This window comes from Pseudomonas sp. NPDC008258 (assembly GCF_042956345.1).
In the GTDB taxonomy this organism is placed as follows: domain Bacteria; phylum Pseudomonadota; class Gammaproteobacteria; order Pseudomonadales; family Pseudomonadaceae; genus Aquipseudomonas.
In genome coordinates, this window is record NZ_JBIBGE010000041.1 from 1 (window position 1) to 40,594 (window position 40,594).

The 40,594-nt window shown below is 62.8% G+C and carries 44 protein-coding genes and 2 tRNA genes; 31 read left to right on the top strand and 15 right to left on the bottom strand.

Translation table 11 applies throughout. The features are described 5' to 3' along the window. Positions 1-103: 103 nt before the first annotated feature. Positions 104-418 carry a chemotaxis protein gene (locus ACFY9W_RS25350; RefSeq protein ID WP_391136383.1) on the bottom strand — a complete coding sequence of 105 codons (315 nt, stop codon included), beginning with the start codon at positions 416-418 and terminating at the stop codon, positions 104-106. 164 nt (positions 419-582) lie between these two features. On the opposite strand from ACFY9W_RS25350, the gene ACFY9W_RS25355 reads away from it, so the two are divergent. Then, positions 583-1,407, top strand: a complete 825-nt coding sequence (locus ACFY9W_RS25355) for a S24 family peptidase (protein WP_391136537.1) — start codon at positions 583-585, stop codon at positions 1,405-1,407. A 37-nt stretch (positions 1,408-1,444) separates the two neighbouring features. On the opposite strand, the gene ACFY9W_RS25360 is transcribed toward ACFY9W_RS25355, so the two are convergent. Beyond that, entirely contained in the window at positions 1,445-1,768 is a 324-nt protein-coding gene (locus ACFY9W_RS25360; protein WP_391136386.1) for a DUF1654 domain-containing protein, read from the bottom strand. 236 nt (positions 1,769-2,004) lie between these two features. Here ACFY9W_RS25360 and ACFY9W_RS25365 point away from each other — a divergent pair, with 236 nt between their 5' ends. The 3 genes from ACFY9W_RS25365 (at position 2,005) to pbpG (ending at position 4,233) form a co-directional block, all read left to right on the top strand. Next, positions 2,005-2,679, top strand: a complete 675-nt coding sequence (locus tag ACFY9W_RS25365) for a polysaccharide lyase family 7 protein (protein WP_391136389.1) — start codon at positions 2,005-2,007, stop codon at positions 2,677-2,679. A 158-nt stretch (positions 2,680-2,837) separates the two neighbouring features. Then, positions 2,838-3,074 (top strand): Arm DNA-binding domain-containing protein, encoded by a 237-nt coding sequence (locus tag ACFY9W_RS25370; protein ID WP_391136392.1) that lies wholly within the window; start codon positions 2,838-2,840, stop codon positions 3,072-3,074. Positions 3,075-3,306: 232 nt separating this feature from the next. After that, entirely contained in the window at positions 3,307-4,233 is a 927-nt protein-coding gene (gene pbpG / locus ACFY9W_RS25375) for a D-alanyl-D-alanine endopeptidase (RefSeq protein ID WP_391136395.1), read from the top strand. 132 nt (positions 4,234-4,365) lie between these two features. Here the strand turns inward: pbpG and ACFY9W_RS25380 are convergent, their stop codons facing one another. After that, positions 4,366-4,815 carry a hypothetical protein gene (locus tag ACFY9W_RS25380; protein ID WP_391136398.1) on the bottom strand — a complete coding sequence of 150 codons (450 nt, stop codon included), beginning with the start codon at positions 4,813-4,815 and terminating at the stop codon, positions 4,366-4,368. Positions 4,816-4,987: 172 nt separating this feature from the next. Here ACFY9W_RS25380 and ACFY9W_RS25385 point away from each other — a divergent pair, with 172 nt between their 5' ends. The 9 genes from ACFY9W_RS25385 (at position 4,988) to ACFY9W_RS25425 (ending at position 12,533) form a co-directional block, all read left to right on the top strand. Continuing rightward, the gene (locus tag ACFY9W_RS25385) at positions 4,988-6,322 is read left to right on the top strand and encodes a SidA/IucD/PvdA family monooxygenase (RefSeq protein WP_391136400.1); all 1,335 of its coding nucleotides are present in this window, start codon (positions 4,988-4,990) and stop codon (positions 6,320-6,322) included. A 177-nt stretch (positions 6,323-6,499) separates the two neighbouring features. Beyond that, on the top strand, positions 6,500-7,693 hold the full coding sequence (locus ACFY9W_RS25390) for a PepSY domain-containing protein (RefSeq protein ID WP_391136403.1): 1,194 nt from the start codon (positions 6,500-6,502) through the stop codon (positions 7,691-7,693). Beyond that, a complete protein-coding gene (locus ACFY9W_RS25395; protein ID WP_391136406.1) occupies positions 7,690-8,229 on the top strand; it encodes a thiamine pyrophosphate-binding protein in 540 nt (179 codons plus the stop codon). Before ACFY9W_RS25390 ends, ACFY9W_RS25395 begins: the two co-directional genes overlap by 4 nt. Further along, on the top strand, positions 8,226-8,546 hold the full coding sequence (locus ACFY9W_RS25400) for a hypothetical protein (RefSeq protein WP_391136409.1): 321 nt from the start codon (positions 8,226-8,228) through the stop codon (positions 8,544-8,546). Before ACFY9W_RS25395 ends, ACFY9W_RS25400 begins: the two co-directional genes overlap by 4 nt. After that, a complete protein-coding gene (locus tag ACFY9W_RS25405; RefSeq protein ID WP_391136412.1) occupies positions 8,543-9,112 on the top strand; it encodes a DUF6162 family protein in 570 nt (189 codons plus the stop codon). The genes ACFY9W_RS25400 and ACFY9W_RS25405 overlap by 4 nt, the downstream gene beginning before the upstream one ends. A 16-nt stretch (positions 9,113-9,128) precedes the next feature. Continuing rightward, entirely contained in the window at positions 9,129-10,031 is a 903-nt protein-coding gene (locus ACFY9W_RS25410) for a metal ABC transporter solute-binding protein, Zn/Mn family (RefSeq protein ID WP_391136415.1), read from the top strand. Next, complete coding sequence (locus ACFY9W_RS25415) at positions 10,028-10,777, top strand: ATP-binding cassette domain-containing protein (RefSeq protein WP_391136419.1); 750 nt, start codon at positions 10,028-10,030, stop codon at positions 10,775-10,777. The genes ACFY9W_RS25410 and ACFY9W_RS25415 overlap by 4 nt, the downstream gene beginning before the upstream one ends. Further along, positions 10,774-11,673, top strand: coding sequence for an iron chelate uptake ABC transporter family permease subunit (locus ACFY9W_RS25420; protein ID WP_391136422.1), 900 nt, complete (start codon positions 10,774-10,776; stop codon positions 11,671-11,673). The genes ACFY9W_RS25415 and ACFY9W_RS25420 overlap by 4 nt, the downstream gene beginning before the upstream one ends. Then, on the top strand, positions 11,670-12,533 hold the full coding sequence (locus tag ACFY9W_RS25425) for a metal ABC transporter solute-binding protein, Zn/Mn family (protein ID WP_391136425.1): 864 nt from the start codon (positions 11,670-11,672) through the stop codon (positions 12,531-12,533). Before ACFY9W_RS25420 ends, ACFY9W_RS25425 begins: the two co-directional genes overlap by 4 nt. Positions 12,534-12,822: 289 nt before the next feature. On the opposite strand, the gene ACFY9W_RS25430 is transcribed toward ACFY9W_RS25425, so the two are convergent. From ACFY9W_RS25430 to ACFY9W_RS25445, 4 genes are all read right to left on the bottom strand, one after another. Continuing rightward, positions 12,823-13,875, bottom strand: coding sequence for a DUF1615 family protein (locus tag ACFY9W_RS25430; protein ID WP_391136428.1), 1,053 nt, complete (start codon positions 13,873-13,875; stop codon positions 12,823-12,825). A gap of 134 nt (positions 13,876-14,009) precedes the next feature. Beyond that, the gene (locus tag ACFY9W_RS25435; RefSeq protein ID WP_391136431.1) at positions 14,010-14,729 is read right to left on the bottom strand and encodes an alpha/beta fold hydrolase; all 720 of its coding nucleotides are present in this window, start codon (positions 14,727-14,729) and stop codon (positions 14,010-14,012) included. Then, positions 14,726-14,947, bottom strand: a complete 222-nt coding sequence (locus tag ACFY9W_RS25440) for an MbtH family protein (RefSeq protein WP_003256222.1) — start codon at positions 14,945-14,947, stop codon at positions 14,726-14,728. Before ACFY9W_RS25440 ends, ACFY9W_RS25435 begins: the two co-directional genes overlap by 4 nt. A 90-nt stretch (positions 14,948-15,037) precedes the next feature. Next, entirely contained in the window at positions 15,038-15,439 is a 402-nt protein-coding gene (locus ACFY9W_RS25445) for a hypothetical protein (RefSeq protein WP_391136434.1), read from the bottom strand. A 295-nt stretch (positions 15,440-15,734) separates the two neighbouring features. Between ACFY9W_RS25445 and purU the strand changes: the two genes are divergently transcribed. From purU to ACFY9W_RS25505, 12 genes are all read left to right on the top strand, one after another. Then, positions 15,735-16,601 (top strand): formyltetrahydrofolate deformylase, encoded by an 867-nt coding sequence (gene purU, locus ACFY9W_RS25450; protein WP_391136437.1) that lies wholly within the window; start codon positions 15,735-15,737, stop codon positions 16,599-16,601. Further along, on the top strand, positions 16,598-17,509 hold the full coding sequence (folD, locus tag ACFY9W_RS25455; RefSeq protein WP_391136440.1) for a bifunctional methylenetetrahydrofolate dehydrogenase/methenyltetrahydrofolate cyclohydrolase FolD: 912 nt from the start codon (positions 16,598-16,600) through the stop codon (positions 17,507-17,509). The genes purU and folD overlap by 4 nt, the downstream gene beginning before the upstream one ends. Beyond that, positions 17,491-18,732, top strand: coding sequence for an FAD-dependent oxidoreductase (locus ACFY9W_RS25460; protein WP_391136443.1), 1,242 nt, complete (start codon positions 17,491-17,493; stop codon positions 18,730-18,732). Before folD ends, ACFY9W_RS25460 begins: the two co-directional genes overlap by 19 nt. Positions 18,733-18,743: 11 nt before the next feature. Continuing rightward, entirely contained in the window at positions 18,744-19,049 is a 306-nt protein-coding gene (locus ACFY9W_RS25465; protein WP_391136446.1) for a sarcosine oxidase subunit delta, read from the top strand. Continuing rightward, positions 19,046-21,949: an FAD-dependent oxidoreductase gene (locus ACFY9W_RS25470; protein WP_391136449.1), complete on the top strand. Its 2,904-nt coding sequence runs from the start codon at positions 19,046-19,048 to the stop codon at positions 21,947-21,949. Before ACFY9W_RS25465 ends, ACFY9W_RS25470 begins: the two co-directional genes overlap by 4 nt. Positions 21,950-21,952: 3 nt before the next feature. After that, complete coding sequence (locus ACFY9W_RS25475) at positions 21,953-22,561, top strand: sarcosine oxidase subunit gamma (RefSeq protein ID WP_391136452.1); 609 nt, start codon at positions 21,953-21,955, stop codon at positions 22,559-22,561. Between the two features lie 201 nt (positions 22,562-22,762). Beyond that, a complete protein-coding gene (locus ACFY9W_RS25480) occupies positions 22,763-23,185 on the top strand; it encodes a nuclear transport factor 2 family protein (RefSeq protein WP_391136455.1) in 423 nt (140 codons plus the stop codon). After that, a complete protein-coding gene (locus tag ACFY9W_RS25485; RefSeq protein WP_391136458.1) occupies positions 23,182-23,934 on the top strand; it encodes an SDR family NAD(P)-dependent oxidoreductase in 753 nt (250 codons plus the stop codon). The genes ACFY9W_RS25480 and ACFY9W_RS25485 overlap by 4 nt, the downstream gene beginning before the upstream one ends. 3 nt (positions 23,935-23,937) lie before the next feature. Then, positions 23,938-25,185, top strand: coding sequence for an FAD-dependent oxidoreductase (locus ACFY9W_RS25490; protein WP_391136461.1), 1,248 nt, complete (start codon positions 23,938-23,940; stop codon positions 25,183-25,185). Further along, the gene (locus ACFY9W_RS25495) at positions 25,182-25,994 is read left to right on the top strand and encodes a DUF1365 family protein (protein ID WP_391136464.1); all 813 of its coding nucleotides are present in this window, start codon (positions 25,182-25,184) and stop codon (positions 25,992-25,994) included. The genes ACFY9W_RS25490 and ACFY9W_RS25495 overlap by 4 nt, the downstream gene beginning before the upstream one ends. Further along, on the top strand, positions 25,969-27,228 hold the full coding sequence (locus tag ACFY9W_RS25500; RefSeq protein ID WP_391136467.1) for a class I SAM-dependent methyltransferase: 1,260 nt from the start codon (positions 25,969-25,971) through the stop codon (positions 27,226-27,228). The genes ACFY9W_RS25495 and ACFY9W_RS25500 overlap by 26 nt, the downstream gene beginning before the upstream one ends. Positions 27,229-27,230: 2 nt before the next feature. After that, positions 27,231-27,719: a DUF2878 family protein gene (locus ACFY9W_RS25505; RefSeq protein ID WP_391136470.1), complete on the top strand. Its 489-nt coding sequence runs from the start codon at positions 27,231-27,233 to the stop codon at positions 27,717-27,719. A gap of 7 nt (positions 27,720-27,726) precedes the next feature. On the opposite strand, the gene ACFY9W_RS25510 is transcribed toward ACFY9W_RS25505, so the two are convergent. Next, complete coding sequence (locus tag ACFY9W_RS25510) at positions 27,727-28,611, bottom strand: LysR substrate-binding domain-containing protein (RefSeq protein ID WP_391136473.1); 885 nt, start codon at positions 28,609-28,611, stop codon at positions 27,727-27,729. A gap of 146 nt (positions 28,612-28,757) precedes the next feature. Between ACFY9W_RS25510 and ACFY9W_RS25515 the strand changes: the two genes are divergently transcribed. From ACFY9W_RS25515 to ACFY9W_RS25525, 3 genes are all read left to right on the top strand, one after another. Continuing rightward, positions 28,758-29,777, top strand: a complete 1,020-nt coding sequence (locus ACFY9W_RS25515; RefSeq protein ID WP_391136476.1) for an alpha/beta hydrolase fold domain-containing protein — start codon at positions 28,758-28,760, stop codon at positions 29,775-29,777. Between the two features lie 54 nt (positions 29,778-29,831). Next, the gene (locus ACFY9W_RS25520) at positions 29,832-30,554 is read left to right on the top strand and encodes a pirin family protein (RefSeq protein ID WP_391136479.1); all 723 of its coding nucleotides are present in this window, start codon (positions 29,832-29,834) and stop codon (positions 30,552-30,554) included. Positions 30,555-31,063: 509 nt separating this feature from the next. Then, positions 31,064-31,819 carry a glucose 1-dehydrogenase gene (locus ACFY9W_RS25525; protein ID WP_391136482.1) on the top strand — a complete coding sequence of 252 codons (756 nt, stop codon included), beginning with the start codon at positions 31,064-31,066 and terminating at the stop codon, positions 31,817-31,819. A 44-nt stretch (positions 31,820-31,863) separates the two neighbouring features. On the opposite strand, the gene ACFY9W_RS25530 is transcribed toward ACFY9W_RS25525, so the two are convergent. From ACFY9W_RS25530 to ACFY9W_RS25540, 3 genes are all read right to left on the bottom strand, one after another. Then, positions 31,864-33,972: a TonB-dependent receptor domain-containing protein gene (locus ACFY9W_RS25530; RefSeq protein WP_391136485.1), complete on the bottom strand. Its 2,109-nt coding sequence runs from the start codon at positions 33,970-33,972 to the stop codon at positions 31,864-31,866. A gap of 161 nt (positions 33,973-34,133) precedes the next feature. Next, entirely contained in the window at positions 34,134-35,597 is a 1,464-nt protein-coding gene (locus ACFY9W_RS25535; RefSeq protein ID WP_391136488.1) for an amino acid racemase, read from the bottom strand. 11 nt (positions 35,598-35,608) lie between these two features. Continuing rightward, complete coding sequence (locus ACFY9W_RS25540; RefSeq protein ID WP_391136491.1) at positions 35,609-36,895, bottom strand: cation:dicarboxylate symporter family transporter; 1,287 nt, start codon at positions 36,893-36,895, stop codon at positions 35,609-35,611. Positions 36,896-37,123: 228 nt separating this feature from the next. On the opposite strand from ACFY9W_RS25540, the gene ACFY9W_RS25545 reads away from it, so the two are divergent. From ACFY9W_RS25545 to ACFY9W_RS25555, 3 genes are all read left to right on the top strand, one after another. Continuing rightward, on the top strand, positions 37,124-38,041 hold the full coding sequence (locus ACFY9W_RS25545) for a LysR substrate-binding domain-containing protein (RefSeq protein WP_391136494.1): 918 nt from the start codon (positions 37,124-37,126) through the stop codon (positions 38,039-38,041). Between the two features lie 82 nt (positions 38,042-38,123). Continuing rightward, positions 38,124-38,366 (top strand): DUF1654 domain-containing protein, encoded by a 243-nt coding sequence (locus ACFY9W_RS25550; protein ID WP_016498977.1) that lies wholly within the window; start codon positions 38,124-38,126, stop codon positions 38,364-38,366. A gap of 6 nt (positions 38,367-38,372) precedes the next feature. Then, positions 38,373-39,065 carry an endonuclease gene (locus ACFY9W_RS25555; RefSeq protein WP_391136497.1) on the top strand — a complete coding sequence of 231 codons (693 nt, stop codon included), beginning with the start codon at positions 38,373-38,375 and terminating at the stop codon, positions 39,063-39,065. A 3-nt stretch (positions 39,066-39,068) separates the two neighbouring features. On the opposite strand, the gene ACFY9W_RS25560 is transcribed toward ACFY9W_RS25555, so the two are convergent. The 4 genes from ACFY9W_RS25560 to ACFY9W_RS25575 all read right to left on the bottom strand — a co-directional run bounded on the left by ACFY9W_RS25560 (position 39,069) and on the right by ACFY9W_RS25575 (position 40,579). Then, positions 39,069-39,494 carry a GTP pyrophosphokinase gene (locus ACFY9W_RS25560; RefSeq protein ID WP_391136500.1) on the bottom strand — a complete coding sequence of 142 codons (426 nt, stop codon included), beginning with the start codon at positions 39,492-39,494 and terminating at the stop codon, positions 39,069-39,071. Between the two features lie 60 nt (positions 39,495-39,554). Beyond that, entirely contained in the window at positions 39,555-40,124 is a 570-nt protein-coding gene (locus tag ACFY9W_RS25565; RefSeq protein WP_391136503.1) for an SPOR domain-containing protein, read from the bottom strand. Positions 40,125-40,255: 131 nt separating this feature from the next. Next, positions 40,256-40,332 (bottom strand) — tRNA-Val (locus tag ACFY9W_RS25570). Positions 40,333-40,502: 170 nt separating this feature from the next. Beyond that, positions 40,503-40,579 (bottom strand) — tRNA-Val (locus ACFY9W_RS25575). Between the last annotated feature and the right edge of the window lie 15 nt (positions 40,580-40,594).

Genomic DNA, 40,594 nt, shown 5'->3' on the forward strand with positions numbered 1-40,594 from the left:
GATGGCTTACGGCTACCGGGACAGCGAGTTCTTTTTCATGAAGATCAAGAATGACTTTCCCGGCAATCCGTGAAGAACCTTTTTTTTGCCTGTGGCTGCAGCTTCAGCGTTGGCCGCCCGGGCCCTGTCGGCTACTCAGCGCCATGACCTTGCCTTGCAGTCGCCCTACCATCAGCACCAGCCTGTTACGTTCTTGCGCCAACTCGTCGGCTTTGGCCTCTGCTTCTCGGCGAGCATCCCGTTCCAGGTCCAGCAGCTCGGTCAGGCGGCGAATGACAGCAACATCTGCGTTGTCCATCGCACGCTCAGTCGCATCCCTGGACAACCACTTGCGCAGCCACAGAAATGCACCTAGCAACACAGTGCCCGTGCCGCTCAGCCAAGTGACTGTGCCCGGGCCGAGGTCGGTCGGATCCATGTGAACCTCATTACGAATGATGATGTGATGAGCCGTGAAGAAAGATGTCTCGCCGGCTTTTCTTGTTTGTAGATTTAATTTAGCCTAGAGCTAATTCAACCACAAGAGCCAATTTAGCCATGCGCACATTTAGCAGCGAGCTAAACACTGGCATGCTTCGCCCCATGGACATCTACGACATTCGCAAGCACAACCTGGTCAAGTTGATCGGCAACCAGAGAAAGGGAACCTGCGCAGAGCGCTGGGGGATGGCGCCTGCACACCTTAGCCAGATCCTTTCTGACAAGACCGCAAAAAACCTGGGCGATGACGTGGCCCGCCGAATCGAGGGTATCGAAGGCCTGCCACGCGGGTGGTTCGACGCACTGTCGGCAATTGACCCGGTGCAGATGGCGGTCGAAGCCAGCGACGGCAAACTCTCTGCGGCCGACCTGGTCAAGCAGATGCTTGCCAGAAGCGGCAAAGGCATCGCGCAAGAAACCCGGCAACGGTTGCTGGCCGCTGCTGAAGAACCGCAGGACGCCACACTGATCAAAGCCGAGCGTGGCCGCCCTGGCCTGGTGGGTGACGAAGTGTGGATTGCCCACTACGACGTGCGGGCCGCCATGGGCGGTGGCCAGATCCCCCACGATTACCCGGAAATGTTCAAGGACGTTCGCGTCAGCCCCAGCCATCTTCGCGAACTGGGCCTGGAATTCACCGAACACCACCACCTCAAGATGGTGACCGGCTGGGGCCAGTCGATGGAGCCGACCATCAGGCACCGCGACCCACTGATCGTGGACGTGAGCATCCGGGATTTCGTGGGCGACGGGATCTACTTCTTTTCCTGGGGCGATCACATCTACATCAAGCGGCTGCAAATCGCGGATGAGGACCACTTCGAAATGATCTCCGACAACTCACGGCACAAGGACCGCATGATACGCCGCGAAGAAACCTACATTCAGGCCAGGGTGCTTCTGGTCTGGAATGCACACCTGGTTTAACGCCGCAGCCCGCCATCCAGGCGGGCTTTTATGATGCTCAGAAAGGCGCCGCCTCTTCGACCTCCTCCTTGCTGTCCTGCTCAATGATGAAGTCGTCGCGCTCCTCCACACTGCTGCGCGCCCAGCGCACGGTCACGCTCTCGTCATCATTGAACGTAAGGTCCAACTCGGACGTTTCGGACAAAAGGCCCATCACCTCTTCCCACTCCGCATCACCGTCGGTATCCAGGCGATGCACCACAACCCAGCGCTGGGTCTGCGCCAGCGGATGGTTGATCATCGACGACACCCGCAGGCTAAGTCGCTCTATTCCGGTCATTGCCAGGCGCTGCTGGGGGGCTGACTGCATGTGCATAGACATATTCTCATCCTGATAGCTGTATATTCGTACAGTACTCGAAGAAAGCTTATCTCACCGCCAAATCCAGCGTAAAGCCCCGCCGCTGAAAAATTTCGCCAATGGGTAATTTTGCGCAATGCGAAATTTATTTAGCCAGAAGCTATTGACTGATATTTAGCCTATCGCTAATTTTTATCCGGCAGGCGCCAACACGGCCGCCAGAGCACCCCAACCCCAGCATTCCGAAAGGAGTTCTCATGACCGTAGACATCAGCAACCTCATCATCGCCACACCGGTAGCCGTATCCTCGACCAACCCGGTAGCACTCGAACTGAACGGTGCCCAGGCCATTGCCCGGTACCCGAGCATCGTGAAGGTGCTCAGCGACGGTTCTGTCCAGTTTTCAGCGCCCACCAAAGGCGCTTCAAGCAAAAGCACCCGCAGGACCCGCTGCGAATGGACGGAAACCGAAGGCTGGAACCTGGACAGCGCTCAAGATCACTGGAATTACCAAACCATGACGCTGACCAAGGTCAATTCGGCGCAGAAGGTGGTTATCGCCCAGATGCACGTACGGGGGGACGATAGCCCGCCGATAAAAGTGTTCTGGAACAAGGGCGACATCACCTTGGGGTTTCGGCGCACGTACAACCAGGCCGACCCGGTGAACACGACAGTGCTCAAAGGGGTGCCGCTGGGGGGCAGGTTCATCGTCAGCATCCACACCACGTCTGCTGGTGTGGTCAATGTTACGGCCAAATACAATGGTGTATCCGGTTCTTCAGGTGACTTGCAGCTCGACAGCACCTGGGCATCTCGCCTGTTTGAATTCCACGGCGGCATCTACAACCAGGTTGACTACACCGCTGCAACACCTGCCGATGACGGCTCGATCTGCATCATCAGCGAACTGTCGCTGATCCACCGCTGAACGACGCAAGCCCGAAAGGCATCCTGGTGTCCGGCCCATCATGGGTCGCACCGGGATCGTCGTGACACGCCACGCCAGTGATTCGTCTCGATGAGTCATATTGTTGCCTTCCCGCTCTCAGACTAATAATTAACTGTCTGCCTGGGGAGGCGCGAAACATGCAACCAAGATTCGTTATCGTTCCTGCCGTGCCAGTGGAAGGCGAGTCCTTCCGCATCGGCAACCGGTTCTATGCCGCTACCACTTCGGGCGGCTTCGATATCTACGACAACCAGGAGAAACAACGGCTCAAACGCGGCTTTATCAACAAGTCCGAGGCAGCGGCGGCGTGCACATCGATGAACGATGAATCACGCAACCCACAAGCGGTGTTTCCCATTTTGCGTACAGATTGATTCTGGGCAGATCAATTCACCACCCATAGGGAACATGGCCACGCCAGGTGGCCATGGCGAACCTGTATCTGAAATAAAGCACTGAACACGTACAGGATTAAATTTCGTTCACCTTGCGCCCTTTAGTCATAAGGCATTCGACAGCGTTTGGGCCATACTCCACAATGCAGCGGTTTTTAGGGGGAAAACCCTTGCACAGCCAACGACATACCAACTTTTAGTGAGCCTCAACGTGAAAACATCCCTGTCCATCCTCAGCTTGCTGCTGTTGCTCACAGGAACTGCGACCCTACCGTCGACCGCTGCTGCACAACCCCCGGCCCAGGTTCAACGCGACCCGTCCAAGCTGCATCTGGCTTCAGGCAGCGCCCTGCTGATCGACCTGAATACCAATCAGGAGTTGTACTCCAGCCATGCCGACCGAGTGGTGCCCATTGCCTCGGTGACCAAGCTGATGACCGCGATGGTGGTGCTGGATGCCAAGTTGCCCATGGATGAGATGCTCACCATGACCATTGCCAACAACCCGGAAATGAAAGGCGTGTATTCGCGCGTACGTCTGGGCAGCCAGCTCGACCGCCGTGAAACCCTGCTGATTACCCTGATGTCGTCGGAAAACCGCGCTGCCAACTCCTTGGCCAACGCCTACCCCGGCGGCTACCCGGCGTTCATCAAGGCGATGAATGCCAAGGCCCGTAGCCTGGGCATGGCACACACCCGCTACGTCGAGCCGACCGGCCTTTCGACACAGAACGTATCCACCGCCCGCGACCTGGCCAAGCTGCTGATGGCCTCGCGCAAGTACCCGATGCTGAGCGAGCTGTCGACCACCCGCGAAAAGACCGTGGCCTTCCGCAAGCCGAACTACACGCTGGGCTTCCGTAACACCGACCACCTGGTGAACAAGAGCAACTGGGACATCAAACTGACCAAGACCGGCTTCACCAACGAAGCCGGTCATTGCCTGGTGCTGCTGACCCGCATGGACAACCGCCCGGTGGCCATGGTCATCCTTGATGCCTTCGGCAAGTACACCCACTTTGCCGATGCCAGCCGCATGCGCCAGTGGCTGGAAACCGGCGCCGCCAAGCCGGCGCCAGCAGTGGCCATGCAGTACAAGGCTGACCGCCAGGGCAAAGGGCGGGTGGTGGCGGAGTAACCATCACCACCGGAAGTGGAGCAGCTGTCGCGATTTCTGTGGGAGCGGCTTTAGCCGCGAACACCGGCGAAGCCGGTGCCATCTACCGCGTCAGCTTCTTCGTGGGTAAACCCGATTACAGGAATCGTGCCCTCAGGCCGTTGCGCTGACCATCCCGCCCGCACTGCTTCCGCCCTCTTGTTGCAGCAACTCCAGCAATTGCGCCGTGGCTGTCATGATCTGCCCGGTGATAGTGGCGATACTGGCCTGCTTGGCACTGATGGCAGTGGCCTTGGCAGTCTCTTCCATCTTGCTATCCATCAATTGCGCCAGCTGTTTCTGCTCCTCGGCCAACTGCTTCTGCAGCTCTTTGATCAACTCACGCAGTGCTTCTACAGCCGCCGATTCGCTGCTGCCGCTGTCTTCCGTAGGTTGCGCCTGGCCTGCGCCCCCCAGTTTCAAAGTGTCACCGCTGATGCTCAGTGGCCCGCCTTTCTCGGCCTGTTCGGCCTGTTTCGCCTGCTCACGCTCGGCTGCAGCATTGGCGGTGAGCGTCTGCGCCGAAACGCCGTTGATGTGTAGATTTGCGGATATGGATGTCATGCCGACTCCCTGGTTCAAAGATGGGTCCCTGCCCTATCTCCCTATCGGCAGCGTCACGCAGTCCTTTAGCCGCTTAAATTCCCCCCCGGCTGGCTCGTTCCACCTCATGTACTTGCGCAGGAGCCGGAGCCCCGGCGGGCGTCCATATTCGACCATTCAGGGAATCGCAGCCATGAGCCAGTCCTCACAGCAGGAAACCATCAAAGATCTGATCGGCGTGGGCTTCGGCCCTTCCAACCTGGCCTTGGCCATCGCCCTGGAAGAGCTCGCCGAGTCCCAGGGCCATGCCCTCGACGCACTGTTCATCGACAAGCAGCAGGACTACCGCTGGCACGGCGAAACCCTGGCCACCCAGAGCGAGTTGCAGATCTCGTTCCTCAAGGACCTGGTGTCGTTGCGCAACCCCACCAGCCCCTACAGCTTCGTCAATTACCTGCACCAGAAGCAGCGCCTGGCCGACTTCATCAACCTCGGCACCTTCTACCCCTGCCGCCTGGAGTACAACGACTACCTGCGCTGGGCGGCCGAACACTTCGCTACCCAGGCGGTGTATGGCCAGCAAGTGCTGCGCATCGAGCCTGAAGTGCATGCCGGCAGGGTCGAGCACCTGCGCGTGATCGCGCGCGACGCCCAGGGCCGTGAATACAGCCGCCGCACCCGTTCAGTGGTGGTCGGCAGCGGCGGCACGCCGAAAATCCCGGAAAAGTTCGGCGCCTTCAAGGACGACCCTCGTGTTTTCCACCACTCTCAATACCTGAGCAGCCTGAACAAGCTGCCGTGCACAGACGGCAAGCCAATGCGCATCGCCGTGATCGGTTCGGGCCAGAGCGCCGCCGAGGCATTCATCGACCTCAACGACAGCTACCCGTCCGTGAAAGTCGACATGATCCTGCGCGGTTCGGCCCTCAAGCCGGCCGACGACAGCCCGTTCGTCAACGAAATCTTCTCGCCGGACTACACCGACCTGGTCTACAACGAGCCGGCTGACCAGCGCAGCAAGCTGCTGGGCGAATACCACAACACCAACTACTCGGTGGTCGACCTCAACCTGATCGAGCGCATCTACGGCATCCTCTACCGGCAGAAGGTTGCCCACCAACACCGCCACAACGTGCTGTGCCGCCGCCAGGTGGAAGCCGTGGTAGCCACCCCCGAGGGCCTGGAACTGACCCTGCGCGACCTCGCCACCGGCCAGCAGCAAACCCACCGCTACGACGCCGTGATCCTCGCCACCGGCTATGAGCGCCGGTCGCACCGCGACCTGCTGGCGCCGCTGGCCGGCTACCTGGACGATTTCAGCGTCGACCGCAACTACCGTGTGCTGGCCAGCCCCGACCTGCAAGCCTCGGTGTACTTGCAAGGTTTCTGCGAAAACAGCCACGGCCTGAGCGACACCCTGCTCTCGGTACTGCCGGCCCGCGCCGCAGAAATTGGCCGAGCGCTTTACCAGGACCTGGCGCAACTGCATGGCAAGGCGCAACCAGCCGTAGCCCTGACCCGCGTCTGACGCCCCTGCTTCAGCCCTTCAAGGCCGGCCTGACGCCTCGCGCGCAGGCCGGCCTTGTGCTTCCTGAAACATTTGCTTGCATTTAAAACGGCAGGTTTTCAATTCTCATTCGTCCTTATCAGTACAGCCCCCTTTGGTTGGGCATACGCTCGACCACCCATTGCAGAAGACTGTCTGATGGCCAAATCACCAAAAAAATCCAAATCCAGGCTGTGGTTCCTGGTCCATAGCTGGCTCGCCCTGCCGATCTGGTTCTTTGTGCTGATCGTCTGCTTCACCGGCATGCTCGCCGTGGTCAGCCAGGAAATCGTCTGGCTCGCCGACCCGGCGGTGCGCGCCAACAAACCCGACAGCGACGTCGAACGCATGAGCTTCCAGCAGGTGCTGGAGGCCTTGCACAAGGCCGCGCCGGACATGGTAGTGGAGCGCCTGAGCCAACCGGACGGTTCGCACTTTGCGGTGAAAGCCAATGTCACCCTGCCTGACGGCACCAGCCCGACGCTGTATGTAAACCCCTATACCGGCGCCATCCAGGGCAAGACGCCCGACTTCAACTTCGAGGCCTTCACCCGCGCCCTGCACGGTTGGTGGCTGGTGCCGTTCACCAATGGCTTCAGCTGGGGCTGGTACCTGGTGTCGCTGCTTGGCCTGCCGATGCTGGCTTCGCTGGTGACCGGGCTGGTGGTGTACAAGAAGTTCTGGAAGGGCTTCTTCAAGCCCGTGCGCACCGGCCACGGCTCGCGGATTTTCTGGGGCGACCTGCACCGCCTGGCCGGGGTGTGGTCGATCTGGTTCATTGCGGTCATTTCCATCACCGGCACCTGGTTCCTGATCCAGGCGATCTTGTTCGACAACCACATCACCATTTCCAGCCGCCCCATCGTGCCGGTGATTGCCCGAGAGGACGTGCCGCAAACGCAGGATGGCAGCCCGGCCCCGCGCATTGACCTGGATGAAGCCGCACGCATTGCCGGCCTGGCCATCCCGGGGCTGGAAATCAATTTCATCTCGCTACCCGCCACCGCCTACAGCCATGTCACCTTGTCCGGCCCGGGCTGGTACCCGTTGATGTTCCAGAGCGCCTCGGTGAACCCTTATACCCGCAACGTCGACAGCCAGTTCCTGATCAGCGACCGCTCGACCCTGGAGTTCGTCACCGAGTCGATGCGCCCACTGCACACCGGCGACTTCGGCGGCTTGCCGATAAAGCTGGTGTGGTTCTTCTTCGGCCTGATCCTCACCCTGATGGTGTTCAGCGGCCTGTTGATCTGGACCAAGCGCACCGCCCAGGCCACCGCCGCCGCCCTCAAGCGCAGCGAGCGCGCGCCGCGTGCCGCACACAGTGAAACCACCGTGGAGATCCGCCCATGAGCCAGGCCCAAGCCCTGCCCGCCAGCCCGTTGAAGCAACTGTGGCTGAAGTGGCGTTTTCACCTGAACATCCTGCTGATCCTCATACCACTGGGCTTCATGCCCAAGTATTTCGCCGATGCCAAGTTGTTCCGTGGCGACGCAGGCCTGGGTGCCAATGTGATCAGCGACATCCAGGTCGGCCCCTACAGCCTCAACCTGGCCGAACTGCGCGACGAGGCGCCACGCGCCGACGGCCCGGCCGGCTACTTCAAGTCGTTCAACGCGGCGCTGTGCAAGGCCTGCATCAAGGACGTCAAGGCGGCCTACCTGCGCATCGGCAAACCGCGCAGCCTGCGCGCTGCCGGCACCATCTTCTTCGGTGCGCCGTACAACATGGGCACCAACCTGCCCATCCCGCCCCGCACCAAACCCGACGCGCAAATCTGGATCACCCTGGAGGGCTGGGACGGCAGCATGCACCAGGCGTCGGTCCCCCTGGCCAAGGCATCGCCAGCCACCGTGGCCTGGCTTGACAAACAAGGAGGCAAGAAATGAAAAACCTGATGCGAACCCTCGCCCTGCCCTTGCTGGTGCTGGCTGCCGGCCCCGCCCTGGCGCACAACCCGATGTGCGAGTGCGAAGAGCTGGCCAGCGGTCAGGTCAAGTGCACAGGCGGTTTCTCGGACGGCAGCGGTGCCCCGGGCGTAACCCTGGACGTGATCGGTTATGACGAGCAGGTACTGGTAGGCGGCAAGCTGGGTGACGACTCGACGCTCACTTTCAAGCGCCCGGACGGTGAATTCTACGTGCTGTTCGATGCCGGCCCTGGGCATGTGGTGGAAGTCGACTACGCCGATATCGCCCAACCATGAGCCGCGCACAAGTGATTCGCCCGGCCGGCGCCGGGCACGAAACCCTGTACGTGCTGCTGGCCAGCCTGCTGATCGTGGTGCTGGCCGCCAGCGTGGTGCTGCTGCGTGGCGAGCGCGAGGACGAGCAGGCCATCGCCAGCCACCAGATCGACGCCCGCCGCGACCTCACCGCCGCCGAGCAAGGCCTGTACACCGACCTGCGGGTCGCCTTCGACGAGATTCAACTGCTGCGTGAAGAAAACGCTGCCGTGCCCAGCGTGCAAGCCCTGGCCGAAGAAGGCCTGCCGCCGTTCGTGGTGGATGCCGGCAGCCAGAGCCGTGGCGGGCACCAGTGGTCGTGGCTGGAGCCCGGCGCCTACCTGGGCCGCAGCCAGGCCCCTGAAGTCGCCGGTAGCCTGCTGTTGATCCTGCCGGCCGACAGCACGGGCGAGGCCGATGTCTGGCTGCGCCGCGACAGCGCTGCCGTCACCCCGGACGACCTCGGCCAGGCGGCCTTGATCGCTGCGGGCTGGCTGCAGGTGGTCAGCCACTACGACGCCGGGGTTACCCGCGAACACCGTCACTGAACCCAAGGACTCCCCCATGCTTCGCTCCGCCCTCGCCCTGCTCCTGGCCTTCGCCCTGCCGGCACTGGCCCTGGCCGATAATGGCAAGCCGCTGCGTATTGGCATCACCCTGCACCCCTACTACAGCTACGTGACCAACATCGTCGGCGACAAGGCCGAAGTGGTCCCGCTGATTCCGGCGGGCTTCAACCCGCACGCCTACGAGCCACGCGCCGAAGACATCAAGCGCATTGGCACGCTGGACGTGGTGGTGCTCAACGGCGTCGGCCATGACGACTTCGCCGACCGCATGATTGCCGCCAGCGAAAAACCCGGCATCGCGACCATCGAAGCCAACCAGAACGTACCGTTGCTGGCGGCCACCGGCATTGCCGCGCGCGGCGCCGGCAAGGTGGTCAACCCGCACACCTTCCTGTCGATCAGCACCACCATCGCCCAGGTCAACAACATCGCCCGCGAGCTGGGCAAGCTCGACCCGGAAAACGCCAAGCTGTACACGCAAAACGCCCGTGCCTATGCCAAACGCCTGCGTGCCCTGCGGGCCGAGGCACTGGCCAAGGTCACCGAAGCGCCTGGCGCTACGTTCCGGGTTGCCACCATCCATGCTGCCTACGACTACCTGGTGCGCGACTTCGGCCTGGAGGTTACGGCAGTGGTCGAGCCGGCCCATGGCATCGAGCCCAGCCCTGCCCAGCTGAAAAAGACCATCGACCAGCTCAAGGCCCTGGACGTTCGGGTGATCTTCTCGGAAATGGACTTCCCGTCGGCCTATGTCGAAACCATCCAGCGTGAATCCGGCGTGCGCCTGTATCCGCTGACGCACATTTCCTATGGCGAATACACCAAGGAAAAGTACGAAGTGGAGATGAAGCGCAACCTCGACACCGTGGTGCGCGCCATTCAGGAGAACCGCGCATGACTGCCGCCGCCAACCTGGTAACCGCCAGTGGGCCGCGCATCGAGTTCAACGGCATCGACCTGACGTTGGGCCGCACACGCATCCTCGAGCAGGTGAGCTTCGGCGTGGCGGCAGGCAGCGTGCACGCCATCGTCGGCCCGAACGGCGGTGGCAAGAGTTCGCTGATCAAGACCCTGCTCGGGCAAATGCCGCACCAGGGCCAGCTGACCCTGCACTGGCCAGGCGAGCGTGAAGTGATTGGCTATGTGCCACAAGCGCTGGAGTTCGACCGCGGCCTGCCGATGACCGTCGATGATTTCATGGCTGCCATGTGCCAGCGCCGCCCGGCCTTCCTTGGCCTGTCGCGGCGCGTACAACCGGCCATCGATGCCGCTCTGGCCCGGGTCGGCATGCTCGACAAGCGCAAGCGGCGCATGGGTGCGCTGTCTGGCGGCGAGCGCCAGCGCGTGCTGCTGGCCCAGGGCCTGATCCCCGAGCCGCAGTTGCTGGTGCTGGATGAGCCGATGTCGGCGCTCGACGAAGCCGGTATCCAGGTGTTCGAACAGCTACTGCAAGGCTGGCGCCAGGCCGGCACCACCGTGCTGTGGATCGAACACGACCTGGAAGCGGTGCTGCGCCTGGCCGACCGGGTAACCGGCCTGAGCCGCCAGGTCCTGTTCGACGCCCCGCCCGCCCAGGCCCTGACCCCGGAGCGCCTGCTCGGCCTGTTCTCCGTTCATCCGCGTAGCGAGAGCCTTGCCTCATGAGTTTCGAAGCATTTCGCCAACTGGTCCAGGACTGGGCCACCGCCGGCTACCTGCCCGAGGCACTGGCCTACGGTTTCGTGGTCAATGCCCTGCTGGCCGGCCTGATGATCGGGCCGGTGCTGGGCGGCCTGGGCACCCTGGTGGTGGTCAAGCGCTTTGCCTTCTTCTCCGAGGCCGTGGGCCATGCCGCGCTGACCGGCGTGGCTATCGGCATCCTGCTCGGTGAACCCTACACGGGCCCCTACGGCAGCCTGTTTGGCTACTGCCTGCTGTTCGGCATCCTGCTCAACTTCCTGCGTAACCGTACCGGGCTGTCGCCGGACACACTGATCGGCGTGTTCCTGTCGGTATCGCTGGCGCTGGGCGCCAGCCTGCTGCTGATGCTGGCGGGCAAGATCAACGTGCACATCCTCGAAAACGTGCTGTTCGGCTCGGTGCTGACCGTCAGCGGCCAGGACCTGGTGGTGCTGGGTATCGTTGCGGTGCTGGTGCTGGCGCTGGCCATACCGCTGTACAACCGCATCATGTTGGCCAGTTTCAACCCGCAGTTGGCGGCGGTGCGCGGGGTGGCGGTGAAAACCCTGGACTACCTGTTCGTGGTGCTGGTAACCCTGGTGACCGTGGCCGCCGTGAAGGTGATCGGGGCCATTCTGGTCGGTGCGCTGTTGGTCATCCCCGCTGCTGCCGCACGCCTGGTCAGTCAATCGCTCAAGGGCTTTTTCTTCCTGTCGGTGCTGATTGCCACCGTCAGCACCCTGCTTGGCATCTTGCTACCGATCGTGTTCGACCTGCCAGTGCCGTCAGGCGCCGCGATCATCCTGGTCGCCGGCATCTGCTTTGCCCTGGCCGCCCTGGCCCGCGCCCTTGTCCCCCGCCTGCAAGGAAACCCGGCATGAACCTGAAACGCCTGACCCTGGCGCTGGCCCTGGCCGGCCTGCCGTCGCTGTCTTATGCCACGCAAGTGCTGACCACACTGCCTGTTACCCACAGCCTGGCCAGTGCCTTGCTCGACGGGACGGCGGTGCAACTCAAGCGTGCGGCGCCGGCAAACCTGCCAGCCAGCCGCCAGCCCTCGTATTTCAGCTCGCGCGGTGGCCCCAGCCTGGAGAAAGCCGCACAGCAGGCCGACGCGGTGATCGGCGTGCGCTCGATATGGCGTGACGACCCGCTGTACCCGATGGCCCGGCGCAGCAACATCCGCATCGTCGAGATCGATGCTGCGCGGCCGGTGGATGGCGCACTGCCAGGCATTGCAGTCACAGGTGACGATGCCTATGGCGCCTACCCCTGGCTCAACCCGACCAACCTCGGGCGCATGGCCGATGTAGTGGCCAATGACCTGGAGCGGCTGGCACCGGATGACAAAGCGAAGATCCAGGGCAACCTGGCCGGGGTCAAACGTCAGTTGCTGGAGCTTACGGCCAGCAGCCAGACACGCTTGGCCAAGGTCGACAACCTCACGGTGGTCAGCCTGTCCGAACGGTTGGGCTACCTGGTCAGCGGGTTGAATCTGGACGTGGTAGAGCAGCCGCTGCCGGCCGAGTGGGATGCCGACGCGCTCAAGGCGCTGGGTGAGAACCTGAAGGCGCAGGATGTGGCACTGGTGCTGGACCACCGGCAGCCGGACGCGGCGGTGGCCGAGGTGATCAAGGCGGCCGGGGCGAAGCTGGTGGTGGTGGAGAGTGACCCTGAAGATGCGTTTGCAGGGCTTAAGGCCAGCATCGACCAAGTGGTTGGGGCATTGGGCGAAAGCTGATCTCGCCTGTACCGGCCTCTTCGCGGCTAAAGCCGCTCCCACAGGGATGTCACCGGGCCATAAGCCTGCGCGATCCTGTGGGAGCAACTGTCTTGCTCAATTTCTGAAAGCTGGCGCGAATCCCTGTGGGAGCGGGCTTGCCCGCGAACACCGGCAAAGCCGGTGCCATCCACCGCGTTGCCTGCTTCGCGGGCTCGCCCGCTCCCACAGGTATTGCGCAATCTTCAGGCTGGAGTCGTACCTGTGGGAGCGGCTTTAGCCGCGAAGAGGCCGGTACAGGAACACACTGCTACCGCTTCATGCACCGCTGGTAGCGCTCATCCACCCGCCCGGCAAACCACGCCGTGGTCAGCTTGCGGGTGATCTTCGGGCTCTTCAGCTCGATCCCGGGCAGCACTGCCCGAGGCACCGGCTTACCGGCCTTGGCATCTGCCAAAGCAAACACCCCGCTGTACAGCTTGCTGTCCTCGAACGCCAAGCTGTCGCCCTCCTCCAGTTGGCTGCGGATCTGCGGGTTACGCAGCCCCAGCTTCCCACCCAGCTTGCGCGCTGCCAGTTCGGTGGTGCCTGGCATGATTGCACCCGGTGCAACCAGGTCGCCGTCCAAGGCAAGCGTCATGCCGGTCACCTTGCTCAGTGCGGCCTGGAATGCCGCGTTGCGGCTGGCGTACCAACCCGCATTGAAATCGGCAAACCGGTACAGCTGGCGCTCGTAGTTCACCGGGTAGCCCAACAGGTGGGCAATACCGAAGTACATCCCGCCACGCCGGCTGAACACCTCCTGGCGGATGCTGCCATCGTGGCTGTAGGGGTAACCCTGCGCATGCTTTTCGGCGAAGTCGATGCTGACCTGCATCGGCCCGCCGGTATGCACCGGGTTGAGCCCACCCAGTAACGTCTTGCCCAGTGGCACGCGGGCAATGACCTCGTCATACAGTTCACTCAATTGCTTTTCGCTGCGCACCGCCTGCAAGCGCTGCTGGTAGCTCTGGCCGTTGCCCGACGGCGTTTTCAGCGCACCGTCGACCAGTAGCCTGGGAATGTGTACACGCGCCGCACGCCGGTCAATTTCCTCGCGGGCGATACGCCCCAGGTTGGGCACCTGCGGGTCGGCAGTGAAGGTGGACTCCTGCTCGGTCACCGCCAGTACGGCGCACAGGTTGCTTTTGCTGGGGGCGATGCGCTGCGCTTCAAAGGCTACCTGAATGTCCCGGGCCCAACCTTCGCGGTCCTTGGCCTGGGCTGGCAGCAACCGCAACAACTGTGCACGGACCTTGGCCGGGTCCGCTTCGGGCGCTTCCTCACGTCGCCCGGCGCAGCCTTGCAGCAGCGCCAGCGCCATCAACCCGGCGGCCAGTAACCGGCCGTTCAGGGCTGTTCACCGACCAGCAGTGCGGCCGTGTGTGGATCGATCAGCATTGTCTGCCCCTTGCCTGGAGAAAGGCCTAGCGTCCCCCAGGCAAGGAGTGCCGTCAATCAGGCAGACAGCCGAAGTGGCTGCAACGATGCCGTCAGCGCATCGAGCACGCGGTCTTCATGCTCGTGGATGAAGAAGTGGCCACCCGGGAACATCTGCAGCGAGAAATCGCCGTGGGATTCTTTGCGCCAGGCTTGCAGTTGCTCGTCGTTGGCCCGGTCGTCCACGCCACCCAGCACGTGCAGTGGGCACTGCAACGCCGGTCGCTGGCGGTAGGCGTAGGTGCCGCACAGCAGAAAGTCCGCGCGCAAGGTCGGCAAGGTCAGGCTCATCAGCTCGGCGTTGGCCAGCACTTCCTCGGGCGTGCCCTGAAGTTCGCGCAACTCGCTGATCAGCTCGGCATCGCTCTTGGGCTCGCGCCAGTTCTTGCCGTCGTAATCCTCGCGCCGGGTCGGCGCTGCCGTACCGCAGGCAAACAAGGCCAGTGGTGGCGGGCAGCCCAGCGCTTGCAGCTCATGGGCCAGCTCGAACGCCAGCAGCGCGCCCAGGCTGTGCCCAAGCAGCGCATAGGGCGCACTGGCCGCCAGGCGCTGCTCGCGGGCCAATTGCCGGGCCAGGGCCTGCATGTCGGTGTGCAGCGGCTCGGCCATGCGCGCGCCACGCCCGGGCAATTCCACCGGGCGCACCTGCAGCCAGGCCGGCAGCTTGCGCCGCCAGCGGCTGTAAACCATGGCGCTGGCCCCGGAATACGGCAGGCACAGCAGGTTCAGTGCAGTCACTGGGCAGCGGCTTCGGCCATTTTCTGGCGCAGGCTCAGTGGGCGCATGTCGGTCCAGACTTCATCGATGTAGGCCAGGCAGTCCTTCTTCAGGCCGCTCTTGCCCACCGCACGCCAGCCGTTGGGGATGGCCTTGTAGTCGGGCCAGATCGAGTACTGCTCTTCGTGGTTGACCACTACCTGGAACTGGATATCGTCGCGGTCGAAAACGGAAGTCATTGCCTGTCTCCTTGAATGATGAATGCCGCATTGCGCGTGGCGCAGGGGGGCTTTCAAGTAGACGTAACCGGCCATCGAAAAATTAACGTTTCAGGCGTCATGCAAAAGGTCGTGTGCATCAAGCAGGCGGAAGGCCACGTGCGGATTACGCTCCAGCCCGCGCCGGATCGCCGCCGGGATCGATTGCCGGGTCCTGCGGCACAAGCCTGGCTGGTCATCCAGCTCGATGACGATGCCGCGCATGGTGCGCACTTCGTTGAACCCGGGTGCGATGTGCACGCGGATGCCGAGATTGTCGTACAGCCGTTGCTGCAGGCGTTGCAGGTCCTCCAGGTCCTTGAGGTTTTCCAGCCGTTCGAGCAGGCGTTTTTCTTCCTGGCGGGTCAGCAGGAGAATGCGCTGGGCGGCCTGTGAGTGGTCTGCCAGTTGTTCGCGACCACAAATGCAGGCGCCAGGGGGGCAAGGTTGGCGCAAAGGAGGTGGTGTGCTCATGCTGCAAGCATAGCCTGTACTGGCCTCTTCGCGGGCATGCCCGCTCCCACAGGTGAGGAGACATGCCAACAGTTCCACTCCCCCTGTGGGAGCGGGCGTGCCCGCGAATGGCTGCAAGAACTTTCCTGTCAGGATAAAAAATTTCATAAACCTCTAGACCGTCACCCCTTTCTTCGCCTATAAATCGCCTAAAGGAAATTTATATTCCTACTAAGAAACATTCCTTCGCCTCGTCGCGAAGCTTCTTTTGCCCTTGTGCCCGACCTGCCCCACTCCATCACGAGGCCTATCCGACATGCACCCCGCTCCCGATCATTTCATCCTGCGCGTCAGTTGCCCGGCCGTGTCCGGCATCGTCGCCGCGGTGACCACCTACCTGGCCGAGCACGGTTGCTACATCAGCGAGATGGCGCAGTTCGACGACGAGGACAACGGGCGCTTCTTCATGCGCGCAGTGTTCCGCTACAACACCGGTACCACAGGGGACACGCCGCAGCTGGAGGCCGGCTTTACCGACGTGGCCCAGCGCTTCGACATGCAGTGGAGCCTGCACAGCAGCGCCCGGCCGATGCGCGTGCTGCTGATGGTGAGCAAGTTCGACCACTGCCTGTCCGACCTGCTGTACCGGCATGCCAAGGGCGAGCTGGACATGCAGATCACCGCCGTGGTGTCCAACCACCTGGACCTGCGCCCGATGGCCGAACGCCAGGGCATCCGCTTCGTCTACCTGCCCGTCACCAAGGAAACCAAGGCCGAACAGGAAGCCGCACTGCTGCGCATCGTCGAGGACACCGGCACCGAACTGGTGGTGCTGGCGCGTTACATGCAGATCCTGTCCGACGACTTGTGCCGACAGCTGTCTGGCCGGGCCATCAACATCCATCACTCGTTCCTGCCCGGTTTCAAGGGTGCCAAGCCTTACCACCAGGCCTACCAGCGCGGGGTCAAACTGATCGGCGCCACCGCCCATTACGTGACCAGCGACCTGGACGAAGGCCCGATCATCGAGCAGGAAGTGCAACGCGTGGACCACGCCTACGCACCGGACGACCTGGTGGCCATCGGCCGCGACACCGAAACCATCGCCCTGTCCCGCGCCGTCAAGTACCACCTTGAACACCGGGTATTCCTTAACCACGACCGCACGGTGATCTTCAAATGAACGCCATCCCCAGCGTCAAGCTGATCGACGGCAAGGCCACCGCAGCGCGGGTGCTGGCCGAGGTGCGCGAACAGGTGCAGGAGTTGCGCCAGGGCGGCGTGCAACCGGGCCTGGCGGTGGTGCTGGTAGGTGCCGACGCTGCCAGCCAGGTGTATGTGCGCAACAAGGTGCTGCGCGCCGACGAAGTGGGCATTCGCTCGCTGGAACATCGCCTGCCCGCCGACACTACCCAGGCCCAGCTGCTGACACTGATCGACCGCCTTAACCGCGACACCGAGGTTAACGGCATCCTCGTGCAACTGCCGCTGCCCGCGCACATCGATGCGCACCGGGTACTGCAGGCCATCAACCCACTCAAGGACGTGGACGGTTTCCACAGCGAAAACGTCGGGGGCCTGGCCCAGGGCCGCGATGTGCTTACCCCGTGCACACCCAGTGGCTGCATGCGCCTGTTGCGCGACGCCTGTGGCGAGTTGCGCGGCAAGCATGCGGTGGTGGTGGGCCGCTCGAACATTGTCGGCAAGCCCATGGCCGCCCTGCTGTTGCAAGCCGACTGCACGGTAACCGTGGTGCATTCGCGCAGCCACGACCTGCCTGCGCTGTGCCGCCAGGCCGACATCCTGGTGGCTGCGGTTGGCAAGCCGCGCCTGATCGGTGCCGACTGGCTGAAGCCCGGCGCAGTGGTGATCGACGTCGGCATCAACCGTATCGAAGAAGGCGGCCACAGCCGCCTGGTCGGCGATGTCGACTTTGCCGCCGCCCTGCCCCAGGTCGCCGGCATCACCCCGGTACCCGGCGGCGTGGGCCCGATGACCATCGCCTACCTGATGAAAAACACCCTGCTCGCCCTCGACCTGCAGCAACAGGCCAGCCACCAGGAGCGCACCGCATGCCTTTCGCCCTGCTGAAATACGGCCTGAGCGCCGACTACCCGGTGGAGGTCGACCTGCCACCACCGTGCGAACTCAAGCCACACTATGACGTGGTGATCATCGGCGGCGGCGGCCACGGCCTTGCCATCGCCTACTACCTGGCCAGGTACCACGGCATCACCAATGTCGCCGTGCTGGAAAAGGCCTACCTGGGCGGCGGCAACACCGCACGCAACACGGCGGTGATCCGCTCCAACTACCTCACCAGCGAGGGTGTGCGCTTTTACGCCGAATCGGTGCGAATGTTCCAGAACCTGTCGAACGAGTTCGACTTCAACATCATGTATTCCGAGCGCGGCCAGCTCACCCTGGCGCATACCGATGCCACCGTGCGCGCCTTCCGCCAGCGCGCCGAGGTCAACAAGCACTTCGGTGGCCGTACCGAAATGATCGACCGCCAGCAGATCCGCGAACTGGTGCCCAGCCTTAACCTCGACCCGGGCCACCTGCCGGTTCTGGCTGGCCTGTGGCACATCGACGGCGCCACCGCACGCCACGACGCGGTGGCCTGGGGCTACGCCAAACAGGCGGCCAAACGTGGAGTGGAAATCCACCAGCTGACCGAAGTGCAGGACCTGCTGATTCGCAATGGCCGCATCGAAGCGGTCAAGACCAACCGTGGCACGGTGCAGTGCGGCTGCGCGGTACAAGCAGTGGCCGGCGCCAGTTCGCTGTTGATGGCCAAGGCCGGCATCCGCGCGCCGATCCACACCTACCCGCTGCAAGCCATGGTCACCCAGCCGTTCAAGCCGTTCCTCGACCCCTTGGTCAGTTCGTCGGCGCTGCACTGCTACGTACAGCAGACCAGCCGTGGCGAAATCGTCTTTGGCGGCGGCTCCGACCCCTACCCGCTCTACAACACCCGCTCCACCCTCGACCTCAAGGAAAGTTTGCTGGCGCATGCCATCGAGATGTTCCCGTTCATGGCCAACGCCAAGCTGATGCGTCAGTGGGCCGGCAGCACCGACATGACCCCTGACTACAGCCCGATCATGGGCCTGTCGCCGGTCGACAACTATTACCTGGATGCCGGCTGGGGCACCTGGGGCTTCAAGGCCACGCCCATCTGCGGCAAGACCATGGCCGAGCTGGTCGCCAGCGGCGGCAAGGTACCCGAAATGATCGCCCCCTTCGCCCTGGAGCGCTTCAGCCGCTTCCAGCAAGTCAACGAAATGGGCGCGACAGCGGCCAGCCACTAGGAGCAACGACAATGAAGATCCTGACCTGCCCCTTGAATGGCCCGCGCAACATCAGCGAGTTCACCTACGGCGGCGAGTTCAAGCACATGCCCGACCCGGCTGCCTGCAGCGATGCCGAATGGGCCGACTATGTGTTCAACAGCGACAACCTGGCCGGGGTGGTGACCGAGTGGTGGCTGCACAACGCCTCCAGCTACTGGTTCCTGGCCGAACGCCACACGGTAAGCGACCAGGTGCTGCGCACCTTCGACCCGAAAGAACGGTTCGACCGCCGCGTCGACTTCACCCCCGCCGCCACCCCGGAGATCGCCGGATGAACAGCCACACTCGCCTCCCCGCGCCCATGGGCCTGCTGATCGACCGCGAGCGGCCCGTGCCTTTCCAGTTTGACGGCCAGGCCTGCCAAGGCTTTGCCGGCGACACCATTGCCAGCGCCCTGCTCGGCAACGGCCGCTGGCTGCTGTCGCGCTCGTTCAAATACCACCGCCCCCGCGGCCCGCTGAGCATGGCCGGGCAGGATGCCAACACCTTGGTGCAGTTGCCAGAAGAACCCAATGTACTGGCCGACCTGGAACCCGCCCGCGAAGGCCTGGTGGTCGAGGGGCAGAACTTCAACGGCAGCCTTGAGCATGACCGCGACGCCTACCTGGGCAAGTTCTCGCGCTTCATGCCGGTGGGTTTCTACTACCGCTCGTTCTACAAGCCCAAGGGCATGTGGAAAGTGTGGGAGCCACTGATCCGCAAGAAGGCCGGCCTGGGCGTGCTCGACCTGGGTTTCAAACCGCAGTATTACGACAAGGCCTACCTGTTCGTTGACGTGGCCGTGATCGGCGCCGGCCCCGCCGGCCTGCGCGCCGCGCTGGATGCGGCGAATGCCGGGGCAAAGGTGCTGTTGATCGAGCAACAGCCGGTGCTGGGCGGCTCGCTCACCTATGCCCGCTTCGACATCGCCGGCACCCGCGCCGCCAGCCTGCGCCAGGAGCTGCTGGCCGCCATCGAAGGCCACCCGAACATCCAGGTGCTGCTGCAGGCCACCTGCAATGGCTGGTTCACCGACAACTACTTGCCGGTGATCCAGCACAAGCGCCTGTACAAGGTACGCGCCAGCCGTTGCCTGGTGGCGGCCGGGTCGTTCGACCAGCCGGTGGTGTTCCGCAACAACGACCTGCCGGGCGTGATGCTGACCAGCGCTGCCCAGCGGTTGATGAAGCTGTACGCGGTCAAACCGGGCCAGCGTGCGGTAATCCTCACGGGCCACGATGACGGCTACCTGGCCGCCCTCGACCTGCAAGAACAAGGTGTGGCTGTGGCCGCAGTGGTGGACATGCGCGCCGCGCCAGCCGAAGCTGCACTGGCGGCTGAACTGAAGCGCCGCGATATCCCCGTGCACCTGGGCAGCACCGTGTACGAAGCGCTGCATGAAGCGGGCATGCGCCACGTCAGCGGCGTGGACATTCGCCCGATCACCGGCCAGGGCAAGGTCGGCCCCCACGGGCTGCGCCTGGCTTGCGACCTGCTTTGCATGTCGGCGGGCTACATGCCGGTGTACCAGTTGCTGTGCCAGGCCGGTGGCAAGCTGGCCTATGACGTCAACCGCGACGAGTTCGCCATCAGCAGCCTGCCGGCCGGGCTGGATAGCGCAGGTTCCGTGAACGGTCGCCACGCGCTGGCCAACGTACTGGCCGATGCCACCCGCGGGGCCGCCGCCGCAGTGGCAGCGCTGGGCCTGCAAGCGCCGGCCCTGTCGGCGTTCGGCGCCGAAGCCAAGGTCAACTTCCCTTGGCCGATCTTCCCGCACCCCAAAGGCAAGGACTTCGTCGACTTCGACGAAGACCTGCAAGTGCGCGACATCGTCAACGCCACCCGCAGCGGTTACCGTGACGTGCAGTTGGTCAAACGCTTCTCCACGGTCGGCATGGGCCCGTCCCAGGGGCGCCATTCGGCGCTGCCCACTGCGCGCCTGGTGGCCCATGCCACCGGCCGCAGTATCAGCGAAACCGGTGTGACCACCGCCCGACCGCCGTTCCAGGCAGAAAAGCTGGCACATGTCGCCGGGCGCGCCTTCGACCCCTACCGGCAAACACCCCTGCACCGCCGCCACCTGCAAGCCGGGGCAAAGATGATGCCTGCCGGTATCTGGCAACGCCCAGCCTATTACGGCAAACCGGAAGACCGCGAGCACTGCATGCAGGAGGAAGCCCGCCATGTACGCGAAAAGGTCGGCCTGATCGACGTTTCCACCTTGGGTGGTCTGGACGTACGCGGCCCGGACGCCGCCGAACTGCTGGAGCGCCTGTACACCTTCGGCTTTGCCAAGCTGCCCATCGGCCGAACGCGCTACGCGCTGATGACCAACGAGCATGGCGTGGTGATCGACGATGGCGTTTGCGCACGCCTGGGCGAGCAGCACTTCTATGTCAGCGCTACCACCAGCGGCGTCGACCGCATCTACCAGCAGATGTTGAAGTGGAACGCGCAATGGCGCCTGGACGTGGACATCACCAACGTCACCGCCGCCCTGGCCGCCGTCAACCTGGCCGGCCCACTGTCACGCCAGGTGCTGGCCAAGGTGTGTGACGATGTCGAGCTGTCGGCCGAAGCCTTCCCGTACCTGGGCGTGCGCCAGGGCAAGGTGGCCGGCATCGCGGCGCGCATACTGCGGGTCGGTTTCGTCGGTGAACTGGGCTATGAGATTCATGTACCGGCCCGCCATGCCGAGCGCCTGTGGGACGCCCTCATGACCGCAGGCTCGGGCCTGGGTATTCGCCCGTTCGGCGTCGAGACCCAGCGCCTGCTGCGCCTGGAAAAAGGCCATGTGATCATCAGCCAGGATACCGACGGCATGACCCACCCGGCAGAGATCGACATGCAATGGGCCATTGGCCGCAAGAAGCCGTTCTTCGTCGGCAAGCGTTCCATCGAGATCCTTGAAGCGCAGCCGCTCAAGCGCAAGCTGGTCGGCTTCACCCTGCCCAAGGGCAGCCCGCAGCCGCTGGAGGGGCACCTGGTGCTGGACGGGCCGGCTATCAGCGGCAATGTCACCTCCTGCGAATACTCGCAAACCCTGGGGCAGATCATCGGCCTGGCCTATGCCGGTGCCCACCAGGCCACCCCCGGCATGCACATCCCGATCCGTGTAGAGGGCGGTGCCATGGTGCATGCAAAGGTGGTGCAACTGCCCTTCCACGACCCCGACAACCTGCGCCAGGAGCTCTGATCCATGACCAGTTTGCAAGCCAAAGCATTTATCCCTCGCAGCCCTCGGGCCGAGCTGCTGCACGCCTGTGCGTTGACCGACCTGACCGACGTGGCGCGGGTCGGGTTTCGCGGGGGCGACAGTGCCGCTTACCTGCAGCAACGTGGCTACCGCTTGCCGCAGCAGCCGAACCAGGCCGTGCGCCAGGACGACGGCGGCTGGGTAGCGCGGTTGTCGCAGACCGAGTACCTGCTGCTGGGCAACCTGGCCGACGAAGGCGCACGGGTGGCTGCCGTCGAGGCAGAGTGGGTGCAGGACGCCCAGCGCAACTACTTGCTGCCGCGCCAGGACAGCCATGCCTGGTTGCAGCTGTCAGGGGCACATGGCAGTGCGGTGATGGCCAAGTTGTGCGGGGTGGATTTGCGTGCCGAGGCTTTTCCGGTGGGCTCGGTGGCGCAGACTTCGGCGGCGCGGATCAATGTGATTGTGGTGAATGTGGGCAGTGATGGGCGGCCGGCGTTGCAGCTGCTGTTTGATCGGGCGTCGCAGGCGTATTTCCGTGGGGCGGTGCTGGATGCCATGGATGAATTCGATGGTGGTTGGGTCGAGCTGGGCGAGTTGCCTGGTTTGTAGATCGTGGGGGCTGCGGGTGTTCGCCGGGGGATTGTCGGCGCCTGGGAGATCGAGCGCCGCCCGCGCGGCGCTCGATCTCACAGGCGCCAAAAAACTCGCGGCGAACAACCAAAGCTATACAGAAAATTTCTTCTGTATAGATTTCCACGGCAACCTGCACTATACCTTGTACAGCAAACTTCTTTTGTACAGGTATTGTGCATGTCCAGCTACCTGCAATCCTTCGCCCAACGCTTTGCCACGCTCGACACGCACAACCTCGACCTGCTGAACGACCTGTACAGCGAGGACGTCGCATTCCGCGATCCACTGCACCAGATCAACGGCCTGCCCGCGCTGCGGGCTTATTTCGCCCAGTTGTACGCGAAGGTGCCCGAATGCCATTACCGCTTCGAAGGCACCGACGAGCTGGAGCCGGGCCACGGCTACATTCGCTGGACCTTGCACTTTCGCCACCCGCAGCTGGCCCGTGGGCAAATGATCAGCCTGCAAGGCTGCAGCCACCTGCGCTGGCATGAGCGGGTGCACTTTCACCAGGATTACTTCGACGCCGGTGCACTGCTGTACGAGCACGTGCCGGTCTTAGGCAGCGTGATTCGCTGGCTCAAAGGCAGGCTGGCATGAGCCGTTGCTGGCTGACCGGCGCCAGCAGTGGCATCGGTGCGGCGCTGGCGTTGCACTTGCTGGAGCAAGGCCATCAGGTGGCGCTGGGGGCACGCCGGGTAGACAAGCTGACAGCGCTGGCCGCTCGGTTCCCGGGCCAGGTACTGCTGACCGTGGGTGATGTCGACCAGCCTGGGCACGTGGCGCAAATGGCCGAGCAGATCGAACGCGCCTGGGGCGCGCTGGACCAGGTGATTCTCAATGCGGGCACCTGCGAGTACCTGGAGCCGGGGCACTTCGACCCGATGCTGGTCGAACGGGTGATGCGTACCAACCTGACCGGCACCAGCCTTTGCCTGGCCGCCGCCCTGCCTTTGCTGCGCCGCGGCCGGCAACCACACCTGGTGGTCATGGGCAGTACGGTCAGCTGGTTGGCACTGCCGCGTGCGGGGGCGTACGGCGCGTCCAAGGCGGCATTGCGTTACCTGGTCGAATCCCTGCGCATCGACCTCGTCGGCGAAGGCATTGATGTCACCCTGGTCAGCCCAGGCTTTGTCGACACCCCCCTGACCCGCCGCAACGACTTCCCCATGCCCCAGCTGTGGAGCGCCGAACGCGCCGCCGCCCGTATCATCTCGCGCCTGCCGCGTCGCCCTCTGGAGATCACCTTTCCCGCCCCATTTACGCTAGTGCTGCGCCTGCTGGGCGCATTGCCGGCGCGCTGGCGCCTCAAGCTGGGCCGCCACCTGGCGCGCCAACCACAGGGCTGACCTATGCGCATAGCCATCATCGGTACGGGTATCGCCGGCCTCACCTGCGCCCACCTGCTTGCGCGTCGCCATGAGGTGAGCGTGTTCGAGGCCGCGGACCGGGTCGGCGGGCATACCCATACCGTCGACGTGCAATGGCAGGGCCAGCACTACGCAGTCGATACCGGTTTCATCGTGTTCAACGACTGGACCTACCCCCATTTCATCCGCCTGCTCAAGCACCTGGGCGTGGCCTCGCGGCCAACCGAAATGAGCTTTTCAGTGCATGAACCGCGCACGGGCTTCGAGTACAACGGCCACGACCTGGACACCCTGTTCGCCCAGCGGCGCAACCTGCTTTCTGCTGGGTTCTGGGGAATGTTGCGCGACGTGCTGCGCTTCAACCGCCAGGCTCCAGCCGATCTGGCCCAGCAACGCATCGACGGGGCGACTACCCTCGGTAGCTACCTGCACGCCCGGGGTTATGGACGGCGTTTCATCGGCCATTACATCGTGCCCATGGGGTCAGCCATCTGGTCGATGTCGCCGGCCGACATGTTGAACTTCCCCTTGCAGTTCTTCGTGCGTTTCTGCCAGAACCACGGCCTGCTGTCGGTCAATCATCGCCCGCAATGGCGCGTGATCGAGGGTGGCTCGCGTGCATACCTCAAGCCCCTGTGCCAGCCTTTTGCCCAGCGCATACGCTTGGGCAGCCCGGTGCAGCAGGTATCGCGGGACGAGGGTGGTGTGGCAGTCACCTGGCCAGGCGGCAGCGAACGCTTCGACAAGGTAGTGTTCGCCTGCCACAGCGACCAGGCCCTGGCCCTGCTGGCAGCGCCCAGCGAACAGGAGCGCGCCATACTCGGTGCCATCCGCTATGCCAGCAACGACGTGGTGCTGCACACCGACACACGCTTGCTGCCACAGCGGCGCAAGGCCTGGGCCGCCTGGAACTACCGGCTGGGCGACAACCCGCAGGCGCCCGCCGCACTCACCTACAACATGAACATCCTCCAGGGCATCGAGGCGCCGACCACGTTTTGCGTAAGCCTCAACCAGACCGCCCTGGTGGACCCGCACCAGATAATCGCCCGTTTCGAATACGCCCACCCTCAATACAGCCTGGCCGCCATGGCGGCACAGGCCCGCCACGGCGAACTGCAAGGGCCGTTGCACAGCTACTACTGCGGTGCTTATTGGGCCAACGGTTTTCACGAAGACGGCGTGCTCAGCGCGCTGAACGTGGCCCGGCATTTTGGAGAGCAGCTGTGAACAGCAGCCTGTGCCAGGGCTGGGTCAGCCACCGACGCGTGAGCCCTAGGCAGCATGCATTTCGCTACCGGGTTGGCATGTTCTACCTCGACCTGAACGAACAACAGCAGTTGCGCAACCTGAGCCGCTGGCTTGGGCCATCGCGGCTAGCGCCTTTGTGCTGGCGTGAAACCGACTACCTGCCGGCGCTGACGCGCCAAGGCAAATCACTGGCCGAAGCTGCCCGGCTGCTGGTCGGCCAGGCCATCGGCCAGCGTCCCGAAGGTGCCGTGCACCTGCTTACCCAACCACGCTGTTGGGGGTTGTCCTTCAACCCGGTGAGCACGTACTTCTGCCATGACCGGCAGGGCCAACTCGCGGCCGTGCTGCTGGAGGTGCGCAACACCCCATGGCGTGAACGCTTCCATTATGTGCTGCCCGTGAACGGTGACCTGACCCGGCCATTTACCGTGGCCAAGGCGTTCCATGTTTCGCCGTTCATGCCGCTGGACATGGACTATCACCTGCGTTTCGCCCTCGATGCCCAGCGGGTGCGCATCCACATGGAGAACTGGCGCGCCGGGCACAAGGTGTTCCAAGCCGACCTGGCGCTGCAACGCCAACCGCTGGACCGCGCCGCCGTGCAGCGGCACATCCTTACGTTCCCCTGGATGAGCCTGCGCACCCTCACTGGCATCTACTGGCAGGCCTTGCGCCTGCTGCTCAAGCGCACGCCCGTGCACGACCACATCGCCAGCCAGCACGACCTGGCACTCGGCCAACCCACCGTTGAGGAGCCCGACCATGCCCGAACCGACCCTGAGCGTTAGCAAATCGGCAAGCATTGCCCCTCTGCTCGGCGGCCTGGCCAAGCGCGCCGTACTCGCACAATTGCGCCAGCTGCGCCATGGCAACCTGCGCCTGATCAGCCAAGGCCAGCAGTGGTCCTTCGGCGACGTTGCCAGCGGGCTTTACGCCGAAGTGGAAGTGATTGACGAGGCCGCTTGGGGCCTGGTTGCAGGCAATGGCTCGATTGGTGCCGGGGAAGGCTATATCCATGGTTACTGGCGCAGCCCGGACCTTGCTGCGGTCACCCGCCTGTTCGTGGCCAACCTGGATGTGCTGGATGCCATGGAGGGTGGCCTGGCACGCCTGGCACGGCCGGCCCTGCGCTTGCTGCACCGCTTCAACCGCAACAGCCGGCGTGGTGCGCGGCGTAACATCCTGGCCCATTACGACCTGGGCAACGCGCTGTTCGAGCGCCTGCTCGACCCCACCATGATGTACTCCGCCGCGCAGTTCGACAGCCCTTTGCAAACACTTGAACAGGCCCAGAACCACAAGCTTCAGCGCATCTGCGAAAAGCTCGAACTCATGCCCCACGACCACTTGCTGGAGATCGGCAGCGGCTGGGGCAGCCTGGCCATCCACGCCGCCCAGCAGCATGGCTGCCGGGTTACCACCACCACCCTTTCGGCAGCGCAGCACGCCCACACCCTGCAACGGGTGAAGGCATTGGGCCTGGAACAGCGCATCACGGTGCTGCTTGAGGACTACCGCGACCTGCGGGGGCGTTTCGACAAGCTGGTATCGATCGAGATGATCGAAGCCGTCGGCCACCGCTACCTGCCCACCTACTTTCGCCAGTGCGCCGCGCTGCTCAAGGATGACGGCCTGATGCTGGTACAAGCCATTACCATCCGCGACCAGCGCTACGCCCAGGCAAGGCGCTCGGTGGATTTCATCCAGCGCTACATCTTCCCCGGTGGCGCCTTGCCCTCACTGAGCGTGCTGCTGGATACCGCCAGCCGCCAGACCGGGTTGAACCTGGTGCACCTTGAGGATTTTGGCCAGGACTACGCACGCACCCTGGGCCATTGGCGCGACAACCTGCACCTGGCGCGTGCGGAGTTGATGGCCCTGGGGTATGACGATACCTTCCAGCGCTTGTGGGAGTTCTACCTGTGTTATTGCCAGGGTGGTTTCGAAGAACGAACCATCGGCGTGGCGCAACTGCTCTGGGCCGCACCGCAGGCGCGCAAGGCACCGCTGCCGGGCCGCTGAGCGTGAGCCGCAGGTGGTTGATTGGCAACGCACTTTGGCTGCAAGCGGGCTGGTGGGCCTGCGTGCTGGGCGCCCGCCAGCCCTGGCTGCTGCTGGCCGCGATGGCTGGCGTGCTGGTGCACCTGCGCTTGTGCCCGCACCCCCGCAGTGAGATGCGCGTCCTGCTTGGCGTGACGATTGCCGGTTGCCTGCTCGACAGCCTGCTGGGCATGCTGGGTGTGTTCCACTTCGAGCACTGGCCCTTGCCGCTTTGGTTGGCACTGCTATGGCTAATACTGGCCAGCGGGCTGCGCCACAGCCTGGCATGGGCCGGGCGACCACTATGGCGCGCCGTGCTGCTGGGCATGCTGGGCGGCCCGTTGGCTTACCTGGCCGGGGCCCGCGTGGCTGGCATCGAGTTGCCTATGGGGCCGCTGCGCACCGCACTTGTTCTGGCGCCGGTCTGGGCGCTTGCCCTGCCGCTGGCATTGCGCTTCGCGGCCAGGGGCTAACGCAGGTCTATAGCTGCACCAGGCGCTCGCGCAGAAACTCGACAAACCCCTGCACCGGCCGCGCCACCTGCCGATGTTGCGGATACACCGCCGACAACTGCAACGCTGGCGGCGTCCAGTCTTCCAGTACAGTGACCAGCCGCCCATCCGCCAAGGCCTGGCCAACGATAAAGGTCGGCAGGTAGGTTACGCCCATCCCGGCAATCGCTGCGTCCCGGAGCAACTCGCCGTTGTTGGCGCGCATACGCCCGGCTACCTGAATAGCCTGCGCCTTGCCGCCCTGGCGGAACTGCCACTGCACCTGCCGCGAATGCCCATAAGGCAGGCAGTCATGCCCGGCCAGTTCATCCGGCTGTACCGGTGTTCCCCGCGCCTGCAGGTAAGCCGCGCTCGCGCAATACACCCGTTCGACACTGGCGATACGCCGCGCAATCAGGCTGGAGTCCTCCAGCGCGCCAATCCGCAGCGCAAGGTCATAGCCCTCGCCGATCAGGTCCACAGCGCGGTCGCTAAGGTCCACCTCCACATCCACCTGCGGGTGCAATTGCAGGAACTCGGTCAGCAGGCAGCCTAGGTGTGACATGGCGAACGACAGCGGTGCACTGAGGCGCAAAGTGCCACGCAAGGCCTGGGCCTGGCCGCTAATGTCATGTTCCACCTGCTGCACTTCGCCCAGCAGGCGCAGGGCCGACTGGTGGTAATGCTGGCCCAGTGGCGTGGCATCCAGGCGCCGGGTGGAGCGGTTGAGCAGGCGCACACCCAGGCGCTCTTCAAGCTGCATCAGGCGCCGGCTGACCGATTGCTTGGACATGCCCAGCCGGTCGGCGGCAGCAGTGAAACTGCCGGCCTCCATCACCTGGGCGAAAATCCGCATGTCTTCGTAAGGGTTCATTGTCTCGCTCTTGGTGACAGTCAAACGCTTTATAGCGGCTTTTTCCCACAAGTGCATCTCCCTAATCTACGCACAGGTCGCAGCGATGGCCCAGCAGGCCAGGCAAGACGCCCATTACCAACACTTGCATAGAAAAGGATTCGCTCATGAACATTGTCCACAAAGCCCTCACCGCCTCCCTTCTGGCCCTGTCCGTTTCCAGCGCCTTTGCCGCGGGCAGCCCAGGTGTCGAGCAACATACCCAGGCCTTCCTCGAAGCCCTGGAAAAAGGCGGCGGCAAGCCACTGGAACAACTCAGCCCGAAAGACGCCCGTGCGGTGCTTACCGGTGCCCAGGCTTCGGTCAAGGTCGACCTCTCCGGTATCGAGGTGAAGGCACGCACCATCCAGGCCAACGGCGAGTCGATCAAGCTGCAAGTGGTGCGCCCGGCCAACGTAAAGGGTGATCTGCCAGTGTTCATGTTCTTCCACGGCGGCGGCTGGGTACTCGGCGACTTCCCGACCCACCAGCGGCTGATCCGCGACCTGGTGGTCGGCTCTGGTGCGGTGGCGGTCTACGTGGACTACACCCCGTCACCCGAAGCGCACTACCCCACAGCGATCAACCAGGCGTATGCCGCCACCCGCTGGGTAGCCGAGCATGGCAAGGAAATCGGCGTGGACGGCAAGCGCCTGGCCGTGGCCGGCAACAGCGTCGGCGGCAATATGGCAGCGGTGGTTGCGCTCAAGGCCAAAGAGGCCGGCACCCCTGCCCTGCGCTTCCAGTTGCTGCTGTGGCCGGTGACCGATGCCAGCTTTGAAACGGCCTCGTACAAGCAGTTTGCCGAAGGGCACTTCCTGACCACCGGGATGATGAAGTGGTTCTGGGACAACTACACCACCGATGCCAATGCCCGGGCACAAATCTACACCTCGCCGCTGCGGGCCAGCAGCGAACAGCTCAAGGGCCTGCCGCCAGCGCTGGTGCAGACCGCCGAGTTCGATGTGCTGCGCGATGAAGGTGAAGCGTATGCCCGCAAGTTGAATGCGGCCGGCGTGACCGTGACCTCGGTGCGCTACAACGGAATGATTCATGACTATGGGCTGCTCAACCCACTGAGCCAGGTGCCGGCGGTGAAGGCGGCAATGCGGCAGGCGGGCGCTGAACTCAAAGTGCACCTTCAATAACCTCATCCATCCATACGGCAGGGCCTGGCGCCCTGTCGCCCCAGGAGTACGATCATGCTCACCGTACGCAACGCCCAAGACCGCGGCCTGGCCTTCCATGGCTGGTTGAAATCCTTCCACACCTTCTCGTTCGGCCATTACCGCAACCCGGACGAGCAAGGCTTCTCCGACCTGCTGGTGATCAACGACGACCGCGTCATCGCTGGCAAGGGCTTTGGCCAACACCCGCACCGCGACATGGAAATTTTCAGCTATGTGCTTGAAGGCGCGCTGGAGCACAAGGACACGCTGGGCACCGGTTCAGTGATTCGCCCGGGCGATGTGCAACTGATGAGCGCAGGCCATGGCGTGGCCCACAGCGAGTTCAACCACAGCCACGCGCAGCCGGTGCACTTCCTGCAGATCTGGATCGTGCCCAACGTGCAAGGGGCGACACCGCGTTACCAGCAACAGCATTTCAGTGCCGAGGAAAAGCGCGGCAAGCTGCGCCTGATCATCTCGCCGGATGGTGCCGAGGGGTCGTTGCAGGTGCGGCAGAATGCGCGGGTGTATGCCGGCCTGTTCGACGGTGACGAACGCGCCACGCTGACCCTGCCGGAAAACCGCCATGCCTATGTGCATGTGGCCCGGGGGAGTGTCGAGCTAAATGGGCAACGGTTGAATGAAGGTGATGGAGTGCGGGTGAGGCACGAGCAGGCACTGGAGCTGGCTAACGGGGTGGGTGCCGAGGTACTGGTGTTTGACCTGCGACCCCATGAATTGCCAGGCATGCCATAAGCAGGATCGGGCATTGCGCGGGGCCCATGTGGGAGATTTTAGGGGTTCTGGCAATGGCATCAGGGTTGCCAGGTGCCTGCCACAGCATCTTCAGCGCCTGTGAGACCGAGCGCCGCCCGCGCGGCGCATCGCGAGCAAGCTCGCTCCTACATTTGTTTCGGGCCAATCATTCCTGCGGGATTTGCGCGCGAACGCTTTGGCGCATGGCTCGATATCGCGTCGAACGAACAAGGCGGTCGCGCGCGCATGGCCCAGGCGTTACTGGCCCGAAACAGATGTAGGAGCGAGCTTGCTCGCGATGCGCCGCGCGGGCGGCGCTCGATCTCACAGGCGCTGCATATCTTGTGGCCAACGCCTGTCAGCCCTGATGCGATCTCTAGACATCAACGAGCCACTACCAACCATGTAATTCGCCACTTTTGGCGTTTACGAACCATGCCTGTTGACATCCGGACTGCTCAATCACTAGATTGAATGCAGCATTGCATACAACAAAACAGGAGTCGTGGATGAATAGGTTCCAGAACAAAGTGGCAATCGTGACGGGTGGTGCCGGCGGCATTGGCGCTGCCATTGCCTCCCGGCTGGCAAGCGAAGGTGCGACCGTTATGGTCAGTGATGTCAACCTTGAAGCGGCGCAAGCTGTCGCTCAGGCCATTGAGGCAACGGGTGGCAAGGCGCTGGCCATCGCCGCCGACATTGCCTCAGGTGAGGCATGCCGTAGCTTGGTGCAGCGAGTGGCAAGCGATTACGGTCGCATCGATGTGCTGGTCAACAACGCCGGCATCAACCGCCGTGGCAACCTGTTGGCCCTGAGCGAAGAGGACTGGCACACCAGCTTCGCAGTCAACCTGGATGCCATGTTCCACCTGTGCCGTGCAGTGCTGCCGGGCATGATCGAAGCGGGCGGCGGCGCCATCGTCAACACCGCCTCGCAGTGGGGCCTATACCCGGCCCCCGGGCACATTGCCTACAACGTGACCAAGGCGGCGGTGGCCTCGTTCACGCAGAACCTGGCGCGCGACTACGCGCCGCAGAAGATCCGGGTAAATGCCGTATGCCCGGGCGAAATTCACACCCCGATGCTGGAGGCTGGCGTGCTACGTTCCGGCCGCACTATTGCCGACCTGGACCGCATGGTACCGTTCGGGCGCATCGGCAAGCCAGAAGAAGTGGCAGCGCTGGTGGCCTTCCTGGCGTCGGACGAAGCGGCCTTCATGTGCGGATCGCTGGTGGAAATAACCGGGGCGCAGGCAGTGGCCTGACGTACGTTGGGGCTGCTTTGCAGCCCCAATACAGCGCACCCCCACTACCGGAACTGGTACTCCAGCCCCGCCCCTGCATACCACGAGCGCCCAGGCGCCGCCTCGTAATAACGCCCGTTGCTGTCCCCGACAATTACAGACCCGACGTACTGCCGGTCAAACAGGTTGTCCAGCCGCACCAGCTGATGGAACGTCCAGGCCCCTACATGCTGCTCAAAGCGCGTACGCCAGTTGAACACGGCATACGCTGGCGCCGCCTTGGCGTTGTTGCTGTCGTCTACATACACCTTGCTGCGGTACTGCCCTTCAAGCCCCATGCTGATGGACGACACAGGCTTCCACACCAGCTCGCCGTACAGGTTGTCGAGCGGCACGCCTGGCAGCCGGTTACCACGTTCTATAGCCTGGCTGACGTCATCGGCATAGCGGGCGTCGGTGCGGGTATACACCCAAGTGGTCTGCCACTGCTCGCTCAAGTCACTCTGCAGGCTTGCCTCAAAGCCGCGTCGTACCGTGCGCCCCGCATTGCGATAGCTGGTTCGACCATCCGTGGCACTGGCAACGACAATTTCGTCATCGGTATGAATTTCATACACCGCCGCGTTCAGGCGCGTGCGCTCGCCAAGGCGGTATTTCACACCCATTTCGTACTGCATGCTGGTGGCCGGCTTGAGCCCGAAGTTGAAACGCTCAACGTCGCCCGGCGCATAGGCCATCTCCGCTTGCGTCGGGGTTTCGAAGCCTTTGCCAACACTCACGTAGCCACGCAGGTCGGGTGTGAACGCGTACATCACAGAAAGCGACGGGGTCGCCTGCTGGTAGGTTTTCGAACCACTGGAGTCGCCGTTGGCCAGGTAATGGTCGTCGACACGCATTTGCATGGTGCTGTAGCGCAGCCCAAGTTCGCTGGTCCAGTTGCCGATTTCCCAATGCGCCTGCAAGTAAGGGTCCAGGCTGGTGGCGGTGTCCTGTTCGTCACGACGCAGCTCGCCCTTTACGCCCAGTTGGTCGCCGCTGAAGTTCTGGTAGCCGCGGCGGTCGTCCTTGCTCTGGTCATAGTCGGCGCCGACAGTGAAGGTGAGGTTGCCGGGCACGTCGGCAACCGGCTGGATCCAGCGCAAGGTGCCGCCGTGGAATTCACGGTCGAAGTCCACCACCCCGCCACCCCGCTGGCTGTTGGAGGCCACCGTTCTGGGGATGGACAAGTACTGCACCACGCTGCGCCGCCCGGCATACAGGTTGAACTGCAACGTGGCATCACCGAAGTAGCGCTCGTAGTTCATGCCCAGTTGCTGGTGGTCGATGCTTTTGCGGGTGTTGTAGGTTTCGGCCACGGCCGCCGTGGAACGCGGGTCATGGTTGTAGGCCTCCCAGGTCTGCCCCAGCGGGTCCTGCGTATTGTTCTGCTCCAGGCTGCTGTAGATCAGCGCCAGGCGCGAGTCATCATCCGGCTTGAAATGCACCTTGGCGAAGGTCTGGTCACGGCGCGCCGCACTGTGGTCGCGGTAGCCATCGGTATCCAGGCGCGAGGCATCCAGTACGAAGCCGGCGGTGTCGCTGCCACCCTCGGCCGACAGGTGGTTCTTGTTGAAACCGTCGCTGCCGAAGGTGGTTTCGGCGCCCACACGGGCCGGCCCGTGCCCGTCCCGGCTGAACATCTGGATCACGCCACCGGCGTTGCTGCCATACAGCGTCGCGGCCGGACCGCGCAGCACCTCGAGCCGGTCGGCCACATCCAGGTTGAGCGTGGCTGCCTGCCCTTGCCCGTCCGGCGTACTGGCGGGGATACCGTCGCTCAGCAGCTTGATGCCGCGCACCCCGAATGCCGAGCGGGCACCGTAGCCCCGCGAGGATATCTGCAGGTCCTGGGCGTAGTTCTGGCGGTTCTGCACCACCAGCCCAGGTACTTTGGTCAGCACTTCTGACAGGTTGACGCCAAGCTGGCCATCCGTACCTCGGGACAGGTCGATGGAATCCACCGAAAAAGGCAGGTCGAACGTGCTGGTGGGCGCATAGGCGCCGGTCACCACCAGCGGCTCCATGAGCACTGCATCGGGTACATCGGTGGCGGCATGGCCAAGGGTGCTCATGCCCCCTGTCAGCAACAGGAACAGCCCGCCACGGGCAGGCAAACGAGAAGGGAATGGGTACATGCAAAACTTCCTGAACCCGGGCAACACGCATTGCGCGTGTGCCCAGGGCAACGCCACCCTGCACAGGCATGGCAGACGCAAACTATGAAATCGAAACTGCAGAACAGTGTGGAAGCGCTATTACAACAGACCCAGGCAGCCAGCGCACTGCCTGTCTGCCTTCAAGCATGCGCCAGCGCTACACATTTGCGCGCCAGGATCATCGTAGGGTCCACCAACGCGACTGCCCTGCCACTCAGGTCGAAGGCATCACAGTGGCTGAGCACCAGCGGCAGCTCCGTACATCCCAGGATCAACACCTTTGCACCGGCTTGGGAAAGGTGCTCGGCAGCAACCAGCAACTGCTCCCGGCAAAGGCCCTGCGTAAAGCCGGCCTTGATGCCGCGCGCACCGTAAATGGCCTGCATGACCAGCTTCTGGTAATCCGGCGCCGGCACGATCACCGTCAGCCCGGCGCGGCTCGCCGCCTGGTGGTAGACCTGGCTGGCTACGGTCCCTGAGGTAGCCAGCAGACCAATCGCGTTGTCGGCGCCGTAGGTGTGCTTTATCCAGGCGATCGTCTCGCTGAGCATGTTGACGATGGGGACACGCAGGTGTTCCTGAATTCGCTCGACAAACGCATGAGCCGTATTGCACGGGATTGCAATAGCATTGGCACCTGCGCTCTCCAGCCGCTTGCAGGCCGCGTACATGGCCATCGTGGGGTCCGTTTCATCATTCACCAGATTGGCCGTGCGGTCCGGTATTTGCGGGTTCTGATCCACCACCATCTTGATGTGGTCCTGGTCACGATCTGCCGGGGTACTCGCGACAACCTTGCCCAGGAAGTCCACCGTAGCCGCGGGGCCAACGCCACCCACGATACCCAGTTTGAAAGGCAGGTCACGTGGCTCACGTGTGCCTTGGGTTGCAAAAGTGGCATAGAGGTCGTTGATATCCAGTACGTCGATACCACGGCGCTGCAAGCCGCCACTTACCAGGGAGAGCTCCGTCATGCCCGGAACGATCAGGGTCGCCCCCTGGGCCTTCAGTGACAGACAGGCCTGATAGACAGCCTCCAGTGGCACCCCATCCAGATGCCCATCCTTGATGCCGCTGCCACCATACATGGCCCGCATGAGGGCATCCTGTGCCTGCGCGTCGGGATACACCAGCGCGTACTCGTCGCCCAGTGCCCGCTCAAAAAGCCCGCAATGGCGCACGTAGTCCGAAGCAAGCACACCAAGCGTACTGCCCGGCCCGGCAATGCGGCGAATGTGCTGCACCAGGCTTTGCATCATGTCCAGCACCGGGATACCCAACTCGTCCTGAATCTCTGCACGAAAGGTCTGGCTGGCGAAGCACGGCAGCAAGATTGCTTGCACACCGTTTTGTTCAAATGACTTGCACACTTCGAACACGTAGAACTTTCGCGCGGTCATGCTCGCGCCTGCGTCCAACGGCAGCTGCGCGCCCTTGAAGGGGTGCTGTTCGAGCAGAAAATGAAAACGCCCCTGATCCTCCAGCACTGCCCGCGACTTCACAAGTTTGTAAAACAGGTCGCCGCCCGCAAGTGACCCAAGCCCACCGACAATACCGATCTTTTGCGTAATGGGCAGTTGGGCGGATGCCTTCTTCGACTTCATGAAGCTGCTCCTCAGGCGACCGATACTGGGCGGTCGAGGGTGGACGGTCGAGCGGCGGTGTCATCTGCAGCCTCCGGCTCGGACTTGGCAATTACTGCCGTGGCGATGCTATTGCCAACGACATTGGTAGCGGTACGTGCCATGTCGAGGAACTGATCGATGCCGATGATCAGCAGCAGGCCAGCCTCTGGCAGGTTGAACATCGGCAAGGTCGCAGCAACTACCACCACAGAAGCACGCGCAACACCTGCCATGCCTTTGCTGGTGATCATCAGGGTCAAGAGGATCAGCACCTGCTGGGTAAAGCTGAGGTCGATGTTGTACGCCTGGGCGATGAACATGATGGCGAATGCCTGGTACATCATCGAACCATCGAGGTTGAACGAATAGCCCAGCGGCAAGACAAAGCTGGACACGCGCTTCGGTGCACCAAACTTTTCAAGCGCCTCCATCGTTTTCGGGTAGGCCGCCTCGCTGCTGGCGGTAGAAAACGCCAGCAAAACCGGCTCACGAATCAGTTTGCCCAGCGAGATGACCGACGTGCCCAGGAACAGGTAACCCACACCGAACAGCACAGCCCACAGCAGCAGGATGCCGAGGTAGAACTCGACAATGAGCTTGCCGTAATCGACCAACAAACCCAGGCCTTGGGTGGTGATTGCCGAAGCGATAGCCGCGAACACCCCGATTGGCGCAAACGCCATGACATAGTCGGTGATGCGAAACATCACTTTAGAGAGTTCATCGATGCAATCCACAACTTTCGTGTGTCCGGCACGGTTGACGCCAGCCAACGCGAAACCGAAGAACAGCGAGAACACCACAATCTGCAGTATTTCATTATTCGCCATTGCCTCTGCAATGCTGCGCGGAAAAACATGACTAATAAACACTTTAAGGCTGAAGTTACCGATGTCCACGGGTGCTGCAACGGCATCCGCATGTTGCGCAACTTGCAGGTTGATCCCGGCGCCGGGCTCAAACAGGTTGACCAGCGCCATACCAATGGCCAATGAAATGGCTGAAGCACACACAAACCAGCCCATGGCACGGAAGCCAATGCGACCGACCGAGCGCGAGTTCCCCATGCTTGCGATCCCGCCCACCAGCGTAGCGAACACAAGCGGCGCAATGATCATTTTAATCAAGCGCAGAAATATATCCGTGACCATGGTGAAGTAAGCAGCGATCTCATTCGCGGCTTGCTCGCTCCCTGCGAAATGATGACAGGCCCAGCCGACAATGACGCCCGCCGCAATACCCATGGCGATTCGACGCGGAAGCTTATTATTTTTCACGACAGTTTCCTCACGTGATCTTGTATTTCTTCTATTTGGCAGGATTTAGATAAAAGCAGGAACACCGGCCTCTCTGAGCGGGTGTCGGAGATGAGTCTATCGTCATGAGAAAAGGCAGTTGATGAGTAATAGGGCTGGCCCTATGCGTTTTCGGAATAGTTAGTAGCCCATGCTGTCAGCACTCATTCAAACACGCTTACACTCGGCGCCTGGTGAAGGAGACCCGAGATGCAGATCAAGTGGCTGGACGACCTCCTGGCGGTCGCCGAATGGAAGAATTTTTCGCGCGCTGCCGAGGTGCGATGCGTTACCCAGTCGGCACTCTCCCGAAGAATCCGCGCGCTGGAAGAGTGGGTGGGTGTCGAGCTGGTTGACCGAGCCACCTACCCGGTGCATCTCACCCCTGCCGGCCAGACCTTTTGCGATGAATCTCGCCAGGCGCTGGCCACGCTCATGGCGCTGAGGGCAAGTCTTCGGGACGTCAAGCGGATGCCTGGGCGCTCGATCCAGATCACCGCAGCCCATAGCCTATCCATGACCTTCCTGCCAAAGTGGCTCAGCCAGTTCCAGCAAAACAATGAGCGCTTCAATGCCCGGGTAGTAGCAGCCAACATCAATGATGCGGTCATCGCCCTGGAAGAAGGCAGCTGCGACCTGATGATTGTCTACCATCACCCGCTGACCCCCATTTCGCTGGACCCTGAGCGTTTTGCCAGCCTCACCCTGGGGCATGACGCGTTCATCCCTGTGTGCGCAGCCAACGCTCATGGCAAGCCGCTGTTCAAGCTTGCTGCACGTCACAAACCCATTCCGCATCTGGCTTACACGGCCACGACGTTTCTGGGTAAGGTCGCAGACGTAGTCATTCGCAACGCTCCTGAAATCGCTCCCTTGGAGAGGTGCTACGAGGCAGATATGGCGATGCTGCTGGTGCGCATGGCCGTGGAGGGCTACGGGGTAGCCTGGCTGCCTTATAGCGCTGTGCAGGATGAACTTGAGAGAGGGTTGCTGGTGCAAGCCGGCGGCGCCGAATGGAGCACTCGCTTGGAAATCCGCTCGTACTGCTCGCTGTTGAACCAGAACCCCACGATGAGAAGCCTGTGGAACACTCTGGATAATGCTGCACACGGACCATCCCACGCTTGATCACAGTTTTTACCTGGCAAGCTGTTGCGAATTTACTTACAGTGAAATACTGTATGTGCATACAGCAAAAAAGGAAAAACCTGTGTCCAGCACCGCCTCCGCCACCCCAAGCAGCTATGAACAACTGGGTGTACGCATCCAGAAGATCATCAACAGCCCCACCGCCCAGCGCAGCCGGGCAGCGCTGATCTTCCGCCTGGAACAGGAAAGCCCGGACGACTGGGAGACCTTGCTGGAGGAGATCGCAGAAAACGACAACGTCACCCTCGCCCATCGCGACGACGGCGGCGTGCAGGTTTTCTGGACCGTGCCGAAGGAAGACTGAGCACGCATGAGAGTTTCGCTTATCGCGGCAGCCTGCCTGTTACTGGCCAACCCGCTTGCTCACGCCGATGCCCCGCGCACATTCCAGGAGGCCAAGAAGGTCGCCTGGACGTTATATGCACCGCAATCGACCGAATTCTATTGCGGCTGCAAATACAAGGGCAACAAGGTCAACCTGGCATCTTGCGGCTATAAACCCCGCAAGAATGCACAGCGAGCATCGCGCATAGAGTGGGAGCACATCATGCCTGCCTGGCAAATCGGCCATCAGCGCCAATGCTGGCAAAGCGGTGGACGCAAGCAGTGCTCGCAGCATGACGAGGTGTACAAGCGTGCCGAGGCCGACCTGCACAACCTGGTGCCGAGCATCGGTGAAGTGAACGGCGACCGCAGCAACTTCAGCTTCGGTTGGCTGCCCGAGCAGCGCGGGCAGTATGGCAGTTGCCTGACCCAGGTCGACTTCAAGGCGAAGAAGGTCATGCCGCGCCCGTCGATCCGCGGCATGATTGCACGCACCTACTTCTACATGAGCAAGCAGTACAACCTTCGCCTTTCCCACCAGGACAGGCAGTTGTTCGAGGCCTGGAACAAGACGTACCCGCCGCAGGCATGGGAGCGGCAACGCAACCAGCAGGTGGCGTGCTTGATGGGGCGCGGTAATGAGTTCGTCGGGCCGGTCAACCTCAAGGCCTGCGGCTAACCCTCAAACCAATGCTTGCAGATAAGCGCTGGCTTCCCGGTAACGGGCCAACCGCGCCAGGTCGGCGGGCCCAGGGCATGCAATGCGTGAAAGGTCGCTGTTGTCAGCCAGGTCGGCCAGTTTGACCGTGCGCGCCAGCGGGTCACCGCCCAGGCGCACCACGAAGTCCTGGTACGCTTCGCCCTCGCGTCGGCTCAGCGCCAGCAAGGCCGCCAGGATTTTCAGCGCGAAACCCTCACGCGCCAGGTCGGACAGGGTCAGCGGGGTGTCCTCGATCACATCGTGAAGTACTGCCACAATCCGTTGCTCCGGTGTGCTCACCCTCATCATCACACGTAGCGGGTGGAGGATATAGGCAGCCCCACCCTTGTCGTATTGCCCTTCATGCGCCCTGGCGGCCACGGCAATGGCTCGCTCCAGTGTAGACATGAGGCCCCTCCCCGTTCGGCATCGTCCACCCAAGCATAGCCAAAACTGCGTGAAACTTGTCTAGCGTGCAACCCCGTGCTGGATGACTACCGAATCGGTGCCCAGCTTGGCCATCACTTCGTCCTTGCGGGCTTGTGCTTCTTCACGCGTAGGGAAAGGCCCCATCAGCACCACCGGCTTGCCTTCGCGGTACTCAACCGAAGACGGGATGCCCTTTTCGATCAACCGTGCGGTCATGTCGCTGAGCGCGCCCATATTGGCGCCCTGAATCACTTCCACATCCCAGCCTTCTGGTGCCGGCTCACCCGCCAGCGCGTCGGCACGGCGCTGCAGGTCGGCGCCGCCGCACACCTCACGGATGCGCAGGTTGTTGCCGGTGTCGTCGACGATGATGTCGTACTGGCCATTGCGCTTGATCGCCACGTAGCTGCGGTAGGCTTCGTACTGCCCGGCATCATCCTTGCCGCGGACCTGGCCGCAGATGGTGCCCTGGGTGTCGATCCGTACGTTGCCGAACTTGGCAGTCTTGGGGTTGTGCAGGTGTTCGGCCACTTGCTTGTGCACGCCTTCGACCTCGTTCTCACAGCCCGCCAGGGCGAGCACTGCCATTACCACAGCCAGTTTGCGCACGCGTGTACCTCCAGATTCGAAGGCGCGGATTCTACCACGGCGGGCCATGCCCGCACCGCGACCAAACGTTACACGCTGCTTCGCGCGCACATGCAAAAAGGGCGAACATTTCTGATCGCCCTTTTCGGATTTGGTAGGCACAATTGGACTCGAACCAACGACCCCCACCATGTCAAGGTGGTGCTCTAACCAACTGAGCTATGTGCCTGTCGTGTGGTGCGCATATTAGTGATCGAATGCGTACCTGTAAAGCTTTTTTTTGAGAAAAATCAAAAACTTTCGAATGCGAGCGCTTCACACCCATGCAACGGTTTGCGCTGCCACAAAAAGCGGCCATGAAAAAAGGGGTGACCCTTGCGGATCACCCCTTCTTCGATTTGGTAGGCACAATTGGACTCGAACCAACGACCCCCACCATGTCAAGGTGGTGCTCTAACCAACTGAGCTATGTGCCTGTCGTGTGGTGCGCA

Excerpts from the sequence above, each read along its gene's own strand:
- ACFY9W_RS25445 (WP_391136434.1), bottom strand. The coding sequence starts at position 15,439 with ATGAGCACACCACCTCCTTTGCGCCAACCTTGCCCCCCTGGCGCCTGC.
- ACFY9W_RS25465 (WP_391136446.1), top strand. The coding sequence starts at position 18,744 with ATGAAGATCCTGACCTGCCCCTTGAATGGCCCGCGCAACATCAGCGAG.
- folD (WP_391136440.1), top strand. The coding sequence starts at position 16,598 with ATGAACGCCATCCCCAGCGTCAAGCTGATCGACGGCAAGGCCACCGCA.
- ACFY9W_RS25485 (WP_391136458.1), top strand. The coding sequence starts at position 23,182 with ATGAGCCGTTGCTGGCTGACCGGCGCCAGCAGTGGCATCGGTGCGGCG.
- ACFY9W_RS25405 (WP_391136412.1), top strand. The coding sequence starts at position 8,543 with ATGAGCCGCGCACAAGTGATTCGCCCGGCCGGCGCCGGGCACGAAACC.
- ACFY9W_RS25385 (WP_391136400.1), top strand. The coding sequence starts at position 4,988 with ATGAGCCAGTCCTCACAGCAGGAAACCATCAAAGATCTGATCGGCGTG.
- ACFY9W_RS25425 (WP_391136425.1), top strand. The coding sequence starts at position 11,670 with ATGAACCTGAAACGCCTGACCCTGGCGCTGGCCCTGGCCGGCCTGCCG.
- ACFY9W_RS25380 (WP_391136398.1), bottom strand. The coding sequence starts at position 4,815 with ATGACATCCATATCCGCAAATCTACACATCAACGGCGTTTCGGCGCAG.
- ACFY9W_RS25560 (WP_391136500.1), bottom strand. The coding sequence starts at position 39,494 with ATGTCTACACTGGAGCGAGCCATTGCCGTGGCCGCCAGGGCGCATGAA.
- ACFY9W_RS25545 (WP_391136494.1), top strand. The coding sequence starts at position 37,124 with ATGCAGATCAAGTGGCTGGACGACCTCCTGGCGGTCGCCGAATGGAAG.
- ACFY9W_RS25360 (WP_391136386.1), bottom strand. The coding sequence starts at position 1,768 with ATGTCTATGCACATGCAGTCAGCCCCCCAGCAGCGCCTGGCAATGACC.
- ACFY9W_RS25555 (WP_391136497.1), top strand. The coding sequence starts at position 38,373 with ATGAGAGTTTCGCTTATCGCGGCAGCCTGCCTGTTACTGGCCAACCCG.
- ACFY9W_RS25400 (WP_391136409.1), top strand. The coding sequence starts at position 8,226 with ATGAAAAACCTGATGCGAACCCTCGCCCTGCCCTTGCTGGTGCTGGCT.
- ACFY9W_RS25370 (WP_391136392.1), top strand. The coding sequence starts at position 2,838 with ATGCAACCAAGATTCGTTATCGTTCCTGCCGTGCCAGTGGAAGGCGAG.
- ACFY9W_RS25535 (WP_391136488.1), bottom strand. The coding sequence starts at position 35,597 with ATGAAGTCGAAGAAGGCATCCGCCCAACTGCCCATTACGCAAAAGATC.
- ACFY9W_RS25390 (WP_391136403.1), top strand. The coding sequence starts at position 6,500 with ATGGCCAAATCACCAAAAAAATCCAAATCCAGGCTGTGGTTCCTGGTC.
- ACFY9W_RS25440 (WP_003256222.1), bottom strand. The coding sequence starts at position 14,947 with ATGACTTCCGTTTTCGACCGCGACGATATCCAGTTCCAGGTAGTGGTC.
- ACFY9W_RS25350 (WP_391136383.1), bottom strand. The coding sequence starts at position 418 with ATGGATCCGACCGACCTCGGCCCGGGCACAGTCACTTGGCTGAGCGGC.
- ACFY9W_RS25520 (WP_391136479.1), top strand. The coding sequence starts at position 29,832 with ATGCTCACCGTACGCAACGCCCAAGACCGCGGCCTGGCCTTCCATGGC.
- ACFY9W_RS25490 (WP_391136461.1), top strand. The coding sequence starts at position 23,938 with ATGCGCATAGCCATCATCGGTACGGGTATCGCCGGCCTCACCTGCGCC.
- ACFY9W_RS25420 (WP_391136422.1), top strand. The coding sequence starts at position 10,774 with ATGAGTTTCGAAGCATTTCGCCAACTGGTCCAGGACTGGGCCACCGCC.
- ACFY9W_RS25480 (WP_391136455.1), top strand. The coding sequence starts at position 22,763 with ATGTCCAGCTACCTGCAATCCTTCGCCCAACGCTTTGCCACGCTCGAC.
- ACFY9W_RS25415 (WP_391136419.1), top strand. The coding sequence starts at position 10,028 with ATGACTGCCGCCGCCAACCTGGTAACCGCCAGTGGGCCGCGCATCGAG.
- ACFY9W_RS25500 (WP_391136467.1), top strand. The coding sequence starts at position 25,969 with ATGCCCGAACCGACCCTGAGCGTTAGCAAATCGGCAAGCATTGCCCCT.
- ACFY9W_RS25510 (WP_391136473.1), bottom strand. The coding sequence starts at position 28,611 with ATGAACCCTTACGAAGACATGCGGATTTTCGCCCAGGTGATGGAGGCC.
- ACFY9W_RS25355 (WP_391136537.1), top strand. The coding sequence starts at position 583 with ATGGACATCTACGACATTCGCAAGCACAACCTGGTCAAGTTGATCGGC.
- ACFY9W_RS25530 (WP_391136485.1), bottom strand. The coding sequence starts at position 33,972 with ATGTACCCATTCCCTTCTCGTTTGCCTGCCCGTGGCGGGCTGTTCCTG.
- ACFY9W_RS25430 (WP_391136428.1), bottom strand. The coding sequence starts at position 13,875 with ATGGCGCTGGCGCTGCTGCAAGGCTGCGCCGGGCGACGTGAGGAAGCG.
- ACFY9W_RS25460 (WP_391136443.1), top strand. The coding sequence starts at position 17,491 with ATGCCTTTCGCCCTGCTGAAATACGGCCTGAGCGCCGACTACCCGGTG.
- ACFY9W_RS25515 (WP_391136476.1), top strand. The coding sequence starts at position 28,758 with ATGAACATTGTCCACAAAGCCCTCACCGCCTCCCTTCTGGCCCTGTCC.
- ACFY9W_RS25525 (WP_391136482.1), top strand. The coding sequence starts at position 31,064 with ATGAATAGGTTCCAGAACAAAGTGGCAATCGTGACGGGTGGTGCCGGC.
- ACFY9W_RS25410 (WP_391136415.1), top strand. The coding sequence starts at position 9,129 with ATGCTTCGCTCCGCCCTCGCCCTGCTCCTGGCCTTCGCCCTGCCGGCA.
- purU (WP_391136437.1), top strand. The coding sequence starts at position 15,735 with ATGCACCCCGCTCCCGATCATTTCATCCTGCGCGTCAGTTGCCCGGCC.
- ACFY9W_RS25470 (WP_391136449.1), top strand. The coding sequence starts at position 19,046 with ATGAACAGCCACACTCGCCTCCCCGCGCCCATGGGCCTGCTGATCGAC.
- ACFY9W_RS25395 (WP_391136406.1), top strand. The coding sequence starts at position 7,690 with ATGAGCCAGGCCCAAGCCCTGCCCGCCAGCCCGTTGAAGCAACTGTGG.
- ACFY9W_RS25365 (WP_391136389.1), top strand. The coding sequence starts at position 2,005 with ATGACCGTAGACATCAGCAACCTCATCATCGCCACACCGGTAGCCGTA.
- ACFY9W_RS25475 (WP_391136452.1), top strand. The coding sequence starts at position 21,953 with ATGACCAGTTTGCAAGCCAAAGCATTTATCCCTCGCAGCCCTCGGGCC.